General features: G+C 42.9%; 40 protein-coding genes and 2 tRNA genes (2 of these 42 only partly in view). 21 read left to right on the top strand and 21 right to left on the bottom strand.

Features of this window, described 5'->3' with window-relative positions:
• The 14 genes from nuoL to rplU form a co-directional block, all read right to left on the bottom strand.
• On the bottom strand, positions 1–1,641 hold the 5' portion of the coding sequence (gene nuoL, locus Q9G97_RS03515) for an NADH-quinone oxidoreductase subunit L (protein ID WP_305899722.1). It extends 234 nt beyond the left edge of the window; the window shows 1,641 of its 1,875 coding nt (coding positions 1–1,641); its start codon is at positions 1,639–1,641; its stop codon lies off the left edge, out of view.
• A 2-nt stretch (positions 1,642–1,643) separates the two neighbouring features.
• Positions 1,644–1,937, bottom strand: coding sequence for an NADH-quinone oxidoreductase subunit NuoK (gene nuoK / locus Q9G97_RS03510; protein ID WP_201573727.1), 294 nt, complete (start codon positions 1,935–1,937; stop codon positions 1,644–1,646).
• Positions 1,938–2,050: 113 nt separating this feature from the next.
• Positions 2,051–2,824 carry an NADH-quinone oxidoreductase subunit J gene (gene nuoJ / locus Q9G97_RS03505; protein WP_305899721.1) on the bottom strand — a complete coding sequence of 258 codons (774 nt, stop codon included), beginning with the start codon at positions 2,822–2,824 and terminating at the stop codon, positions 2,051–2,053.
• Entirely contained in the window at positions 2,821–3,369 is a 549-nt protein-coding gene (nuoI, locus tag Q9G97_RS03500) for an NADH-quinone oxidoreductase subunit NuoI (protein WP_305899720.1), read from the bottom strand. Before nuoI ends, nuoJ begins: the two co-directional genes overlap by 4 nt.
• A gap of 37 nt (positions 3,370–3,406) precedes the next feature.
• Positions 3,407–4,405 (bottom strand): NADH-quinone oxidoreductase subunit NuoH, encoded by a 999-nt coding sequence (gene nuoH / locus Q9G97_RS03495; RefSeq protein ID WP_371747923.1) that lies wholly within the window; start codon positions 4,403–4,405, stop codon positions 3,407–3,409.
• Positions 4,406–4,457: 52 nt separating this feature from the next.
• Positions 4,458–7,553: an NADH-quinone oxidoreductase subunit NuoG gene (gene nuoG / locus Q9G97_RS03490; protein ID WP_305899718.1), complete on the bottom strand. Its 3,096-nt coding sequence runs from the start codon at positions 7,551–7,553 to the stop codon at positions 4,458–4,460.
• Between the two features lie 10 nt (positions 7,554–7,563).
• On the bottom strand, positions 7,564–8,988 hold the full coding sequence (gene nuoF / locus Q9G97_RS03485) for an NADH-quinone oxidoreductase subunit NuoF (protein ID WP_305899717.1): 1,425 nt from the start codon (positions 8,986–8,988) through the stop codon (positions 7,564–7,566).
• Positions 8,985–9,494, bottom strand: coding sequence for an NADH-quinone oxidoreductase subunit NuoE (gene nuoE, locus Q9G97_RS03480; protein WP_201572355.1), 510 nt, complete (start codon positions 9,492–9,494; stop codon positions 8,985–8,987). Before nuoE ends, nuoF begins: the two co-directional genes overlap by 4 nt.
• A gap of 111 nt (positions 9,495–9,605) precedes the next feature.
• The gene (nuoC, locus tag Q9G97_RS03475) at positions 9,606–11,381 is read right to left on the bottom strand and encodes an NADH-quinone oxidoreductase subunit C/D (protein WP_201572353.1); all 1,776 of its coding nucleotides are present in this window, start codon (positions 11,379–11,381) and stop codon (positions 9,606–9,608) included.
• Between the two features lie 102 nt (positions 11,382–11,483).
• Complete coding sequence (locus tag Q9G97_RS03470; RefSeq protein ID WP_201572351.1) at positions 11,484–12,152, bottom strand: NADH-quinone oxidoreductase subunit B family protein; 669 nt, start codon at positions 12,150–12,152, stop codon at positions 11,484–11,486.
• Positions 12,153–12,278: 126 nt separating this feature from the next.
• Complete coding sequence (gene ndhC, locus Q9G97_RS03465; RefSeq protein WP_305899716.1) at positions 12,279–12,890, bottom strand: NADH-quinone oxidoreductase subunit A; 612 nt, start codon at positions 12,888–12,890, stop codon at positions 12,279–12,281.
• A 662-nt stretch (positions 12,891–13,552) separates the two neighbouring features.
• Complete coding sequence (gene lolA, locus Q9G97_RS03460) at positions 13,553–14,242, bottom strand: outer membrane lipoprotein chaperone LolA (protein WP_201572329.1); 690 nt, start codon at positions 14,240–14,242, stop codon at positions 13,553–13,555.
• Between the two features lie 368 nt (positions 14,243–14,610).
• Positions 14,611–14,868, bottom strand: coding sequence for a 50S ribosomal protein L27 (gene rpmA / locus Q9G97_RS03455; RefSeq protein ID WP_193011160.1), 258 nt, complete (start codon positions 14,866–14,868; stop codon positions 14,611–14,613).
• 111 nt (positions 14,869–14,979) lie between these two features.
• The gene (gene rplU, locus Q9G97_RS03450) at positions 14,980–15,291 is read right to left on the bottom strand and encodes a 50S ribosomal protein L21 (RefSeq protein WP_201572327.1); all 312 of its coding nucleotides are present in this window, start codon (positions 15,289–15,291) and stop codon (positions 14,980–14,982) included.
• Positions 15,292–15,777: 486 nt separating this feature from the next.
• Here rplU and Q9G97_RS03445 point away from each other — a divergent pair, with 486 nt between their 5' ends.
• From Q9G97_RS03445 to hemB, 5 genes are all read left to right on the top strand, one after another.
• Entirely contained in the window at positions 15,778–16,818 is a 1,041-nt protein-coding gene (locus Q9G97_RS03445; protein ID WP_201572318.1) for a polyprenyl synthetase family protein, read from the top strand.
• A gap of 588 nt (positions 16,819–17,406) precedes the next feature.
• Positions 17,407–18,801 (top strand): efflux RND transporter periplasmic adaptor subunit, encoded by a 1,395-nt coding sequence (locus Q9G97_RS03440; RefSeq protein ID WP_305899715.1) that lies wholly within the window; start codon positions 17,407–17,409, stop codon positions 18,799–18,801.
• 35 nt (positions 18,802–18,836) lie between these two features.
• A complete protein-coding gene (locus Q9G97_RS03435; protein WP_305899714.1) occupies positions 18,837–22,112 on the top strand; it encodes an efflux RND transporter permease subunit in 3,276 nt (1,091 codons plus the stop codon).
• Positions 22,109–23,926: an efflux transporter outer membrane subunit gene (locus Q9G97_RS03430; protein ID WP_305899713.1), complete on the top strand. Its 1,818-nt coding sequence runs from the start codon at positions 22,109–22,111 to the stop codon at positions 23,924–23,926. Before Q9G97_RS03435 ends, Q9G97_RS03430 begins: the two co-directional genes overlap by 4 nt.
• A gap of 122 nt (positions 23,927–24,048) precedes the next feature.
• The gene (hemB, locus tag Q9G97_RS03425; protein WP_305899712.1) at positions 24,049–25,056 is read left to right on the top strand and encodes a porphobilinogen synthase; all 1,008 of its coding nucleotides are present in this window, start codon (positions 24,049–24,051) and stop codon (positions 25,054–25,056) included.
• Between the two features lie 133 nt (positions 25,057–25,189).
• Here hemB and Q9G97_RS03420 read toward each other — a convergent pair whose 3' ends face one another.
• Entirely contained in the window at positions 25,190–25,606 is a 417-nt protein-coding gene (locus tag Q9G97_RS03420; RefSeq protein ID WP_305899711.1) for a hypothetical protein, read from the bottom strand.
• Between the two features lie 191 nt (positions 25,607–25,797).
• Here Q9G97_RS03420 and Q9G97_RS03415 point away from each other — a divergent pair, with 191 nt between their 5' ends.
• The 5 genes from Q9G97_RS03415 (at position 25,798) to argB (ending at position 33,095) form a co-directional block, all read left to right on the top strand.
• Positions 25,798–27,831, top strand: a complete 2,034-nt coding sequence (locus Q9G97_RS03415; RefSeq protein ID WP_201572307.1) for a UvrD-helicase domain-containing protein — start codon at positions 25,798–25,800, stop codon at positions 27,829–27,831.
• Positions 27,832–27,994: 163 nt separating this feature from the next.
• Positions 27,995–29,398, top strand: coding sequence for a magnesium transporter (mgtE, locus tag Q9G97_RS03410; protein WP_201572305.1), 1,404 nt, complete (start codon positions 27,995–27,997; stop codon positions 29,396–29,398).
• A gap of 109 nt (positions 29,399–29,507) precedes the next feature.
• Positions 29,508–29,972, top strand: a complete 465-nt coding sequence (gene dut, locus Q9G97_RS03405; RefSeq protein WP_305899710.1) for a dUTP diphosphatase — start codon at positions 29,508–29,510, stop codon at positions 29,970–29,972.
• 74 nt (positions 29,973–30,046) lie between these two features.
• Entirely contained in the window at positions 30,047–32,065 is a 2,019-nt protein-coding gene (locus tag Q9G97_RS03400; RefSeq protein ID WP_305899709.1) for a phosphomannomutase, read from the top strand.
• Between the two features lie 118 nt (positions 32,066–32,183).
• Positions 32,184–33,095 (top strand): acetylglutamate kinase, encoded by a 912-nt coding sequence (argB, locus tag Q9G97_RS03395; protein WP_201572299.1) that lies wholly within the window; start codon positions 32,184–32,186, stop codon positions 33,093–33,095.
• 61 nt (positions 33,096–33,156) lie between these two features.
• Here the strand turns inward: argB and Q9G97_RS03390 are convergent, their stop codons facing one another.
• The 4 genes from Q9G97_RS03390 to Q9G97_RS03375 form a co-directional block, all read right to left on the bottom strand.
• Positions 33,157–34,134: an IS110 family transposase gene (locus tag Q9G97_RS03390; RefSeq protein WP_305898307.1), complete on the bottom strand. Its 978-nt coding sequence runs from the start codon at positions 34,132–34,134 to the stop codon at positions 33,157–33,159.
• Positions 34,135–34,384: 250 nt separating this feature from the next.
• Positions 34,385–34,744 carry a hypothetical protein gene (locus tag Q9G97_RS03385; protein WP_305899708.1) on the bottom strand — a complete coding sequence of 120 codons (360 nt, stop codon included), beginning with the start codon at positions 34,742–34,744 and terminating at the stop codon, positions 34,385–34,387.
• Between the two features lie 108 nt (positions 34,745–34,852).
• Complete coding sequence (locus Q9G97_RS03380; protein WP_305899707.1) at positions 34,853–35,218, bottom strand: arsenate reductase; 366 nt, start codon at positions 35,216–35,218, stop codon at positions 34,853–34,855.
• Complete coding sequence (locus tag Q9G97_RS03375; protein WP_305899706.1) at positions 35,215–38,127, bottom strand: pentapeptide repeat-containing protein; 2,913 nt, start codon at positions 38,125–38,127, stop codon at positions 35,215–35,217. The genes Q9G97_RS03380 and Q9G97_RS03375 overlap by 4 nt, the downstream gene beginning before the upstream one ends.
• Positions 38,128–38,401: 274 nt before the next feature.
• On the opposite strand from Q9G97_RS03375, the gene leuS reads away from it, so the two are divergent.
• From leuS to Q9G97_RS03340, 7 genes are all read left to right on the top strand, one after another.
• Complete coding sequence (gene leuS / locus Q9G97_RS03370; RefSeq protein WP_305900256.1) at positions 38,402–41,062, top strand: leucine--tRNA ligase; 2,661 nt, start codon at positions 38,402–38,404, stop codon at positions 41,060–41,062.
• Positions 41,063–41,105: 43 nt separating this feature from the next.
• Complete coding sequence (locus Q9G97_RS03365) at positions 41,106–41,750, top strand: LPS assembly lipoprotein LptE (protein WP_201572287.1); 645 nt, start codon at positions 41,106–41,108, stop codon at positions 41,748–41,750.
• 27 nt (positions 41,751–41,777) lie between these two features.
• Positions 41,778–42,848, top strand: a complete 1,071-nt coding sequence (holA, locus tag Q9G97_RS03360; RefSeq protein ID WP_305899705.1) for a DNA polymerase III subunit delta — start codon at positions 41,778–41,780, stop codon at positions 42,846–42,848.
• A gap of 156 nt (positions 42,849–43,004) precedes the next feature.
• Complete coding sequence (locus Q9G97_RS03355) at positions 43,005–44,405, top strand: efflux RND transporter periplasmic adaptor subunit (protein WP_305899704.1); 1,401 nt, start codon at positions 43,005–43,007, stop codon at positions 44,403–44,405.
• 94 nt (positions 44,406–44,499) lie between these two features.
• Positions 44,500–46,494 carry a MacB family efflux pump subunit gene (locus Q9G97_RS03350; protein WP_305899703.1) on the top strand — a complete coding sequence of 665 codons (1,995 nt, stop codon included), beginning with the start codon at positions 44,500–44,502 and terminating at the stop codon, positions 46,492–46,494.
• A gap of 310 nt (positions 46,495–46,804) precedes the next feature.
• Positions 46,805–46,880 (top strand) — tRNA-Lys (locus Q9G97_RS03345).
• Positions 46,881–47,013: 133 nt separating this feature from the next.
• Positions 47,014–47,089 (top strand) — tRNA-Lys (locus Q9G97_RS03340).
• A 105-nt stretch (positions 47,090–47,194) separates the two neighbouring features.
• On the opposite strand, the gene Q9G97_RS03335 is transcribed toward Q9G97_RS03340, so the two are convergent.
• Positions 47,195–47,977, bottom strand: a complete 783-nt coding sequence (locus Q9G97_RS03335) for an MBL fold metallo-hydrolase (RefSeq protein ID WP_201572277.1) — start codon at positions 47,975–47,977, stop codon at positions 47,195–47,197.
• 307 nt (positions 47,978–48,284) lie between these two features.
• Here Q9G97_RS03335 and Q9G97_RS03330 point away from each other — a divergent pair, with 307 nt between their 5' ends.
• Positions 48,285–50,585, top strand: a complete 2,301-nt coding sequence (locus Q9G97_RS03330; protein WP_305899702.1) for a hypothetical protein — start codon at positions 48,285–48,287, stop codon at positions 50,583–50,585.
• A gap of 111 nt (positions 50,586–50,696) precedes the next feature.
• Positions 50,697–51,578: a DUF3142 domain-containing protein gene (locus tag Q9G97_RS03325; RefSeq protein ID WP_305899701.1), complete on the top strand. Its 882-nt coding sequence runs from the start codon at positions 50,697–50,699 to the stop codon at positions 51,576–51,578.
• A 127-nt stretch (positions 51,579–51,705) separates the two neighbouring features.
• Here the strand turns inward: Q9G97_RS03325 and Q9G97_RS03320 are convergent, their stop codons facing one another.
• A complete protein-coding gene (locus tag Q9G97_RS03320; RefSeq protein WP_305899700.1) occupies positions 51,706–53,793 on the bottom strand; it encodes a catalase in 2,088 nt (695 codons plus the stop codon).
• Between the two features lie 282 nt (positions 53,794–54,075).
• On the opposite strand from Q9G97_RS03320, the gene Q9G97_RS03315 reads away from it, so the two are divergent.
• Together Q9G97_RS03315 and ppc are read left to right on the top strand one after the other, a co-directional pair.
• Positions 54,076–54,867: a dienelactone hydrolase family protein gene (locus Q9G97_RS03315; RefSeq protein WP_305899699.1), complete on the top strand. Its 792-nt coding sequence runs from the start codon at positions 54,076–54,078 to the stop codon at positions 54,865–54,867.
• 219 nt (positions 54,868–55,086) lie between these two features.
• Positions 55,087–57,671 carry the 5' portion of a phosphoenolpyruvate carboxylase gene (ppc, locus tag Q9G97_RS03310; protein ID WP_305899698.1) on the top strand. The gene runs 196 nt beyond the window's last position, so the window shows 2,585 of its 2,781 coding nt (coding positions 1–2,585); the start codon lies at positions 55,087–55,089; its stop codon lies off the right edge, out of view.

The following is a 57,671-nucleotide window of genomic DNA, read 5'->3' as shown; positions in this document are numbered from 1 at the left end:
GTGGTAGCACCAATAGTATAAGGCTCCACCAATACTGGAGCGCTTGAAGCTAGCCAATAGGCGACCTTTGTTAACCACATATAGCAAGGCAGCTACTACCAAACCTGCTGCTAGTGCACCCATCGCAATGTACTCAGCAGTGTGTTTGCCATGCGCATTGCCTGCAACTTCTAATAAGTGCCCAACGCTCTCAGGTAGGACGCCTTGTAATGGTGGCACAATCAATGCACCTACAGCAGTGGATAGTACTAATAACACACTCAGCGGCAGCCAGTATGAAACACCAGATAGCTTATGTGCTGGGGTTTTCTCTTCACCAAAGAACACAATCCAAATCATGCGGAAAGTATAAATCGCCGTTAAGAAAGCACCAAATACGCCCATATAGAATAGAACTTGATGACCTGTGGCATAAGCTTCCCATAGGATTGCTTCTTTTGAATAAAAACCAACCGTCACCCAAGGTATCGCGGCTAATGCACCGCCACCGATGATATAACACCAAAACACTAAAGGTATTTTCTTACGTAAACCGCCCATTTTAAATATGTTTTGCTCATGATGGACTGCGAGTATCACTGCGCCTGATGACAAGAATAACAATGCCTTAAAAAAAGCATGGGTCATTAGATGGAAGATAGCCCCTTGCCAAGCACCAACGCCAAGCGCTAAGAACATATAACCGATCTGACTCATTGTCGAGTAAGCAAGAATACGCTTGATATCGGTTTGCGCCAGCGCACAAAACCCTGCAACCACTAGCGTTAGCGCGCCAACGCCGCCAACCCAGTATAATAAAATACCTGGCGTCAGCTCAAATAAAGGATGCATACGAGCGATCAAATAAACGCCCGCAGTGACCATAGTCGCAGCATGAATCAGTGCCGATACTGGCGTCGGACCTGCCATCGCATCAGCCAGCCACGTATGTAGTGGCAACTGGGCTGATTTACCCATAGCACCACCAACCAGCATCATCGTCGTCAAAATCATAATTGGATCATTGACGCTGAACATCTCAGGCGCACGCGTGATAATCTCTTGGATGTTAAGCGTACCAAATTCTCGGTATAGCAAGAATAGTCCAAAAGCTAAAAACACATCACCAACACGAGTTACCGTAAAGGCTTTCATCGCTGCGCGACCATTGGCGCGATCTTCAAAATAAAAGCCAATCAGTAAATAGGAGCAAATACCAACGCCTTCCCAGCCTAAATATAACAGCAGCAAATCATCTGCCAATACTAATAGCAACATACTGGCGACAAATAGATTCATATAGCTAAAAAAGCGTGCAAAGCCTGTATCACCTTTCATGTACCAAGCAGCAAACAGATGAATCAAAAAGCCGACACCTGTGATAACGCCAAGCATGGTTAAGGCTAAGCCATCGAAGCTAAGTCCAAACGTCGGCGCAAAGTCACCGACTTGCATCCAAGTCCATAAAGGGACAGTTATTACGGTACCCGCAGGATAAGTGCTCAAAAAAGTAAAGCTGGCAACTAGCGTACAAAGAGCGGATAGCGCCATGCTACCAACCCCTACTAAGCCGGCCACTTGTTCTGTTAACTTGTCACGCATAAAGGCCAAAATTAAAAAGCCTATCAGCGGAAAGATAAAGGTTAAGGGTAATAAACTCATGATTATCCCCTCATCTCATTGGCGCTATCGACATCGAGATGCCCGCGTCTATGGTAAAATTGCAGTAATAATGCCAGACCAATAGAGACCTCAGCCGCTGCTAAAGTCAAGATGAAGATAAACATAATTTGTCCATCTGGATCAACCCAGCGACTACCCGCTATCACAAAAGCTAGAGCGGCCGCGTTCATCATAATCTCAAGGCTCATTAGCATAAATAAGAAGTTACGTCTGACCATTACCCCACAAAGACCAATAGCAAATAAGATACCTGCTAATATTAGTCCGTGACTCATAGGAATCACGCCTAATACGTTTTGTACCTGAGCGGCAGGCTCTATTAAGCCTACTACCTCATGGGCAAACGGTACAGTTGCCACCTTTGCGGCTACGCTTGCTGCTTGCAGCATTAGTCTGACTCCTTACGCGAGATAGGCTTGTTTTGTGACCTATCTGCTAAATTATCTGTCGCTCTGCCGACTGACTTGTCCACCGACTTACCTACATAATCATATGGGTCAACGTCTTTATACTTATAAGGCTTAGCCATCTCAACGCCGTCAATCGTATCACCAGCAGTATTGTGATCATATATCTCAATACTGCCAACGCTTGGCTGAAAACTCAAACTATCATTACCGACGATCTCATCATCGATAGACTCTTTGCCCAGATGATAAGCGGCAACTAGGGCTGCTAATAGTAATAATGCGGCGATCTCCACTAGCAAAACGTACTTGCTAAACAGTACAGTACCGACTACCTTGGCAGGAACACTTATCCCACCAATCATCGGAGTATTTACGGTATCTGCACTGTCAAACCCGACCATAGCAAACATGATGACCGCAATAATAACCGTCAAGCCTGTCGGTATTGCCCAAGTTTTAGCATCTAGCCAACGCTCTTCGCGAGCGTCATTCGCCATACCTAAATTGAGCATCATAATGACAAAGACAAAAAGAATTAGAATTGCCCCAGCATAAACGACAATCTCAAGCGCTCCTGCAAATGAGGCACCGATGATGAAAAAGATACCCGCGATAGCCAGTAAAGTAACTATCATTGATAAAATAGCATGGACGGGATTGGCAAGGATAATGACGCGTAAACTGGCAAATATAGCCACTGCACTCAAAGCATAAAATCCGACTAGCTCAGGGTTGTTCATAAAACTCATCATGGCAGCAAGCTCCTTAGATCAATAGGTGCGGCCTCATTTTGTGCGGCACCTTTTGGTTTGTCTGCCAATGCCATACCAGATACTCGATAGTAGTTATAATCAGGATATTTACCTGGGCCTGATATTAGTAGATGCTCTTTTTCATAGACCAGATCTTGACGCACGTACTCACCCATCTCAAAGTCTGGGGTCATCTGAATAGCAGTCGTTGGACACGCCTCTTCGCACAAGCCACAAAATATACAGCGTGAGAAGTTAATCCGAAAAAACTCAGGATACCAGCGTCCATCTTCACGCTCCGCTTTTTGTAGGGAGATACAGCCTACAGGACAGGCAACGGCACATAGATTACAAGCCACACAGCGCTCATCACCATCAGGATCACGAGACAAAATAATTCGCCCGCGAAATCTTGGTGGTACAGGCACAGGGACTTCTGGATAAAGAATAGTATCGCGCGGTCTGATGGCATGGCTATTGACCATCCACATACTACGAATAATAGTATAGAACCCAACAACGATCTTTTTTATACTAGTGAACATGAGTTTATTATCCTTATTAGCGCAATCCTGCTAATTATTACACTATCGGTGTTGGAAAGAAGATTAATATAACCGCGGCCGTAATTAATAAATTAATTAAAGTTATCGGCAAGCAAACTTTCCAACCAAAATTCATCACTTGATCATAACGCGGACGCATCAAGGAGCCACGCGCCAAAATAAACAACGTCATAAAAAATAGCGTTTTAATCATAAACCAAAATACAGGAGGCACAAACGGAATATCTAAATTGAACGGTGGCAGCCAGCCGCCAAAGAACAGACAAGTCATCAACGCTGATATCAGTACTACGTTGACATATTCACCGATAAAGAACATGCCAAACTTCATGCCAGAGTATTCAACATGATAGCCCTCGGCAAGCTCTTGCTCCGCTTCTGGCTGATCAAAGGGATGTCTGTGAGTGACTGCCACCCCAGCAACGACAAAGGTTAAAAAACCAAAGAATTGCGGAATAATGTACCAGCCGTCAATTTGCGATTCGACAATGACTCGCAAGTTGAATGAGCCTGATAAAGCAACCACACCCATCAAAGATAAGCCCAAAAATACTTCATAGCTAATCGTTTGCGCCGCTGAACGTAGTCCACCCAATAAAGAAAACTTATTCGCAGAAGCCCAACCGCCAAACATCACCGCATAGACTGCCAGTCCCGCCATAGCAAAGAAGAACAGAATCCCAATATCCCAATCTGCAACACCAAGCGTAGGTGAAATCGGAATAATGGCAAATGAGGCCAGCGCGGTAAACATCGCGACCGCAGGTGCCAATGTAAACATAAACTTATCAGTAAAGTTTGGCGTCCAATCCTCTTTGAAGAAGATTTTGAGCATATCTGCGACCAATTGTAGTGAGCCAAAAGGCCCTACTCGATTGGGGCCATAACGATCCTGCCAAAGCGCTAGCATACGGCGCTCATAAACAATCATCATTGCAGCGACAATAACGACTACTAAAAAGATAACCAGTGATTGTACAACTAAGAATAGTATCGACCAGCTATCAAAGCTCATTGTGCCGGCCAAAAAGCTTGGCACATCAGGGATAATACGAGTAAACGACATATTACACTTCCTGTATGCTAGTTGAAGCGGCAGAATCTATCGCATCTGTCGTCATTTCATCTATTATATCTGCCACTGGTACAGGCGCAGCTACTCGGCGCACTGAAGCTGGCATTGAGGGATGAATAATAGCAACTTGACCGACAGGATAACCTATACAGCCTTCTGCCAAATAAGGCACTACTTGTATAGGTAGGACTATCTGATGATTATCAACAGTAATCTCTAAATAATCACCTGTAGCCATATTCCAGTTGCTAGCATCATCAGTACCGATGCGCCAAGTCGCCACAGGTAATTGCTCAGCGACGATGGGACTTCTTGATGCCATCATAGAGCTGGCATAAATATTATAGATAGGTACAAGCTTGGCTTGGCCTTGGTCTATATCCGTCGTAGATATAGTGCTCACTTCTGGCGCTACATATTGACGAGTCGCCAGACGCTTTGACTGATCAAACAGACGGATACCTGGGTCACCGTTCTTCAGGCTACCACCGACTTTGTCTTGATATTTATTCCAAGCTTGTGGTGAGTTCCAGCCAGCAGCACTGGCGAACGGAATCATCGAGCTTGGCGTTTGTGTGCCACTATAACCTTCCATAGAGAAAGTCAAAGCGGTATCCCAATCTTTGGGCTGCATAGGCTCATGCACTGATATCGGTGAGCGCATAGCGGTACGGCCTGAATAGCGGCGCGGTTCACGGGCAATTTTAAGCCCTGTAATCCGATAATCAGCATCAGGAGCGGCGTCTTTTATACCCGCAAGTTTTGGATGAGTCGCGATTAATGCGCTAATCACATCATCGAGTTGCAGCCAATCGATAGATCTATCCATCAGGCTGCTATGCACTGCATGCAGCCAGCGCCAGCCTTCTTTTATATTACTGGTCGGATGATAGTAGTTATTATCATAGACCTGAAAGAATCGCTGGGCACGGCCCTCGCTTGAGACCAAAGTTCCATCAGCCTCAGCAAAGCTAGCCGCCGGCAGTACAATATCGACATCTTTGTGCCAGTCTAATAGCTGATGATCAAGTGCGATTACCGTTTTATCACTTAATAGCTGACTTAATTTTTGCGCATCGATAGCGTCAGTAAGTTGGTTCTCAGCGACTACGACTACTTCAAAGTCGGTTGCCAATAGCTCTTCAACCGAATGACCGCCGAGCATACAAACACCCATACTATTAGCATCAGTAACCGTTAAATAAATACTCGCTTGCGCACTGTAGTCAGCATTTTCCTCTTTAAGCTCTAAGCTATCAGCAGGCGCACGCTCAATATCATCTTGCGCATCTTTATTAGTACCAGTTTCAGGCTTAGCAGGTTTGGCTGCTAGTTCTTTATCCTCAGTAGGCTGAGCCGTCTTTGCTTGATCTTCAGCCGCGCGAACATTATCACCACGAACATTATCATTACGAACATGGGCATTATGCGCTTCTACTTGACCATGCTCAGTCGCTTTGATCGCGGTGCGCTTCTGGGTAAGTACCTGAGTAATTTGCGCTGCCGCTTCAATCATAGCGATAGAGGACAGGCTAGTGCCTGAGACGATAAGCGGCTTATCTGCTTGAATTAAATCATAAGCAATTTGCTGCGCCAGAGCTTGCATAGGATCTGCTTGCTGCGCGTTTTGCTCATTCGACAGCTTTTGAGGAGCTTTAATTTGAGTTAGATCATCTGCTAAATTAGCAATTTCATCAGCGACCTTAAATCCTAGCGCTGTAATGTCTTCAGGGGTTGCCACGATACTGACTTTACTGACATCATCGAGTTTAGTCTGACTCACATCAAGGATATAAATTGGACTTAATGCACCTTGACCGATACGCTGGACAGGTTCAGCTAACCAAGCTTGAGTTTTGGCAGCAGCGGCCATTTTGATCGCTTCGTTTTTGGCGGCTTGACGAATAGATAATGCCACTCTAGAGGATGTCTGAGTGATATCTTCGCCTAAAATCAGCACCGCATCATGACTCTCAATATCGGTCATGCCAGGGTTGTAGATACCCTCAGTGCTCAATACCTCAATGCATTTATTGACTAGCGCCTGCTGCTGATGATTGAGACCGGTTGAGAAGTTATCAAAACCTACTAGGCTTTTGAGGGCAAAGTTAGTCTCAAGACTGGCGCGTGGTGAGCCAATACCGATGACCTTTTTACCTTGCAAACGATCGATAGTTTCATCAAGCGCATAATTAAGACTGATTTTGACATGCTTGTCATTAATACGCTCAAGCGCTTGGGTAGGACGATCACTACGATTGACATAACCGTAGCCAAAGCGACCACGATCACATAAGAAGTAGCGATTTACCTCGCCATTATAGCGGTTTTCAATACGACGCAACTCGCCATAGCGCTCACCTGGTGAGATATTGCAACCGGCTGAACAGCCATGACAGATACTTGGCGCGTACTGCATATCCCATTTACGGTTGTAACGCTCTGAGTGAGTCTTATCCGTAAATACGCCCGTTGGGCACACTTCGGTTAAATTACCTGAGAATTCGCTCTCAAATTGGCCGTCTTCATCACGTCCGAAGTAGACTCGATTATTAGAGCCATAAACGCCTAAATCCTCACCGCCTGCATAGTCTTTATAAAAGCGTACACAGCGATAGCAAGCGATACAGCGATTCATCTCATGCGCAATAAAAGGACCAAGCTCTTGGTTATGATGAGTGCGCTTGGTGAAGCGATAACGACGATGATTGTGACCGGACATATAAGTCATATCTTGCAAGTGACAGTGTCCGCCCTCTTCACATGTTGGACAATCATGCGGATGGTTGGTCATCAGTAGCTCAATCATTGAAGCACGAAACGCTTTTGCCTCGTCATCAGTGACTGAGATGTACATATCATTGCTTGGCGCGACCATACACGACATTACAAGGCGACCGCGACCTGCTTCCATATCTTCTTTAGATTGGTATTGCTTCACCGCGCATTGACGGCAAGAGCCTACTGAGCCAAGCGCTGGATGATAACAAAAATAAGGTACGTCAATGCCGAGCGATAGACAGGCTTGTAGCAAGTTATCGCCACCATCTACCTCAACGGTCGTTCCATCAATATGTATGACTGCCATGGCGCTCTCCTTATTTTGCTACTAGCTGTTGACGGTCCGCAGCTTCGATGACATCACTACCAACCGACTGCGCAATCTTACTATCAAACTCAGGACGGAAGTATTTAAGCGCACTCATTAGTGGCTCCATAGCACCTGGGGCGTGAGCACAAAAAGTCTTACCAAGCCATAAGTCGCGTGTTAAGCCCTCTAGCTTTTCGACATCACCCAACTGCCCTTCGCCATCATTGATAGCTGTTAGCAACTTGACTCCCCAAGGCAGTCCATCACGGCATGGCGTACAAAATCCGCAAGACTCACGCTGAAAGAATATCTCTAAATTGCGTAGTAGTGGCACCATATCTTGCTGTTCATCGACTACCATAATCAGCCCTGTGCCCATACGACTACCAGCGGCTTGAATCGTATCAAAATCAACAACAGTATCTAGATGATCAGCGGTCAAAAAGTCAGTAGATGCACCGCCTGGTAACCAAGCCTTAAGCGTACGACCTTCCTGCATACCACCAGCGAAATCTTCTATAATCTCGCGCGCGGTATAGCCAAAAGGTAATTCCCATAGACCTGGGTCATTCACCAGTCCTGAACAGCCAAATAGCTTAGTGCCTGGCGTTTCAACTACGCCTTTGGCTTTTGGCAAATCCTGATACCACTCGCTACCATGTAAGATAATCGCAGAGACGTTATGTAAGGTTTCAACGTTATTGACGATCGTTGGACGACCCCATGCCCCAGCGACTTGCGGGAATGGTGGCTTAGTACGTGGATTAGCGCGGCGACCTTCTAAAGCATTGAGTAACGCTGTTTCTTCACCGCAGATATAGCGACCTGCCCCTGTGTGCACATGCAAATCAAAGCTAAAGTCTGAGCCTAAAATATTATCGCCAATTAAATTATTAGCACGCATCTCATCGAGGGCCGCGTTTAAGCGCTCGGCTGCCACTATATATTCACCGCGAATAAAAATATATCCTACGTTTGCTTCAATGGCATAAGCGGATATCAACATGCCCTCAATCAATTGAAATGGCAGGCGCTCCATAAGCAGGCGATCTTTAAAGGTGCCTGGCTCCATCTCATCAGCATTACAAACTAGATAGCGCGGCCCACCATCAGGTGGCGCCATCAGCGACCACTTGATACCTGCAGGAAAACCTGCCCCGCCGCGACCTTTTACTACCGCGTCTTTGATGGTCTTCATAGTAGTATCAGCGGACTGATTGAGCGCTATTTTTAACGCTTCAAAACCGCGCAATGACTCATAAGTCGCGAGATCAAGCACGGCATCATGATGCGCTAAACGCCACGTTAATGGTTTAGTCTCGCTAGTAGCCGTCGCTTTATCACCATAGACAGGGATGCGCTGCTCGTTTAGTTGGCTAGGTGCCAAGCCTCGTTGGCGTTGAGCGATTTGCTCTGCAACAGTTAAACTCATGCGTATAGCTCCAATAGTTGCGCGACCTCTTCAGGCTGCACAGGGCCATAAGTATCTTCATCGATCAAAACAGCTGGACCTTTGTCACAGTTACCTAGGCAGCAAATCGGCAAAATAGTAAAGCGACCATCAGTGGTAGTCTGACCGTATTCAATGCCTAATTCTGTTCTAAAAGCAGTCGACAACGCTTCATAACCTGTCAAATAACAGGCTACAGAATCACAAATAAGGATCACATGACGACCGACAGGTTGACGATAAATACGATTAAAAAATGTTGCCACACCATCGATATCAGTCACGGGGATATCTAGCAGGTTCGCGATAGCATTAACTTGAGCATCATCGATCCAGCCATTACGCTTTTGGACGATCTTTAACGCATCTAAGGAGGCGGCACGAGCATGAGGATAATGATGCATAAACTCATGAATAGCAGTAATCTCAGTCGCTGTCAAAATACTAGCTACATCGACCTTTGGCGCTTTATCAGTAACAATTTTCATAACTTATTTATATCCTTGACGCCTCATGCGACTCGCAGTATTCACAACCAGTATAATAATATTAATAACGACAAAAATAGTCATAACCAAATGAATAGATTTAGTAAAACTTTAACGATCGCAATCTGCCATCACGATATCAATGGAAGCCAAATACATAATAGCATCGGACACCAGCGAGCCATTTATTACCGACGGCATCTGCTGAATATGGGCAAAAGTAGGCGTACGGATACGCGTACGATAGCTCATCGTGGCTTTATCAGAGGTTATATAGTAGCTATTTAGCCCCTTGGTCGCCTCAACAATAGTGGCACATTCCCCAGCTGGCATCACAGGCCCCCACGATACGGATATAAAGTGGTTAATCAAAGTCTCAATGTCGTTCAAAGTCCGATCTTTAGGCGGTGGCACGGCTAATGGATGATCTGCTTTATAAGGTCCTTGCGGCATATTATCCATACATTGACGAATAATACGTAGTGACTGGCGCATCTCTTCGACTTTGATCATACAGCGATCATAAGCATCACCGTTATAACCTACTGGCACCTCAAAATCATAGTTTTCATAACCCATATAAGGACGGGCTTTACGCAAATCAAAATCCACACCTGTCGCGCGCAGACCTGCGCCAGTGACTCCCCAAGCTAAGGCTTGCTTGGCATTATATTGCGCCACACCTTGAGTACGACCTTTCAATACACTGTTTTTAAGCGCAGCCTTGACATATTCATCCAAGCGCTTAGGCATCCAGTCCAAGAACTCACGGACAAGGCGCTGCCATCCACGCGGTAGATCAGCGGCTGTGCCACCGATACGGAACCAAGCAGGATGCATACGGTAGCCTGTCACCGCTTCGATCACATCGTAAGCTTTTTGACGATCGGTAAACATATAAAACACAGGGGTCATACCACCCGCATCTTGAATAAAGGTACCGACGAATAGCAAGTTATTGGTAATGCGGAAAAACTCGCTCATCATCACGCGAATAGTTTCAGCGCGCGCTGGAATAGTAATGCCAGCCAGCTTTTCAACCGACATGATATAAGGCAGCTCATTCATGACGCCGCCGAGATAATCAATCCGATCGGTATAAGGAATGTAGGAGTGCCAAGTCTGACGCTCAGCCATTTTCTCAGCGCCGCGATGGTGATAACCAATATCTGGAATACAGTCAATGACCTCTTCGCCATCGAGCTGTAGCACCAAACGAAATGCACCATGAGCAGAAGGATGATTGGGACCGATGTTCAAAAACATAAAGTCTTCATCACGACCTGAGCGTTTCATGCCCCACTCTTCAGGGACAAAGCGCAGGTTTTCCTGCTCGTATTGCTGCTTGGCAGCATTCAAAAAATAAGGTGTAAATTCAGTAGCACGTGCATGGTACTCTTTACGTAGTGGATGACCTTCCCAATATTTGGGTAATAAAATACGCGTCAGATGCGGATGGCCACTGAATACAATACCGAACATATCCCAAACTTCGCGCTCATACCAGTTGGCATTTGGCCAGATATTCGTAGCACTCGGAACGTTTAAATCATCTTCACTAAGAGCGACTTTGATACGCACATCACTATTGCGCTCAAGTGACATCAAATGATAGAACACGGTAAAGTCGCTATCAGGAAGGCCTTGACGATGCTGACGCAGACGCTCATCCATTGCCGATAAGTCAAATAGCATCACGTAAGGCTTGGGCAGCTTACGCAAAAATAGCAGTACATCTAGTAAATCCGCGCGAGCCACCCAAACCGTAGGGATCTCATCAATGGTCTGCTGTACTACAAACTTACCCGCATATTTATGCCCCAGCTCTTGAATAACGGCTGGTACAGGCTTAATCTTAGGATCTTTGTTTTCGACTACCGTGACCATGAATGCTGTCTTCCTTCATTACTCTATAAATTTGCTGCGAATAGTTGCATAAATAGCTGGCTAAAAATAGCGCCCACAAAACCCTAACGCTATACCGCTGATTTATATACTATCTGGGCTACGTAGGTTTTTGACCGCAATACGATCCGCCTGTTTACGATCTCGCTCAGGAGTCATTTGCGGCTGATAAATACCTTGGTCATCCATATGAATACCTAATGGACGACGCTCTTTGGTAATCGACTCTTGTAATAGCATGAGCCCCTGAATCAAAGCTTCTGGACGCGGTGGGCAGCCTGGCACATAGACATCCACAGGAATAATTTTATCCACCCCTTGCACCACTGAGTAGATGTCATACATGCCACCAGAGTTGGCACAAGCACCCATTGAGATCACCCATTTTGGCTCTAGCATTTGTTCGTACAGCCGTTGAATGACAGGTGCCATCTTAATAAAACAAGTACCAGCTACTATCATGACATCAGCCTGACGAGGTGATGCGCGGATAACCTCAGCACCGAAGCGTGATAAATCATGGACAGCAGTTAAAGTAGTCGCATATTCGACGTAGCAGCAAGAGGTACCAAAGTTAAACGGCCATAAGGAATTTTTGCGACCCCAGTTGGCTGTCGAATGAATTAAATCCTCTAAGCGACCCATAAAGACGTTTTTATTGACCTCATCTTCGATAGGGTCATTGACCGTTTCACGAGTCTCAGCGGGATACGTCTGGGCATCTGGATTCGCTTTAGTGAGAGTATATTTCATAACCATTAACCTTTTAATAGAGCAAGGCTGTCAGTATAACAATGACAACTTTTTGTCTACATTCAAATCAAATGAAAGCTATCAGCTAGCTATTTAGTAATAAGCGATTACTGATTATCGCTCAACTTAGCTGGGCTGATTCGAGCTAGCAAAGTCTACTGAAGTAATATTACCCGTAGTGTTGATATGATCTATAGTTTGTAAGTGACGACGATTAGCCTCTATATTGTTTGAGACATTAATTTGCCCTGATGACTGCGCTGGAATCTTCCCTGCAGGGTCCCGCGTCAGCTCCTCTACGCCATCGAACTTAGTAATGCTGGCCAAATTGAAGCCTGCAGGCGCAGCATATAGACGCGGCTTTTTGCGTAGCTTATCAGCAGGTGACCAGTTTATTGCCCCTAATCTGAGCTCATATATCAAGCCCACAATTAATACACCAATAAATACTGAGGCTCCAGCGAATCCAAGCCAGCTTGTCTCACGCACAGAGACAGCATAAGCGTATAGATATAACGCTTCTAAGTCGAAAATGACAAAGAAAATCGCAACCAAATAGAATTTTGCAGACAAGCGAATACGGGCGTTGCCAGATCCGACAACGCCCGCTTCAAATACTTGTTCTTTTTGCATACCATGAGAGCGTCCACCAAGTAGACGCGGTACGACTAACATAAATATAACGAGACCGATGGCGGCCAAAATAAAAGCTACGGCTGACCAGTTAAAGGCAGTCATGATATTGCGTGCTCCTCACCCAATCGAGTGTTACACCTGCCCTAATCGGCATTTATAACTCAGACGAAAACATAGATAACATTTTACAAATCGGCATGTCATCTATGGTGGTAATAGCCAACTACCATGCTTATTGAGAATTGTGTCAGCGGCAACTAGCATTGATATTATCACGCCCACTCGCGGATAAAGGCTGGTCATCGGCTGGCAACCACTTTAAATAAACTTATTAAATCAATATGATAATCGCGAAATGCCGAACAATTTAATTGATTTAATAACTCATTACAAATAGTCAATATTGGCGTGATAACTGGTATAAATTGTTCATACACTATACGCATATTAGTGCTTAAAAGCCAGTTTTTCACTGCATCGAGCAGTCATTTTATATGCTACAAAACATGTATTTAATACTTTAAATCCTGCTATAGGTTACGCTTTATTTTAATTTTTACAAGCTCTAAAGATATCGATTAGTATAATAAAATGAGCTTTGGCTAGGGTTTGTTGAACATTTAAAAATTATAATGAATAATATTTAACTCGATTGGCTCTTATGTGCCAACCTGATTTTATCATTGGCAGTACAACAAAAAACAGGCCGAATAACGACCTGTTTTTTTTATAATACTTATTTATTACTACTGTTAATCTGATATCTACTGATTGATGACGTCAACACCTTTTGGTGGCGTAAATTTAAACTGACTACTACTTATGCTAGGATTCAATTTAATACCACTGAACTTGATAGAAGTTGTCTGACCTAAGGTGTCATTCAATACCATCATTACAGGCTTGCCGCCACTAAAGCTTATCGATAAGTTTTTGAAGCTGGCATTATCTGACTTTGGATAAAGCACATAGTAGTTTTTGTTATCATAAGGCTGAGTGATTTTGAAGTTTTTATCTATCTTGCTAGGATCACCTGATAAGAGTAGTGCTGGCGTATTGCCTACTTGACTATCTACCGCCTGTTTGGTCGCCTGCTCTAAATCTTTATCATAAATCCACATTGAGCTGCCATTAGCGACGATCAGCTGCTGTGAAGGTGATTTAGTCTCCCAGCGGAAATTGTTAGGGCGCTGGACGCTCATTGTACCTGTAAAGGAGCCACTACTAGCGCCTTTAGTTGTCTGGCTAAAGCTCGCTGTCATACTTTTAGTATTCGTTAATAGTTTATTTAAGCGCTTGGCAGCGGTTAAATTATCAGCGGGGGCAGCATTGGCAGTTTGAGTTAATGCCATCATAGGGGCAGCCACACCAAAACTGGTTAGCAGTACGCCTGCTAACGCGCCGCCCATTAGTTTTTGCTTTATCGTCGTAGTTTGTTTAGTTGATAAACTCATTATTCTTCCTCTCATAAAATCAGTAAAAGTAAAACATCAATCAAAATGATCAATCGGTATAACAAAGCTTGCTTATTGTTTTAAGTAAATATCCTACTTAAATGGATATCTTGCTGATTATGACCTTGTCACCAATTGATGATGCTAGTGTGCCAGCTTTTTTATTACGCGCCTAGTGGGCAATTGCAAGCAATACTACGCCTGCCATACACGCTTGTAACGGCTAGTGTTAGCTAAAACTGGCAATATCTATAAATAAAAAACGAATACAAAAAATCCCCATCACCACTCGGTAATAGGGATTTTTCTGCTGTTAAATTATCGATATAGCTTTGTAGCAAATCAATAACTTATTAGCTAAGCGATAATTAAGCGCTTTCAACCATCACATAACGACGGTTAAATTTACCTTTGGTCGCAAACTTTACCACACCGTCATTTAGTGCAAATAAAGTATGGTCACGACCCATACCAACGCCTTCGCCTGCGTGGAATTCTGTACCACGTTGACGAACGATGATGTTACCAGCAACGATGGTCTGACCACCAAAGATTTTTACGCCAAGCATTTTTGGGTTTGAGTCACGACCGTTACGGCTTGAACCGGCAGCTTTCTTATGTGCCATGGATAATTCTCCTTGTTAATGTAAGTTATCGCTAATACGATAACTCTTAAGCTTTTAGTGCACTATTAATCATCACTAACTGTGCATCAATCACTGCGCAATGATAGCTAATTAAGCATTAATCGCTTTGATTTTTAACAAGGTGTACCATTGGCGGTGACCTTGCTCTTTGTGATAATGCTTACGACGGTTGTGCTTGATGATGCGGATTTTTTCGCCACGACCATGTTCAACCACTTCCACTTCCACACTAGCGCCTTCAACGACTGGTTGACCGATTTTGACGGTATCACCATCAACAACCATCAATACGTCTTCAAATTTGATTGTTTCGCCAGTTTCAGCTTTAAGCAATTCAACTCTAAGCAACTCGTCAACGACTACACGGTGCTGTTTACCACCAGTTTTGATTACTGCGTACATTGTATAACTCCGTTTAACCCGTGTGCCGTGGCTGATATTATACCAACGCTTCGACAACGAACACGACAGGGAAAAATTAAAGGCGCAATTTTACGGTTTTTTGACCAGAAAAGCAAGTGGCTTATCACGCTTTTGTTAGCTAACACTACAGTCAATTCATCATTCATTTAATAACGAATGAATATAGTCATAAATCGTATGGAAAAAATACGATGATAGCGTTTAGCGATGGTTATTATAGCTTATCCAATCAATAACTTACAGTGCTATTTTATGAGAGGTTTTCTAGTACTCTTTGGTACAAACCTAAACAGCAAAACGTCTATTTATTTTACTTGATTCCTTAATGCTCAAGTTATCAATAACCCATTTTAGCCAACAACTAGAATGACAGATTATGCTATTATGGAAGCATTTGGTAATTCCGATTTGCTTTTTGTTTAATTTATACTATAACTTTTTACTTAATTAATATGACTACCTATTATGACTAGCACCTCTTTAACCGATTCAACATCTTCTGTTTCGCTATCTGCACCAAACACTGCACCGAGTTATGCCGATATTCAAAGCATCGTAGCAAGCGACTTTGAGATCATGGACAAACAAGTTTTTGGCAGTCTCAACTCCAAAGTTCAGCTGGTAATGAGTGTCTCTCAGCATGTGATCAATGCTGGCGGCAAACGCATGCGTCCACTAATTACTTTGCTATGTGCACGCATGCTCAATGATGCGCCCTCGCAGCAGGCGATGCATTTAGCTGCCATTACTGAGATGCTGCATACGGCCACTCTAGTGCATGATGATGTGATTGATGAGTCGGGTCAGCGCCGTGGCAAGCCGACCGCTAATGCAACTTGGGATAATGCGACTGCGGTGTTGGTCGGCGATTATCTCATTGCCCGCTCGTTCAATTTATTAGTAGATTTTGAGAGCTTGCCATTGCTCAAGCTATTCTCTGACGGCACTTGTGATATTGCTGAAGGTGAAGTATTACAACTACAGCACCAACACAACCCTAGCGCGCTTGAGGCCGATTATTTGCGCATCATCGATGGCAAAACCTCACGATTATTTATGATGGCCACCCAAGGCGCAGCTATTTTGCAAGATCAGACTCAGTACATGCCAGCATTAGCTGACTTTGGTCAGCATTTTGGTAACGCTTTTCAAATTATTGATGATGTGCTTGATTATAGTGGAGACAGCGAATTAATGGGTAAGAACTTAGGTGATGATTTGAGTGAGGGCAAACCGACTTTACCGACTATCAAAGCCCTTGAGCTATTAAAGAATAGTAATCAAGCAGGCTACGAACAGCTGCGCATAGCTGTACAAACAGGCAAAACCCCTAACGCTGAGCAATTGATTGCTTTAGTGCGGGATTCTGGCTCATTGGCTTATTGTACCCAGCGCGCGCTTGAAGAAACACGCTTGGCTCAGCAGGCATTGAATCAGTTGCCTGACAATCGTTATCGCCAAGGGCTGTATCAGTTAACTGAAATGGCTAGTGCGCGTTTAGTGTAAGCTTGCATTTTGCTTAAGTTGTTTATTGGATATCTACTATCTGTTAGAGACCTATAATCTGTTAGAGACTTATAAATAGATACTGTTATATAAACAGACGTTACTAATAGTCCAGCTGTCTATAACATGGTGTTCGCAGTAATCATTTGCTAAATAAATTATTTTAGTGGCAGCCTATGCTTTTATTAGTATTTACTAAGTACTTTGTGTCAGATATTTAAAAATGAATATTTATAACAAAACTTAACATTCTTTTACACGGTTCATTAGCTACTAAAATATCGCGTCAAAATTGTTATAAACCTACTATTTGCAACGCTCTGTTAAAACTACCTCTCTGTCCTCTTTCATTTACAGATAAAATTAAGATTTTGATAGCTTGACTGTAGGGTAGACCCAATAGTTTATAATAGCTGATTAAATTTATAGCTTAGATAGTTAAAGCTAAGTTTTATTATCACTTTTAGAAATTGTCACTTTTAGAACGAATACTTTCAGAACTAATTAGCAAAGTTAGTTCATAGAAGCTCATTAGCAAAATTAGTCTATTTAAACCTTTATTAAAACTGAATACTCCCGAGGACATTGATGAAGCACTCATATCTTGCGCTGGTAATAGCATCTGTATTATCGACAGCGGTTCTAGTCGGCTGTGACAAAAAAGAGGACGCTGACCCTGCTGCCGCGCAGCAACAAATGCCACCTGCTGTTGTCAACGTCCAAACGGTAACTTTAGGCGTCGTACCGCAAGTACAGACGTTCTCTGGTCGTACGACAGCTTTTCAAACTGCTGATGTCCGTCCACAGGTGAACGGCATTATTGACGAGATATTGTTCCGTGAAGGCAGCAATGTCAAAAAAGGTCAGCCTTTGTATCGTATCAATACCGACAATTATGCAACCTCTATAGCGAGCGGTGAAGCCGCCGTTCAACAGGCACAAGCTAACTTGCAAACAGCACTTGCCAATAACGCTAATGCCAAGGCTGAACTGATTAGTCGTCAAGCCTCACTAGCGCAAGCGATCAATGACTTTCAACGTCTGCGAGGGTTAGTTGAGATCGATGCTATCTCTAAGCAACAATATGACCAAGCACAGACAGCGGTCTACACAGCACAAGCGGCTGTTGAGAGTGCAAAAGCGGCTGTTGGTCAAACTCAAGCTGGTATAGAGAGCTCAAAAGCAGGTATTCAAAGCGCTAAGTCAGGTTTGGATGCCAGCACGTTAGAGTTAAACCGTACTATCGTACGTGCTCCTATCACAGGTCGTAGTGACCGCTCAACAGCGACCGCAGGCTCACTAGTTAGTGCCAGTCAAGCAAATCCTATGGTGACTATTTCGCGCTTAGATCCTATCTACGTTGATATTAGTCAATCCTCCTCTGAGCTACTAAAGTTGCGTCAGCAAATCTCAGAAGGCAAAGCGCAAGCAGGTATGAATAGTGTTGAGCTAGTATTAGAAGACGGTAGCGTCTATCCGATAACCGGCAAACTAGCATTATCAGAGGCCAAAGTAGATGAGTCAACAGGTGCCGTGACGCTACGTGCCGTATTCCCTAATAGCAATAATGTGCTATTGCCAGGTATGTATGTCTCCGCCCGTCTGACTCAGAGTGTTATCAATAACGCCGCTTTAGTACCACAAAGTGCGGTGATGCGCTCTACCAAAAGCGAAACCCAAGTATATATTGTCGATAAAGACAATAAAATCCAAGTGCGTCCCGTTACTATTAATGGCACTTACAATGGCAACTGGGTGGTCACTGATGGTCTAAAAAATGGCGATAAAGTAGTCATTATCGGTGGTTCCAAAGTCAAACCTGAACAAGAAGTCGTCGCTAAACCATTAGAAGACCCGAATTCTGCCCCATCTGCATCAAGTAATGCTCAAGCTGCTGTCAAAACACCACAGCAAGCTGCAAAATCGATGGATGAGTCAACGGGTGACAGCCCTAACAATACTAAAGCTGCCGCCACTAACTAATTCCATTTAAAGCTAGGAAGACCTAGGGATATACTATGTCACGTTTTTTTATCAATCGCCCTATTTTTGCATGGGTACTGGCTATTTTGGTCATGCTGATTGGGATAATATCGGTTGTCAGTCTACCGATTGAACAGTATCCACGTATCGCACCACCGACGATTTCGGTCAGTGCAAGCTATCCAGGCGCTAATGCGCAAACCGTTGAAAATTCGGTAATTCAGGTCATTGAGCAACGTATGAAAGGCCTCGATGGCCTGATGTATATGTCATCATCAAGCTCTTCAAACGGTAGTGCGTCAGTGACGCTTACTTTTGAAAATGGTACGGATTCGGATACCGCACAAGTACAAGTACAGAACAAGCTGCAAGCAGCGATGAGCTCCTTACCTGAGTCTGTTCAGCGTCAGGGTGTCAACGTCAATAAATCCTCTAGCAGCTTTATGATGGTACAGGCATTTATTTCTGAAGATGGCAGTATGGATCGCTCAGACATTGCCGATTACATCAACTCCAACGTCCTTGATTCGATCAGTCGTGTTGAAGGAGTAGGTGAAGTACAAGTATTTGGTTCTACCTATGCCATGCGAGTTTGGCTTGACCCTTCGCGCTTGCGCAGCTACAGCATGGTGCCATCTGATGTCGTCAATGCAATACGAGCACAGAACGCTCAGGTATCTGCCGGTCAGCTAGGCCAAGCCCCTGCTGATTTAGATCAACAGGTGATCAACGCGACTGTCACGGTTCAAAGCTATCTACAAACTCCTGAAGAATTTAAAAACATTCTACTCAAAACAGACACGGCTGGTGCGCAAGTGCGCTTAGGCGATGTTGCAGATGTCGAGATTGGTAGTGAAAACTACGGTATTTTGTCTTTATATAATGGACAAGAAGCGGCGGCTTTGGGTATATCACTCGCTGGCGGTGCTAATGCGCTTGAGACTCGTGAAGCCGTTGGCGCACGTATGGCGGAGCTTGAAAAGAACTTTCCAATTGGATTGAAGTCAGTTGTTCCCTATGACACTACTCCGTTTGTACGTCTGTCTATCGAACAAGTGGTTATGACGCTCATTGAAGCGATCGTATTAGTATTTATCGTCATGTTTATTTTCTTACAGAACTGGCGCGCGACTATTATCCCAACACTTGCCGTACCTGTTGTTCTGCTAGGTACGTTTGCCGTGCTGTACATTGCAGGTTTTAGTATCAACGTGTTGACTATGTTTGCCATGGTACTCTCCATCGGTCTACTGGTCGATGATGCGATCGTCGTCGTCGAAAACGTCGAGCGAATATTAGAAGAAGATCCACATATCTCTATCAAAGACGCGACTACCCAATCTATGGGTGAAATTAGTAAAATCGTTATTGGTATTGCGCTTATTTTGTCTGCGGTATTCGTACCGATGGCGTTCTTTGGTGGCTCAACGGGTGTTATTTATCGTCAATTTTCCATTACTCTGATTACTGCTATGGTGCTATCAGCCATGGTCGCACTAGTGTTCACCCCTGCTCTATGTGTGACATTGCTCAAACGTGGCAAAAGCCATGAAAAAGGCAGTACTGAAAAGCAAAAAGGTTTCTTTGGTTGGTTCAACCGTTCTTTCTTTAAAGTTAGTCGCTCTTACGAGAACTTCGTTGGTAAAAGCATTCGTTTCAAATGGCTATATATGATTGGCTATGCGGTCATTATCGGCATTATGGCAGTTGTATTCTTACGTATTCCTGGCTCGTTCTTACCAGAGGAAGATCAAGGTATTATGTTTACCTTGGTGCAACTACCTTCTGGTTCTACGTTAGACGAAACCCAAGACGTACTGGATAAAGTCAGAAACTATTACGATACTCAAGAGACCGATAACATCGCTTCTGTCTTTACCATTGCAGGCTTTAGTTTTGCAGGACAAGGGCAAAACATGGGTCTGGCGTTTGTTCGTCTGTCAGATTGGGAGGAACGCTCCGGTGATGAAAACACCGCCCAAGCCGTCGCTGGTCGAGCGATGGGTTATTTCTTTACTCAGTTAAATGAAGCACAAGTATTTGCCATTGTACCACCAGCTATTACCGAGCTTGGTAATGCCAGTGGTTTCGATTTGATGCTTCAAGACAGTGGCAACCTCGGACACGATGGGCTACTTGAAGCCCGTAATATGCTGCTGGGTATGGCTGGACAAAACGACCAAGTCGCAGGCGTGCGTCCTAATGGTCAAGAAGACTCGCCACAATTGAAAATCAATATCAATCAAGAACAAGCCGCGGCTTATGGCTTGTCGCTAAGTAGCATCAACAGTGTCATCTCTACTGCGTGGGGCTCAAGCTATGTCAATGATTTCATTGATCGTGGCCGTATCAAGCGTGTCTTCGTACAAGGTGACGCCAGTAGCCGTACCAATCCTGACGATATCGGAAAATGGTATGTAAGAAATGACATGAACAGTATGATTCCATTTGATGCATTTTCTAGTAGCGAATGGCAATCAGGCTCACCTCGTCTCACTCGCTACAACAGCTTACCGTCTATGAATATTCAAGGTAGCGCAGCGCCAGGATTAAGTACGGGTGAAGCTATGAGCTCGATGGAAGCGATGATAGAAAATCTGCCTGAAGGCATCAGTTATGAATGGACAGGCATGTCACTAGAGGAGCAAAAGTCAGGGGCACAAGCACCCATGCTTTATGCCCTTTCAATACTAGTGGTATTCTTGTGTTTAGCGGCCTTATATGAAAGCTGGTCTATACCTGTATCGGTTCTACTGGTAATTCCACTTGGGGTATTGGGTGCGGTGATATTTACATGGCTACGTGGTTTTGCCAATGATATTTACTTACAGGTCGGTCTACTGACGGTCGTAGGTCTATCCGCCAAAAACGCTATCTTAATTATTGAGTTTGCAAAAGAGCATCAAGAAGAAGGGTACAGTCTAAGAGAGGCGGTAATGACGGCGGCTCGTCAGCGCTTACGTCCCATTATTATGACCTCACTTGCCTTTGGGTTAGGTGTTGTGCCATTATTCTTGGCGACTGGTCCAGGTTCAGGCAGTCAAAATGCTATTGGTACCAGTGTGGTTGGTGGCGTAGTCACAGCGACGCTACTGGGTATCTTCTTCATCCCGATGTTTTACGTCTGGGTACGTAGTGCGTTCCCTTATATGAATAACGAAGCTCATGAAGTTGTCGGTCATGGTAGCTACGATAGCAATACTGATAATGATGACGATCCTGAACCACCGACGCCGCGAGCTGACGATACACCAGACCCAGCTTCTGATGAGAGTTATAAACCTGAAAGCTTTGGAGATAATACCAAATGAGTTCTAGAACTATTTTTACACTCAACGCAGCAGCTGCGCCAGTAGTCAATACTACTACTCACCGTTCAGCAGTAGGTGTGCGGTTTGCAGCATTATCTACGCGTACAAATGCTGCTCGGCTCTTAGGTCTAAGCGCATTAATATTGAGTATGACCGCTTGCAATACTATTCCAAAGAAAGATTTAACGCCTGTTCTTGCTGAGCCTAATCTACTGATTCAACAGGCTTATGGCGCGTTTGATCGAGAGACCGTCAGTAACGCTGAGCAGCCCAGCATTGCCGCTCAACGTTGGCAAAACTACTATAGCGATGAGCGCCTAAAAAGCCTTATTGCTTTAGGCCTACAGAACAATAAAGACTTTGAGAGTGCACGCTTAGCGATTGAAAAAGCGCGCGCCCAGTATCAGATCACGGATATTCGTGACCTACCGACGATTGAGGGCACCGCAGGCGTCACGCGGCGGCGTCAAGGAAGCATATTGGGTGGCAGCACCACTGGCAATAACTATAATGTTAATTTAGGTCTAGCTAATTATGAGCTTGATTTTTGGGGCAAGATCGCTAGTCTGAAAGATCAAGCGCTACAGAGCTTTTTGGCGACCACAGCGGCTAAAGATTCAACTCAAATCAGTTTGATTAGTAATATTGCCCAAAGCTATGCCAACTTGAGCTTTAGCTTAGCGCAGTTAAGGCTAGCCGAAGCAACCGTTGAGAGTCGTAAGAGATCCTTGTTTATTGCTGATGCTCGCTTCAAGGCCGGTATTGACCCTAAACTACCCTCACTGCAATCATCAGCAGCGCTTGAGAATGCTAATTTGGCCGTTCTACGCGCTCAAAGTAGCATTTTGCAGTCACGTAATGCTTTGCAATTCTTATTGGGTGCACCAATTCCAACCGAGCTCATTCCAGCACCCGCTATCAGCAATATAACGACTCAAGATGTCTTTAGTACTGGTCTCCCGAGCGAGCTGCTACGCTACCGCCCTGATGTGCTACAAGCAGAATACAATCTAAAAGCGGCTGGCGCTAATATCGAAGTCGCACGCGCTTCTTACTATCCCTCTATTAGTCTTGCAACTAGTGTCGGCGTTGGTAGTAGTAGCTTAGATGATCTATTCAAAAGCGGCTCAGTAGGCTGGTCGTTTGGCCCAAATATTAGTGTGCCTATTTTTGATGCTGGGCTTTTAGATGCCAATTATGATGTTGCAAAAATAGAACGCGAGCAGACTCTAGCCAGCTATGAGCGCTCTATTCAAACGGCTTTCCGTGAAGTTTCAGACGTCTTAGCGACGCGAGCGACCCTTGGTGAGCAGCTAGCCGCGCAGTATCGCCTGCAAGATAACTTTGATCAAACCTTTGAGATTGCTGATGCCCGCTTTAAAGCAGGTATTGCCAACTATTTGGATGTTCTTGATGCGCAGCGCTCCTTGTTCTCCACTCAACAAGGTATCTTAGATTTAGAACTACAAAAAATCATTAGCCAAATAGAGCTTTATCAAGCACTAGGTGGCGGTGCTAACCTTGATGTACCCGTCGCTATACCAGTACCGCAATACACTAATTTAGCGCGTATTGGTGGTTTGGCTAGTAACAATGCTGAAGCTCAAGCGGCTTATGCTATTGATGCGGCAAGCTCAGCGCGCGTAACCTCTGTAGCTGAGGCCATCGACATCAAACAGTCCAAAACACCTGCGGCAGCTACTTTTGATCCAAAAGCTATCGTCGATAACGATGGCGATGCAGATGCTGCGGTCGGTACTATTATTCAAGAGACCCCTGTTGAGAGCGTACCAGTCACTCAAATTGTTGAATAGATTTTTATTACTGTCCAAACAGCCCTGCCACTTTGGCGGGGTTTTTGCTTTTACAGTTAGCTTTTGGTTATAGTAGTGGTTTTATAAACTGCTTTGAATTAAAAATATAATAAGGTTTTATTATGACTTATACTTTCAACCGTCAATACCCCGCTACACGCTTGCGCCGTCTGCGTTATAACGACAATGTCCGCGCCATGATTCGTGAAGTTGAGCTGCATCCCAAGCATTTCATTGCGCCTGTATTTGTATTAGAAGGCAAAAATGAACGCCAATCTATTGCTAGTATGCCAGGCGTTGAGCGTCTATCGATTGATCTACTCATCGAGCACGCCAAAGACTTATTAGCGGAAGGCGTGACCACTATTGATATATTCCCTGTCATTGATAATAGCTTAAAAACCCCTGACGGCCGCGCGGCCTACGATGAAAACGGCCTTAGCGCACGAGCAGTAAAAGCGGTAAAAGATGCGGTTCCTGAAATGGTGGTTATGACTGATGTCGCCTTAGACCCTTATACCTCACACGGTCAAGATGGTTTACTTGACGAGACGGGCTATGTGGTCAATGACGAGACGGTAGAAGTCTTAGTGCAGCAGGCACTCGTTCATGCGCGTGCAGGCGCTGATATTATATCTCCGAGCGATATGATGGATGGTCGCATCAAAGCCATGCGCGATGCCTTTGAAGCAGAGGGTTTTGCCAATACCGCTATTATGGCCTACTCCGCCAAATATGCTTCAGCCTATTACGGCCCATTCCGCGATGCAGTTGGTAGTGCGGGCAATCTCAAAGGCGGTCATAAAAAACAATACCAGATGGACTTTGGTAATCGCGCTGAGGCCTTGCATGAGGTAGCGATGGATATCAATGAAGGTGCTGATATGGTGATGATTAAACCTGGTCAGCCGTATCTTGATCTGATTCGTGAAGTCAAAAACACTTTTGGTGTACCGACCTTTGCTTATCAAGTCTCAGGTGAATACGCGATGCACATGGCAGCTATTCAAAACGGTTGGCTAACTGATGCGGTGATTTTAGAGTCGCTGATTGGCTTTCGCCGCGCAGGCGCTGATGGCATCTTAACTTACTTTGCCTTAGAGGCAGCGCGTCAGTTGAATAATGCATAAGACTGAAATAGTTCATTAAAAACTAGTTTTAAAAGTTTGATATACGCACTAGCTAATCTATCTTAGTTGGTGCGTCTTTATTAGGAATACTGTTTTTTTACCCTCAGCATAACCTATATCTTTGAGCGCTCTACTAAAAACAATGTGCCAAATTGCTCTGCGTAATTAGTGCCTGTAAATCATTAAACAGTGCTTCGAAAGCCTCGTTTTCCTCTGAATTCTCTTTATATACGCTCTTAGTAGTTTTGACTATTTTGACATTGCTATCGACATAAATAGGTTGTGCATAGCGGGACTCCTCATAATGAGCAGCCGTAATCCCCTTATCATCAAAATAAAAAGTATAATCGCGTTTGCCAGATTCGCCATAACCTGTGCCCTGCAATAAACAACCCTCTCGTTGTTTGATTAAATCAAAACTCGCCCCTTCTATAAAATGCTCGGCTTGCATTAACTCAACGGTTTGCAGAATGGTATGCTCTGGCAAGCTAGTACACGCTATCATTGATAATAATAGTAATGGCATGCTACTACGATATAAACGCATCATTATCCATCTCCTCCCAAAAAGTAACGATTTTGCTTTATAATAACCCACCTAATTTCAAACCTATATTTACGCTATCCGTTCAGTTTTGCTGCATCTATTTTGCTATATGCTAGATCAATTTTATCTTAGCATAGCCTGAATGAGCTCTTTTCATATTCGCACTATTTGCCCCAAATTTCAAAGGTCATGCTATGAGTCAACTCAATCCCAGACAACAAGAAGCTATGCTCTACGTATCTGGGCCTTTGCTAGTATTAGCAGGCGCAGGCTCAGGCAAAACGTCAGTGATCACTCGTAAGATTGCTTATCTTATCGAAGAATGCAACATGCCAGCTGAGCGTATCACAGCGGTGACTTTTACCAATAAAGCCGCGCGTGAAATGAAAGCGCGAGTAAGCAAATTGCTACCAAGCGAAAAGACTCGCGGGCTTACTGTCTCGACCTTTCACCAGTTTGGCTTACAGTTTTTGCGTTACGAGTTGATTCATACGCCGCTCAAAGGCAACTTCTCGATCATGGATAGCGATGATAGTAAGCGTCTGTTGATGGAGCTGATGATGCGTGATAATTTATCAGGCGCTGAGAGTCGAGAGCTGGTCGGCAAAGCCATCAAGATGATATCAGATTGGAAGAATGATCTGGTTGAGCCTGACCAAGCAATGGAAACGCTTGATGATCCAGAAGATATGATCTTTGCGACTTTATATGCCCTTTATGAGCGTAACTTACGTGCTTATAACGCGGTTGATTTTGATGATTTAATCGTATTGCCAACCAAGATACTACGTGAAAACCGCGAGCTGCGTGACAAATGGCAAAACCGTATTCGTTATTTATTAGTCGATGAGTACCAAGATACCAATACCGCCCAGTATGAAATGATTAAATATCTCGTCGGACCACAAGGGCGATTTACCGTGGTTGGTGATGATGACCAATCTATTTATGCATGGCGCGGAGCAAAACCTGAAAATATGGCGCTGCTAAAAGAAGATTTCCCTAAACTCAAGATTGTCATGCTAGAGCAAAACTATCGCTCAACCAGTCGTATCTTGACCTCGGCTAATGCGGTCATTACCAACAACGAGCATTTATTTGAAAAAAAGCTCTGGTCTGATAAAGGTCAAGGCGAGAAAATCCGTATCATTAACTGTCGTAATGACGATGATGAAGCGGAACGCGTTGCCAAAGAAATCGCTACTCATAAATTGCGCTATGGCAATGAGTGGGAAGATTATGCAGTGCTCTATCGCAGTAACTTTCAGGCACGCATGCTAGAGGCGAATCTACGTCAGCTGCAAATTCCTTATAAGTTATCTGGTGGTCAGTCGTTCTTTGCGCGTAGCGAGATTAAAGACGTCATGGGCTATCTGCGTATGATCTTGAACCCTGAAGATGATAGTGCATTTTTGCGTATTATTAATACCCCAAAACGCGGTATGGGGCCAGCGACTTTAGAAAAGCTTGGCCTATTTGCGCAAGAGCATAGCATTTCCCTACTCGCTTCTTGTACTCACTCTGGTCTGAGCCATGTATTGCCAAGCAAGGCTTATAGCACGCTTAAAGAGTTTGGCGACTTTATTGAGCACTATACGCGTGAGTTAGATCAGCATCCTGATCCTGTGCCTATTGTCCGTCAAATGATCGATGAGACCGGCTATATTGATTTTGTCCGTAGCGACTCAAAAACCCCGCAACAAGAAAAAAACCGTATTGATAATATCGACATTCTCTATACCAGTATTCAATCCTTGATCAATCGCGCTGAGAGTGATGATGAGCGCACTATTGATACGATTATTCGTAAATTAGTGCTACTCGATATGCTTGAGCAGCAGCAAGAAGAAGAAAACACCAATAAAGTTAACCTTATGACTTTGCATGCGGCAAAAGGACTTGAGTTTAACTACGTCTATATCATGGGATTAGAAGAGGAAATGCTACCTCACCGTAACTCTATTATGAGTGAGACGGTAGAAGAAGAGCGCCGCCTGATGTATGTGGGCATCACTCGCGCACGGCGTGAGCTGACCTTGACCCTTGCCGCTCAGCGCCGTGCTGGTGGTCAAATGCGCGTGACTTCTGAATCGCGATTTTTGGATGAATTACCAGAAGATCATATCGATTGGCCTGCCAAAGCTAAAAAGAAAAAAGCGACTAAAGATCCTGAAAAAGTCGCTGATGAATACTTAGCCAATATACGCGCGTTATTAGGTAATCGTTAAGTTTTGACTCTTTGAATAACTTAGAGTTTGATTAGTAATTTGACCTTAGTTTTTGCTTTGCTATTACCTTAGTTGTTAGTAGTTTTAGCATTTGTATTTTTAGCCATGAATACTCTTAGCTATAGTTTTATACTCCTTTTATCTTTACTATTTTGGAAATTTTATGTCTGCCCCTACGCCTAGTCCTGATCGTCCCTCCACACTACCGGCAGACTATAATCCATTAGAATATAGTGCTGAATATAAGCTATTATATTTGCAAGACTTAGTAGCGAATGACGCCTATACAGCCATTACAGAGTTTTTGGCCAAGCAGTCTGAGTATGAAATTGCCAACCTGTTAGAATCGTTTCCAGCCCAAGCTCGACTAAAGATTTGGGCACAAGTTCCGGAGGAAATTAAGGGTGAGGTCCTAGCGGAATTAGAGCTCGATACTCGCCAGCCCTTGTTAGAGAACGTCTCCTCGCAAGAGATATCGGTCTTTACTCAAGACTTAGATGCTCAAGATATCTCCGAGATTCTAGAGACGGTGACGGAAACCGTTCGTACCTCAGTCATGGCAACCTTAGATGAAGACGTTCGAATTCAGGTCAATAAGCTGGATACTTATGAAGACTGGGAAGTTGGTAGCTATATGGATCCGGATATCGTTCAGGTACATGATGATATTAGCCTTGCGCAAGTACAAGAGTGGTTGCGTAGCGATGACAGCTTACTGGATGATCAAAGCCAAGAATTACTGGTCGTCGATAAAAGTCAGCAACTATTGGGTCTACTTAGCTTAGGAGATTTGATCAAACACGATCAGAGCAGTCTGGTATCCAGCCTTATCGACAATGCAGTAACTATCAATGATCGTTTGGATATTACTGATGCCGCTGCGATCTTTCGCTCAGAGGATATCCGTTTTGCGCCTGTGATTAACAGTCATGGTGAGCTGGTCGGTCAGCTTAATGGCGAGGACATCATGGAGATTATCCAAGATGATGTCGATAGTACAATGCGTAACTTGGCTGGTGTTAGCCAAGATGAAGAGCTATTTGCACCTATCTTGACCAGTGCCAAATCTCGTAGTATTTGGCTAGGCATCAATCTTGGTACTGCGCTATTAGCCGCTGCGGTTATTGGACAGTTTGAGGAAGTACTGGCTAAAGTAGTCGCACTGGCAATATTGATGCCAGTAGTCGCCAGTATGGGTGGTATCGCAGGCTCACAGACTTTAACTATCGTCATACGAGGTATGGCTATGGGTCAGATTGGCGGTTCCAACCGCTGGTGGCTATTCAATAAAGAGCTGTGGGTTGGCGCAATAAACGGTATCATTTGGGCATTTATTATGGCGGTTATTGCCCAGCTTTGGTTTCAAGATATCAAGATTAGCGCGGTGATTGGCTGCGCTATCGCTATTAACATGACGGCAGCTAATGCCTCCGGTATTGCCATTCCATTAATGCTCAAAAATATGAATATCGATCCTGCGCTATCGGCCTCGGTTATTCTAACCACAGTGACGGATATCGTCGGCTTTATGTCGTTCTTAGGCTTGGCCAGTATTTTGATTCTTTGATGATCAATAAATAGAGATAGTTATTCAACTAATAGGTTCTTAAATACAGCATCGCTATGCTATATTTATATAAAAGAATATATAATTAAATTAATAAAGTGAGTATGTTATGCAAGCAGTACAAGTTAAAGTATTAAATCCTAAACTATTAAAAGATTCAGCGTTCTCTTTGCCTACTCGAGCTACTGATGGCTCAGCGGGTATTGATCTGCGGGCTTGTATCGATGAGCCTTTGACCATTAAAGCAGGTACGACCCATCTCATCAGTACTGGCCTAGCGGTTTATATTGCTGATCCTAATTATGCAGGTATGATTTTGCCACGCTCAGGACTTGGTCATAAACATGGTATCGTATTAGGCAATCTCGTTGGACTGATTGACGCTGATTATCAAGGCGAGCTGATGGTCAGTATATGGAATCGTAGTCCAGATGATTTTGTGCTAAACCCTGCCGATCGCATGGCACAATATATTGTCGTACCTGTTGCCCGTCCTGATTTTGAGGTAGTTGATGAGTTTAGCGATACCAGCGCGCGCGGTGCTGGCGGTTTTGGTCACTCAGGCCGTCAATAATCACTTTTGTCTGGTATATAAGGTTAAGCACTTAAAAATGTTATAGATTGCAATAAGAATATGGGAGTAAGAAAATGATAATAACCCCTGCTTTTATTGCACAGCAGTCCTTGTTTCGTGCTTACGACATTCGCGGCGCGCGCGAGTACTTTACCATTGATTTTATAGCCGTATTAGGTGAGGTCTTTGCAAATCTATATCACTCTCAAAGCTATTACAATCAAAGCCGCCAGCTATTAGAGCGCTCTATCATTCAACCAGCTAAGACCGTCGTCATTGGCTATGATGTGCGCTTTGGTAGCGATGTTATTGCAAAAACGCTGATCGATATTCTACATAAAAGAGGTCTTATTGTTGTCAGTCTGGGATTGGTGACCACGCCGATGATGGCATTTTGGGCGCAGCAGTACGACGGTCATGGCATCATGGTCACAGCCAGCCATTCAGAAAAAAATATCCTAGGCATTAAGTGGCTACTGAATAATACCTCACCGAGTGGTTTAGAGATTCAAACCTTGTATCAGCAGCTCAGTCATTATCATCTAAATAATTATCAGCTAAGTCACTATAACTCCAAGCATAAAACTTGCCCAAGCAACGACTTAAACCGCCAATTGCAAAACTTTAATTATAACTCTGACCTAAACGACTATTTTAAAACAAATAAAGTATGTCACAGCACTGAGCTGCACGGCACTAAGCAAAGCTGTACTAAACACAGCAGTTCTACACAAAATAGTATTGAGCAACATAGCATTGAGCAAACAGACATTATTAACTTGCCAGCCAAGCTTATTGCTAGCAGCTATAGCGATGCTATAGCGCAAAGCTTTATCGATATCAATTTTGCCAGTAAAAATAGATATGCTCATGACTCTAAGCTTGATTTTACAGTAGTTATAGACTGTATGAATGGCGCGACTAGTATTATCGCTCAGTCATTATTCGAGCAGTTTTGTCAGCGGGTTATTATGCTCAATAGTGTCCCTGATGGTAGCTTCCCTACAGGTAACCCTGATCCTACTGAGCCTAATCGTTTAGCTGAACTACAACAAGCGGTCATCGTTAGCAACGCTGATGTAGGTCTGGCTTTTGACGGTGATGGTGACAGGCTCATGGTCGTTGACAATAGCGGTAAAGTGATTGTCGCAGATCATCTACTCTATTTATTAGCACAAGTTGCGATTACTGAACGATCTGCTAGTACAGCTGAACTAGCGTCAGCGCCTACCGTGCTATTCGATATAAAGTGCTCACACCATCTACCGAAGCTTTTGAGCACCCTTGGTGCTACGCCTATCATGACCAGAACAGGTAGTAGTTTATTACGCCAACAGCTGCACACCTCTGAGCCACCTATATTTGCAGGCGAGCTATCGGGTCATTTTATATTTAATGACGGTTACTTTATAGCTTATGATGATGCGATCTATGCAGGATTGCGGCTATTATATTGGCTGGCTAATACTGCCCCTAATCTTGAAGCATCTGTATTACGCATTGACGACAGCACCAGTAGTAATACTCTTAAAAGTTCTCGCAAAACAGATGTATGGGGCGAACCTAGAGAGGCTATACCACCCTACCAGCTGACTGATATTACGCAAAAGTTACCTATCGCCGTCAGCAGTGCCGATTATTACTTACCTTTAAATGAAACTTTTTTGGCTCAGAATGATGCCACTAGCTGTACCTTTATTGAGCATTTGGTTGAGTACTGTCGCTACTTACAACGCTTGGTTAACGATAGTACGGCCAATGATATCTCGACACAAAAGGCGGTATTTATAGAGTCAGTATCCTGTAGTTGTTTTGACGCCAAGCCGCCTATGCTCAAGACCAAAAAAGTCGCACAGCAATTATTTCTACCAGAGACAAACTTGTCTTCAATAGATGGTGTTCGTTTAGACTTTGCCCATGGTTTTGGAGTAGTACGACGCTCTAATACCAGTAACTGTCTTACCGTACGTTTTGCTGGAGATAATCTCAACGAGATGCGAGCGATACAAGCGCGTTTTGTCGCAATATGCCGACTATTCGATAGGAATGTGGCTGAGCAAATGGCGAATATTCAACCCGAACAATTTAGCTGATAGCTCCTATACCATAAAAAAATTTATATTATTAAAATCTCTGTACTATTTCAAAATAGCTAAACCTCACCCTTTTAAAATAACTTTTGAACTGATAACCCTATGTTAGGAGTAGATAATGTCGCTTAATCTAGACGATGCCAAGATCACCGCTGAAGTACTCACTACCGCCTTACCTTACATTCAGCGCTTTGTGGGTAAATTAATCGTCGTCAAGTACGGCGGCAATGCGATGACTGATCCAGAGCTTGAAAGCTCGTTTGCCCGTGATATTGTGCTACTCAAAACCGTCGGCCTACATCCTGTCGTTGTTCATGGCGGTGGCCCACAAGTTGATAATTTATTAAAAGAGCTGGGGCGTACCTCCAAACGTATCGATGGCATGCGGGTCACTGATAAAAGTACGATGGATATCGTCGAAATGGTACTGGGTGGTGGCGTCAATAAATCCATTGTCAGCTTAATTAATAAGCACGGTGGACAGGCTATCGGCCTAACAGGTAAAGATGCCAACTTAATCCAAGCCAAAAAAATGGCTATGCAAAAGATTGGTGACGATGGTATAGCGGTATCTGTCGATTTAGGCTACGTTGGTGATGTGGTCAGTGTCAATAAAGATGTCATTAACATGCTAATTTCCTCAAACTTTATCCCTGTTATTGCACCGCTTGGTGTCGATGGCGAGGGTAATACTTATAATATTAATGCAGATTTAGTCGCGGGTAAAGTTGCCGAATTTTTGCAAGCTGAAAAGCTGATGTTATTGACCAATATCAAGGGTGTTCTAGGCCATGATGGCGAAGTAGTTACAGGTCTAACCCCACAAAAAGTGGACGCGCTTATCGAGGATGGTACGATATCAGGCGGAATGATACCTAAGATACAATGCGCGCTAGATGCGGTACGTAGCGGTGTCAGAAGCGCGGTTATCGTTGATGGTCGTGTACCCCATGCCACCTTGCTTGAAATCTTTACCAATGAAGGCGTCGGTACACTAATCAGTCGTGATATAGATTCAGCGATGAGCTAATGTATAAATAGTCCCAAGCTTCGCTTTTGTAGATACCATGAGAAAAAGCAAGCTTAAAAGCTCAATTTTTATGTAAAGCAGCATTAAAAGGCTGTTGGTTTTTGAGAACCGCTTGAGCGATGGATAGAATCTTTCGCATCAAAGCGACGATCACCACCATCTTAGGTTTGCCATGACTGTTTAAGCGAGTGACAAAGCTTTGATAAGCACCATTTTTATACTTGCCAAATGCGAACCCCATAGCAGGCATATACAGCACCTTTCTAATTTCGGAATGACCAATCTTAGAGATACGAGGCTTCTTTTCAACAGAGGTTCCTGACTGATGAATCATAGGAGTGAGACCTGCAAAGCTTGTCGCTTGTTTTGCCTTTTTGAACTTAGACCCATCGCCTAGATAGGCAAGTAGCCAAGGCACAGTGAGCCTGCCAACAGCGGGTATAGAGGCTAGAAGCTTGGCATTACGTTTGAGCGTCTCATCAGAGGCAATAAGCTCATCTATAGTCGCTTGAATCAAAGTGATTTCAGATGCTAGAAAGTCAAGTGTTCGCTGACAGGATGCTATAGCATCACAGTCTCTAAGCATAGTTTTACGCACCTGTTCAGATTGATGCTGGCACTTTAAATGCTCAAGCTGACGTAGCTTTAGCAGCAAGCCTCGCTCTGCTTCTTTAGGGGGTAGCCACGCTTGTGGCTGCTCTTTGGCACAATAGCGAGCAATAAGCTTAGCATCAACGATGTCACTCTTGCTACGAATGTTAAGACTGCTCGCATAGCCTTTAATGCATTTAGGGTTGATCACACTAACGGTAATACCTTTAGCGTTTAGGTAATATGCCAGTGGTTCCCAATAAACGTTAGTCGCTTCCATCAGAAAGCGCAAATCTGAGGGCGCTTTGTCGAGCCACGATAGTAGCGAATCAAAGCCTTGGGCAGTGTTATCAAAGCTTAAATGTTGATAGTGGGTGTTGTCGATGTATAAAGCGGCATCAAAGCTCTTGCATGAGATGTCAATGCCAATATAATAAGTATGATCCATAGTACTCTTAAACCTTGTAGATTCGGGCTACACGACTGTGTGCCTAGGATACCATTCGAGATGTGTGTTATGGATTGTCGGCATAGGCTTTATCTACGTTACAGGTTTTAAACCTAAGGCTGGGTTCAACTCTATGCCGACAGTGCCTCCATTAGTGTACGCTAATAGTGGCACTTTTTATCATACAAGGCTGGGTTAAAAACCTAGCCTACACTAAAAATGATATGAATTAAGAATAGAGTATAAGAGCTCAATAAGCACAGAACTCAACGGAGCTATGACTACTGTTGCCATAGACTTTCATTTTATGGTTACCTTTGCGCTCAGTAAAATACGAGGTCTCATTGTCGTAGCGATCCCCTGTCAAGCGACCGTTAGGTCCTGTCACATAAGCGACATTGATCTGATCATCACCGACGTTACGGATGACTAAGTTTTGCTCAGGCATTAGCCATAAGCGAAACTCTTTACCGTTTTTGATATTGCCTGAAAAGCTACCGCAATAGCTGTCTTTAGCAAAGGTAATTTTGGTAGCGGTGTCTGCTGCTTGGGCAGTCATAGTCAGTAAAGGTGCCGTAGCTAACGCTGCGATTAACAGTATTTTTTTCATAGCTTAATCCTTTTGGTTGATTCTAAATTGGCAATAAAATACATGTTATTAAACGATATAACTTAGAATACACCAAATAAAATATAGGTTTATGAAAAGTTAATGTAATTAACTAAAAATTTCATTAAGGGCAGCTTCATCAAAACCACAGAGTATGATTGGCTCATCTCTATAGCTACCTTCTACTATTGGTCGCTTGATCATACTGCTATTAGCAATGAGTAACTCGATAGCTTTATTGACATCAGCATCAGCGGCTTGCTTTTGCTCATCGCTCAATTTACGCCACGTGGTTCCGCGCTTATTCAACACTTTATCAATACCCAGACTATCAACCCAGCGCTGAACGCTTTGCTTATCGATACCCTCTTTCTTATAATCGTGAAAAACATACTCAATATTTAAGCTATCCAGTTTAGCAAAAGCCTTTTTCATAGTGTCGCATGATTTTATACCGTAGATAGTGATTGTCATTCGTCTGTCTCTTCTTCTGTTGATGGATAAATATTTTCTAAAATCGTACCTTTCAGGTTTGCTCCAGTAAAAATCGCTTTTTCATAGTTTGTACCTTCAAAATTAGCATTTTCAAGGTTAGCGTCAGTAAAGTTAGTACCTGTAATGTTAGCATGTGAAAAATCTACATTTCTAAAATCAGTATTTTTGAATTCAGCATATTCAAGATTTGCTTTATTAAAATTATTTTTTGAAAAATTTACGAAATCATCATCAACTGATTTTAGACTATTAAATTTAGCTTTTTTAGCATTTACTTGTGTGAAATTACATCCCCTAATAACAGCTTTGCTTAGGTCTACTTCTTCAATCCTCGAACCTTTAAAACTAATACTTATAAACCTAGTGTTTATAAGTATAGTTTCATCAAATATTACTTTATCGAAACCAGTTTCGTATAAGACCGCATTTTTAAAGCTAGCATTTCTAAAATCTGAATCAAAAAAATTACTGAAAAGTATCTGACTATCATCCAATATACTTGATCTAAAATCACAGTTTAAAAAACTTCCATGAATATTACATTGACTTAGATCTAGATGGTTTAATTTTGCTCTTATTCTATAGTCTAACCTTTTTAGCCAAGTATCAAAGTTTTCTCTATACTCCTTACCAACATCTTTTATTGTTTTTCCAGTCTTAATAGCAAATAAAGAATGTAATTCTAGTAATGCTACTTCAGAATTTTGACTAAATTTCATATCATCAGAAAAGTCATTTAGTCCTAATTTTTTAATTGGTGACTGACCGTTTGCTGCCATTTGTATAAGCTCAATTAATAGTTTTTGGTATTGGTTTATTATAGATAAACCAGATCTACTACTAGCTAGTATTTGAATTTCACCAGCTAAAAACTCACTTAAATACGTGTCAATTCTTTGAGGTCCACATACTCTTATCCATTTCTCGAATGCATACTCCAGAGTCCATCCCGAATCAGCCTCTTCTTTAAAACGCTCTACTTCATGCAGCATCTTAGACAGTTCAAGCATTATTCGCTTTGCTGTTAAATACTCACCAAAACTTTTATGGGTAAACTCAAATGTTTCATCACTATTGTTGCCATCAAACTTTCTGAAATAAAATGCCATTAATAGGCGTATAACTCCTGACTCTGCATCTTTAGTAAACTCTTTGAAATAGCTATCAATGTTAGCCTTTTTACATTGTTCAGTAATTTGACTAACACTAGCCGTTCGCCCATTCTCATGCCAGACTGTTAGGGCAATTTCCTGTAAAATACGTATGAATTTTTTCTTATTTATACTGTCTACACTCTTGTGTATACCACTATCTGTATATTTGCGTTCATGTACAGAATTTAGTAGGTCAGCATATATTTCATTCAAATTAGTATCTTCTGAAAATACAATACCACCTTCTTTCAAGTAACTCAGTGATACAAGGTAGTTGAGTAATGGTTCAGTAGTAATAGGCTCTAAATGTTTAGTAGCTAATTCTTTTGGTAGATCATTGAATTTGAGACCTTTCAACTTAGCTAGTTTTTGCCACCACTCACTACGTTGGTCGTTCATTAATAATCCATTAGAATCACTGAAACCTTCTCTTTTTTCTTCATCAATATAATAAGGCAATAGATAGTAGACTGTTTTTGGTTTTTTAAGCTTGTGTTGTTGAGACTGAATAGACAATTCACGACCTGTAATAATTGCTTTCCAACGGACATTCTTTCTGTCTCTTAAGGCGTCTTGCACCTCAGTAATAAATCTATTTGATGCCTCTGTTACATTAGCACCACTTTGCATAGATAACTCATCTAGACCGTCGAAGATAAGTAGTAAGTTTTTCTCTTCAGTCATATCGGTTTGAGAAAGTATTAACTGATTATCAATGAACTTCTTAATAGCTTCTAATAGATAGTCGCTCAGATAAAAATGATGTAGAGGAATAAATAATATAGGTATATCTGACTGTGCAGATAGATTTGCAGCTAATATCTTAGCAAAAGAGGACTTCCCAGAACCAGGACCTCCACTTATAACTCTTAACGTATCATGCTCATTGTATTCACTCAGCCATTTCTGAATTTCATTTTCTAAATCACATACGATTTTATTCATGCTTCTAGTAGTACTAATGTCTATAGGTTCTATCAGATTTTGAGCAATTGCATTTTCATCCTGCTCCTTTGGTTCCATATAGTAAGCCCTTAAAGGAACATATATTTGTTTTAATCCGAACGCTTCATCAAACATGCGCTCGTTAACTTGTTGTTGTAGCCATGATCGATACTGCATGATACTTCTTTGTGTAGCGGTAGCTTTAGTAAAAGGTGTACTTAACTGGTCTATAATTAAAATATATTGAGAAGTATTTGTTGCCCACTCTTTATCAAGTGAGAAAGCAAATTGACTTTTGAGACGGCTATAAGTTGCCCTTGCTTGATACTTGTCAAGACCTAATTGCTGTAGCCATTCTATTAAAACAAACGCCAACTCATCTAATAAAGCTAAACTACGAGGCGCGTTAAAAAATTCATTGTCTATAATAACTTCTGATTCGTTGATTTTAGCTTCTATCTTAGTTGCAATATTTTCTATTGCCTCTTCGCTAAATTCACTACTGAATAAATCTTGGTTACTATTTAAAATTTCGCTAATAGCATGTGTTAAGGAGCGGACAAGGAGTAACCAAGCTAACTCTTCAACCTTTAGCTCAAGCTCTGTAGTCTTAGATATATCAAATAAACCCTTTACGATAGTTGCAGCACTACCTATTACGTTTCCAGTTACTCCTTGAGCAGTAGCTTGAACCGCTGTCTTAGATGCTTGAACAAAAAAGTCTTTTAAATCAAATTTGACGTTGCGGTTAAGCACACTGACAGGTTTACTTATAATAATTTCACTCATAGTGTATTTACTCAAATATTAGATAAAACTCGATTACGTTTGACTATTAATTTATATTTTTAAATATAACAGTTATCAATTTAATACGCTTGATTATTACTCTATCCCATCGCAATTTTGTCCAATTTAAGCTATTCTACCCTATCTAAATTATTCCACTTTTCTTATTAAAACCTTTACTCTTGAGCCAACTATGAACCGCACTGTAACATCTGACCATTCTACTAATAATCCTATCAACGCTATTGATAATGACCATGCTATTGATCATGTTATGGACAACAGCCTATATCAGCCACAACTCATCGAAGCCGCGCAACAAGCCAAATGGGCAAGCGATAAGCGTTACGAAGTCGGCAATGAGCCAAGCGATAAGCCAAGCCGCTATATGCTATCGATGTTCCCCTATCCAAGTGGCAAGCTGCATATGGGTCATGTGCGTAACTATACTATCTCTGACGTTCTGAGCCGTTATTACCGCCTTAAGGGCTTTGAAGTCATGCAACCCATGGGTTGGGATGGCTTTGGCCTGCCTGCTGAAAATGCAGCCATTGCCCATCAGATGTCCCCTGCAGCTTGGACTTATGCCAATATTGATAACATGCGCGCACAATTAAAGCTATTAGGCTTATCCGTTGATTGGTCACGCGAGCTGGCCACTTGTAATCCTGATTACTATCAGTGGGAGCAATGGCTGTTTCTACAATTGTACAAAAAAGGCTTAGTCTATAAAAAGCTCGCTACTGTCAACTGGGATCCTGTTGACAATACGGTATTGGCTAACGAACAAGTCATCGATGGTAAAGGCTGGCGTAGTGGCGCGCCCGTCGAGAAGCGCGATATTCCGATGTACTACTTCAACATTACTGACTATGCTGATGAGCTATTGGACGATTTGGATCAGCTAGAGGGTCACTGGCCCTCAGAAGTGTTGACCATGCAGCGCAATTGGATCGGTCGTAGCGCGGGGATGGAAGTACATTTCCCTTATGATCTCGAAGGTCAAGACAATACCTTAGATGTGTTTACGACTCGTCCTGATACTTTGATGGGCGTGACTTATGTGGCGGTCGCTGCTGAGCATCCATTAGCGCAGTATGCTGCTGAGCATGATGACGTCATCGCACAATTTTGTGCCTTGTGCAAAAAAGGCTCAGTTGCAGAAGCCGACTTGGCTAAAGCTGAAAAAATTGGCATGGATACAGGTCTTAAAGTGACGCATCCTTTAACGGGCGAAAAGGTCGCCGTTTGGGTCGCCAACTACGTGCTGATGAGCTATGGTTCAGGTGCGGTAATGGCAGTGCCTGCGCATGATGAGCGTGATTATGAGTTTGCGGTTAAATATAATCTGCCTATTAAACAAGTCATCGATATGCCAGCAGATTACGTTGAAACCGTAACTGCACAAGCCGCCGCTGATGGATCTGAGCCAAACCTCGCCTATACCGAGCGCAACACCTTAATCAATTCAGGTGAATTTGATGGGATGGACTTTGAGCAATCGTTTGCAGCAATGCTCGCAAAGCTTGAGCCATTAGAACTGGGTAATAAAAAGATTCAATATCGCCTGCGTGATTGGGGCGTCTCGCGCCAGCGCTATTGGGGCTGCCCTATTCCTATGGTTAACTGTGAGCATTGCGGCACAGTACCCGTTGAAGAGCAAGATCTGCCTGTAGTGCTACCGACTGATGTCGTTCCTGATGGTCGTGGTAATCCTCTCAAAAACATGCCAGCATTTGTCAATACCAGCTGTCCTAAGTGTGGTAACGCGGCTGAGCGCGAGACTGATACCTTTGATACTTTTGTAGAATCGAGCTGGTATTACGCCCGCTTTGCCAGCCCGCAAGACAACCAAAATATGGTCAATAAAGCGGCTGCCAATAAATGGCTACCTGTCGATCAGTATGTTGGTGGTGTTGAGCACGCGGTTATGCATCTGCTCTATGCGCGTTTCTTCCATAAGCTGATGCGCGATGAAGACTTAGTATCAGGCGATGAACCGTTTAAGAACTTGATGACTCAGGGCATGGTCTTAGCGGGCACTTTTTATCGTGTCAATAGCGATGGTAGTACCACTTATTACTTTGCAGATGATGTTGATATCGACTATAACGAGCGTGGTCAGCCAATCAAAGCCTTATTAAAGGCGGATGGGCAACCTGTCACTATCGGCAAAATTGAGAAAATGTCAAAGTCGAAGAACAACGGTGTCGATCCACAAACCACGATCGATCAATATGGTGCCGATACCGTTCGTCTTTATACTTTATTTACAGCTCCTGCTGATCAAACGCTTGAATGGTCAGATGATGCACTAAAAGGGCCTTATAACTTTGTCAAAAAAGTTTGGCGAATTGCAACTGAGCATATGCAGGCTTTGAGCGATGCTAGTTTTTCTCTTACTGCTATTAACAGTACGCCACTTGATACTACTGACTTGAGCAAAGCGGGTAAAGATTTGCGTCGTAAGACTCATGAGACTATCGCCAAGATTGATAATGACTTAGGCGAGCGTTTGGCGTTAAACACGCCTGTCTCAAGCTTAATGGAATTAGCTAATGAGCTGGCCAGCTTTAGTGCTGCTAGCAATCAAGACCTACAAGTGCAGCACGAAGCGCTCGTTGATCTATTAATTATGCTGTCAGTATACGCGCCTCACGTCGGCGAGCATTTGCTTGAAGCATTAGGGCTTGATACTCAAGCACTCAGTTATCCAAGTGTTGATACCAGCGCTTTAGTTCAAGATAGCATCACTATGATCGTACAAGTGAACGGTAAGATGCGCGGCAAAATGGAGGTCGCGCCTAATAGCGATCCTGAGCAGCTCAAAGCACAAGCTCGCAGCTTAGATAGCGTGGCTAAGTTTCTTACAGGCGAGATTAAAAAAGAGATCGTCGTACCCAATAAGCTCGTTAATATCGTAGTAGTGGGCTAAGCCCTTTTAGTATTAACGCTTTTATAAAATAAGGATAGCGGTTATGACATCTTACCCAAAGCATCAACGCTCACCAGTGGTCAATAAGTTAGCTACGGCAATAGTTGCAAGTTTGCCATTGCTCACCGTGTTAGGCTCAGCTGGTTTGCTCACAGGTTGCGGCTTCCATCTACGCGGATATGATGCTCCGATGCAGTTTGATGTGGCTAAGACTGCTATTCTTATTGAGGACAATCGTATCTCATTCCCGCTCAAATTGCCTTTGACTCGGCGCTTGCAAGCTCTAGGCGTCGATGTAGTTGACGGTATTAGCATGATTGAAAGCGCGGCCAACAGCAGTGTTAATAATACTACCGCTGAGCCGATTGCTACTATTAATATTAGCAACGTGCGTTTTAGAAATTATGAGCTGGTTGGGGTATTGACAGAGATTCGTCTGGTGTTGTCCGCTGATGTGACCTATACAACGGTGCAAAATGGTCAGCCTGTCACTTTGACCAATCCTATTCAAGTTGAGCGTAGCTATCAGTATAACGAAGCCTCAGTGAACACTGATGATCAACAAGGTGATCAGGTTCGTGATTGGCTATACGACAGCTTAGCCCGTCGTATTACTGATCAATATGTCGCGATAGGCTTGCCAAAAGTTAACCCTAATAGTACCTCATCGCCTTTATTAGAAAATTAATATCCTTTAAAGTTAATACTATTTAATATGCAAGAGTCCTTTAATCAAGCTTATCCCAAACTACTGCAACCCAATATTGCAATAGCGGGACTGTGGCTGGCGCATGGTGATGAGCCACTATTACAACAGTGGTTGATTGATGGCATGCGACCGCATTGGCGCGCGCAAAACTACGCCATCAAACGTATTGAGCTGATATCGATAAAGACTTGGCAAGAAGTCCTATCTGAGCTTAGTAGCCAATCCTTGTTCGATGATGCCAGTGCTCTAATCGTTACGGGTAATCATAAGCCTGACAAAGCCATCATTGCTGAGCTTGAACGTTTTGCTGTAGACGCACAAACAGGGGCACATAGTCACAGTCTATTGTGGCTCACGCCAAAGCAAGATAAACGTAGCCAATCCAGCAAATGGTTTGCGCTCTTTACTCAGTATGGGCATATCATTGATTGTAACTTATACGATGAGCGTCAGCGCCAGCAATTGCTACAAGTACAGGCGCAGCAATTTGGTCTGCGTCTATCGCTGGATGCTTGGCAGCTACTAATGTCACATACTGAGCACCACCTGCTTAGCGCTTATCAAACTCTATGGCGGCTCTCCTATCTATTTGCGCCGCAGCTCGCGGCCCTTAACTGTGAGCAGCCAAATGATAAAAATGAAAACGCTACTGTCAAAGAAGTCGCTTTAGATATTACTGACCTGCAAGCGGCTTTAGTCAGTGATGCGCAGTTTAGTGTTTTTGATTTATCCGATGCGATGCTCGCAGGTAACAGTCAGCAAGTTGCCAAGATTATATTTCAATTAAAAGCCACCGATGAACCAACCACTCTAGTGCTATGGGCAATAGCCAAAGATATGCGGCTGGTTATGGCGTTAATGGATGGTCAAGATGCGCAAGGATTAGGTATTTGGCGCAGTAAGCAAGGCCAGTACAGCCAAGCTTGCCGTCGCCAATCTACCGCTCAAACGGCCCAATGGCCTAATCTGCTTTACCGCTGCGACCAAGCTATTAAAGGATTAATTCGCCAGCCTGCATGGGAGTTGTTATTGCAAGCTGCTCTTGAGCTGTCGGGAAAGCGCTTATTTCCAGTTTGATAGCTTTTTGAGATATTAATTCAGAGCGACCTCTTAGTAAACCTCAAAAGATTTATTTTTTCCCTCTTAACCTTTCGCAAACTAATTGCCATTCCCTTTTTGACTTGAACGCTCTATCATAGTTAGACTTGATTTAACTGTGACTGGATTGTTGTGATGCGCAAAATGAATAAAAAATCCGCTATCAAATGGGGCGTTATCGCCTTAGTGGTAATAGCTTTAGCAATATTAGCCTACAGAACCTTTAAACCCAAAGAGATTACTCCCAACTATATTACCGCAATGGTCGAAATCGGTGATATCGAAAACAATGTTATGGCATCAGGTAAAGTCAAAGCGTTAAACACCGTTGATGTTGGTGCTCAAGTCTCAGGTGAAGTGACTCGGCTTTATGTTGAGGTGGGTGATGAGGTGCAGCAAGGAGACTTAATTGCGCAAATCGATCAAGTCACCCAAAATAACACTCTAAGTAATGAGCAGGCCACTTTAGAGCAAAGTGTTGCCGCTATTCAAAGCGCACAAGCAGAAGTGCTTAGCCGTCAAGCTAGTCTAAAGAGCGCACAAGCTGATCTTATTAGCCGTCAATCAGAGCTAAGACAAGCTCTAACAGACTTCGATCGTCTACAAGGATTGGTCGCAATCGACGCTATCTCAAAGCAAGAGTATGACACCCAAGCGACAAAAGTTGAAACGGCACAGGCAGCCGTCGCTAGTGCTCGCGCTGCTATTGATACAGCTAGGGCCGCTATTGCCACTGCGAATGCTAACGTCAATAGTCAACAAGCGGCACTACGAAAGTCTGAGACCAACGTCAGCACAGCAAAAGAAGACCTAAGCTACACCACTATTCGCGCGCCAATGTCAGGTACTGTAGTATCAGTGACGACCGAACAAGGCACCACAGTCAACGCTAATCAAACTGCGCCAACTATCGTCACTTTAGCGGATTTATCGACTGTTAGAATCAACGCGCAAATCTCTGAAGCAGACGTCATTAACGTACAAGCCAATATGCCTGTTTATTTTAATATCATCGGTAATCCTGATCAGAAGTTCGATTCTGTCCTAAAAGCTATCGAGCCCGCCCCTGAAACCATCAGCGATACTAGCTCTACTGATTCTGCTATCTACTATGTCGGCTATATCGAAGTACCTAATACGGATCGTCGTTTCCGTATCGATATGACCGCGCAAGTTTATATCATTATCAATGAGGCAAAAAATGCTTTATTGATTCCATCAGCCGCCCTGCAAGCCAGCAAACCTAATGGTTCAACTCGTAATACTAATACTAGTATTGATAAAGCGGATACCCCTGACAACTCAAAAACTGATACAAAAAGCACTCCAAAAAATGTCAAAAACAATGCAGCCACTGCTACGGTAAGAGTATTAAAGGCTGATGGTGAAATCGTCAATCAACCTGTTACAACAGGTATCAATAATCGCGTCAATGTACAAATTTTAAGTGGCTTAAGCGAGGGTGATGAAGTCATTCTAAGCGAAGCGAGCGCAGAAGGTAGTAGTAGAGGTGGTGGTGGTGGGCGTCCCTTTTAATCAAAGGCTTTAATGATAATTTGTAGACGTAGAGATGCATAGATTCAAAATTTTTATAATTTTGACCGATAGACTGATATAGGCAAACGCGCAGATGGATACCAAACCCTCTATTGTAAATACCGCAGCAGGTACTCCTTTGATGCAAGTAAAGGGACTGATCAAAGAGTTTAAAGCGGGCGAACAGACTATTCGCGTGCTACACGACATCGATTTGACCATTAATCAAGGTGAAATGGTCGCTATCATCGGTCAATCAGGCTCTGGCAAGTCTACTTTAATGAATATTTTGGGCTGCTTAGATCAGGCAAGCGCAGGCGAGTATAAAATTTTTGGTAAATCAGTGAGCAAGCTTGATGCCGATGAGCTTGCAAAACTACGTCGCGAGCACTTTGGCTTTATTTTTCAGCGCTATCATCTACTAGGCGATATCAGCGCGCAAGACAATGTCTCTGTGCCTGCCGTTTATGCAGGAATGGATGGGCAAGCTCGCAATGATCGCGCCGAGAAACTGCTTTCAGATTTGGGACTAGCAGACAAAATTCGTAATCGCCCTAATCAGCTCTCAGGTGGTCAGCAGCAACGGGTTTCTATTGCGCGGGCCTTGATGAACGGTGGCGATATCATTCTAGCTGATGAGCCAACGGGTGCGCTCGATAGTAAGTCTGGTGATGATGTGATGCAAATTTTGCATGATCTAAAGGCTCAAGGTCATACGATTATCATGGTTACTCATGATCCAAACCTAGCTGAACAAGCCGAACGCGTCATTGAACTCAAAGATGGGTACAAGATTGCGGATTATAAGACCGAGCACTACAATCCGATAAATGCTCAGCCCGAGCCGATTCTTGATCAGCATCGAAAAAGTGCGTTTGGCAGCTTTATTGATCGCCTATTTGAAGCTTTTAAGATGTCACTACTCGCCATGCGCGCACATAAGATGCGTACGCTTTTGACCATGCTAGGTATTATCATTGGTATTGCTTCGGTGGTCTCCGTGGTCGGGCTTGGTAAAGGCTCTCAAGAGCAAATCCTATCTAATATTAGCTCACTTGGCACCAATACTATTACCGTTACCGATGGTTATCCATTCGGTGATCCTAGGCGAAACTTCGGTGATGATAATTTGACACCCGATGATGCGCAAGCGGTCGCTGATCAGCCTTATGTCATTAGTGTCAGCCCGCAGCTCGATAGCAATATGAATGTACGCTACCGTAATGTACAAGAAGCGGCTAGTGTCAGCGGTGTCGGCAAAGACTATCTTAATGTCAGTGGCGAGAGCCTAGCCCAAGGTCAGGGTTTTGATGAGCAGAGTATTTTGCGCCGTACTCAAGACGTTATTATCGATAGTAATGCCCTACAGACTTTTTTTCCCGACAACCCTAACCCTATTGGTGAAGTCGTGCTTATCGGTAGTGTGCCTGGACGTATTATTGGTGTGCTTGAAGAAAACAATAGCGGCTTTAGAAATACCGATACACCAACCTTTTATATGCCCTACACTACTATGCTGTCAAGGCTGATAGGCGGTACTTATATTGAGAACTTCGTCGCGCTCATTGATAATAATATATCGTCTGCTGCCGCTGAATCCGCCATCTCAACCCTAATGATCAGCCGACATGGTACCGATGACTTTCGTATTCGTAACTCAGACTCTATTCGCGAGACCATAGAGTCAACAACGACTGCGTTAACTCTACTCATATCCTCGATCGCTATTATTGCCCTGATCGTTGGCGGTATTGGCGTCATGAACATTATGCTGGTATCGGTAACTGAGCGTACCAATGAAATTGGTGTCCGTATGGCAGTTGGCGCTCGTCAAAACGATATAATGCAACAGTTCTTGATAGAAGCGGTGCTAGTTTGTATTTTAGGAGGATTGTTAGGTATTGGTTTAGCTTTCGCGATTGGCGAGCTGATTAACCGAGTCGGCGGTGATAGCTTTCAAGTTATTTATTCAACAACTTCTATCGTTGCCGCTTTTGTCTGTTCGACGTTAATTGGTATTATCTTTGGATTCTTGCCAGCACGTAATGCTGCCAAACTTGATCCTGTTGAGGCTTTATCAAGAGATTAAACCAAACAACTCAGAATATAAAAAAGCATATACTAAGCATTTAGTAATTTTTACATAGAATTTACGTTTTTTTGGGTCTATAGGGTTGTATTTATCACAAGACTATATATAATGTGCTCTCACGTTTAGGGATAGAAATTATCTCGATGTGGATTAGAACTTACGTTTATTAGTTAAGTTGTAATGAATTATTCTTTCAGAGTTAAAAAAGCAATGCTTTTTTTAAATGCAAGACTTTTGGAAATCCTATTTAAAGGATTTCCCTTGCGAACCTAAAAACGTTCTATGAACGTTTTCTTGACGGTTCTCAGGGCCGATAGCTCAGTTGGTAGAGCAGTTGACTTTTAATCAATTGGTCCCGCGTTCGAGTCGCGGTCGGCCCACCATTTTAGTAGTATGCTTGTTAAGTATTTTGCCCTACTCGGTATTAGCTTAATGAGTTTAGTTGTAAGAAAATTCTATTTAAAGAATTTTCTCTTGCAGAGCTAAAAAAGCAGTGCTTTTTTTATACGCTCTTCAGGGCCGATAGCTCAGTTGGTAGAGCAGTTGACTTTTAATCAATTGGTCCCGCGTTCGAGTCGCGGTCGGCCCACCATATTTAGTAATAAGCTTAGAAAAACCCCGATAGCCTTTATAGGTTATCGGGGTTTTTATTGTTCTACTCGCTTATTGTCTAAACATTCGCTATCTATTGTTCTAATTAAGGCGTATCAACTCTCTTACGTGCGAATCTAATTTTTAGAATAGCAGTGCCTAGAATATTCTTTAACGAAGTTTTACGAGGCTCGTTCGGCGTTTTCTCTATCAATCGATCAAAGTCCTCATCGTAGATTTTAGCTCTCTTGTCATGTGCCAGTAATAAGCTCTCTGGCTGCAATGCTCTAATCTTGTTTAAAGAAGCCAGATAAGCATCAGGTAAAGTAATAAGATAAGGGGACACAAATCTATCTTTGATAACCAATATCAAATCCGCTGTATAGGCTTGCTTAGTCTGTGGGTGCCATAAGGATAAATCACGATCAGTATGTCCTGGTGTCTCTAGGATTATCCAATCTTCAAAATAGGGTACATAGTCACCATCTTGAACCTCACTATCAGCTTTTAAGATAGGGTTATACCAAACGTTAGTGACCGATTTACCTTGCCTATTAGCAACGTAATAAGTCAATCCCAAATCATTCAAATGTTCAACTCGACCCAAAATACCTTTATACCAAGGTTGTACAGATTTTGCAGTGACGATCTGACACCCTGTTCTTTGTTTTAATAGCTCTGCACCGCCTGCATGGTCAGGATGCATATGAGTGACCATAACCACTTTTAGCTGGCTGATGGGACGCTGCAAAACATCGGTGATGTAAGTCAATATTTTATCGACATCGCATCTGCATCCAGAATCTAGCAACAGTAATTTATCAGCATAAACAGCCATATAAGTGGTCTGAATATATCCTTCTATAGCAACTATATCTATTAAATCCATGACATTCCTTTATCTGCTACGACACTTTTAAAGATTTATAATGATTTATAATGATTTATGTACTGGCGCAAGAATGACCTTTGACTGCTACTTAAACTCTAATCTTGAAAGAACTACAGGCTTACAAGCCGATAGTGGTAATCATTATAGCGCCCCAAAATAGTTGGCACCTCACTTTCAGTGAACGGTTGTGTCTATTTTATCTTACAAAACTATAAGGTCTATTAAACGACCCTAGAATTTAGTTTTTATAAAGAACCCTGTTATGCTTATAGGATCTAATGAAAACATCATAAACGAGTTGTCTATGAATACCGTTGCAGAGATTGTCAGATTACCCAAAGAACCCTTCTTAGATATTTTTGCTAAGGGATTACTTTTAACAGTATTTACTATTGTTTTAACGGGGATCTCTATACAAGCAAAAGCGGGTGGTGGTGACTACTGTAGCTCTAATTTTTCATTGGATAATCGTAGCTATGCTGAGTGCCAAATCAATTTTCCGACCTTGGATACAGGCAATGATACACAAACCAATTTGTATTTATTACTCGCTGACAAAGGCTTGGTTGACTTTGACATCTCTGAATCGATTGGTCCAGAGCTCTATTATGGTCATGACTTTCCATTAAGTTTGCAGAGTTTAAAGCAGATAGCGGTGAATAAAGTCAAAAACCCGAATCAAGATTTTTTGGAGCAATCCGAAAAAAGTAACTATGCCGAGTATTGTAATAGCTTTTATACGGGTGAAAAGGCACTAGAAGAAGCTCTAAAACTTGATCCTAAACTGACACCTAAAGAGCGCTTGCAACTGATACAATTTCGCGGGGCTATTCGTAGCGAATGTATTGACTCATTCGGTTATGACACTCCATCAGTAGACACAACATCAACAAAGAGCACCCCTACCTTTCCATTGAAATGGTCTATCAACGCTCAGCCATACGCCGACTATATCCTAGCAACTCAACTGTTTTATTTAGGTAAAAAATCAGACTTTGATAGTGCCGATAATTTATACCGTGCCTTAATTGATCTCGAAACAGATAACAATGCAGGGCTAGCTTGGCTAGTCGATACTACTAACTACATGCTAATTCGTACGGGTATTAACCGTAGTTATCAGGATGGTATGGGAGACTACCGCTATAAAAGCGAGACTGTTAATCCGAGACTGTTTTTAAGCACTCAAGAGGCTATTGACACCTACCTTAGTCGCTTCAAAGATGGCCGCTATATTGCCTCAGCTCGCGGCTTACAGCGCAGATTATATTGGTTGTCAGGACAAGATAGTAAGTTAATTACTGAGATCGAATGGCAAATTAACCATCCAGACTCCCCCCTTTTTAATCTTGACAGTCGCTTATTGCCAGAAGAGATTGAACGAAGAGTTTTCTTTGCTGACTACGATAAACTCCTAGATATAAATAAATTTAACGATCCTATTTTACTCACCAGTTTTGCCTTGTATCGCCTAAGACCTACCGGCTCTTTTAATGCTATGCAACCTTTGACACTCACCGACCTCAAGCAGTTAAAACCCAAGTTCAAAGATCGTATGGATCTGTATCAGTATCTACTAGCGACCTATTACCTTGTGCAGAAAAACAATCCAAAACAAGCTTTGGACCATTTGCCAAAAGATGTATCAACCGATGTGCCAACGGGCAAAATGTCGTATTCAAGGTTTAGTCAGTATGTATTAAAGGCAAGAGCTTTGCAGGAGATGGGAGATATAAACGAAGCGAACGCCCTATGGCATCGCTTGCATCAATTGCCCAAACAACCGTTTCAAAACACCATAACTGAGCTTGCTTTAGCGCTGCAAGCGGATCAAAGCAATAATTATAGTAAACTGTTTGGCAATAACGCTACTATAAAGTCTCAAACTCTAAAAATGCGTATCATAAAGTATTCAGCTGATCCAGCGCTATTAAAACAAATCGCTGATAGCTCCTCAAACACTGATACTGTTGGTGCAGAAGCTCGCTACGCCCTACTGACCAAATCGCTACTGCATGGACGCTATAGCGACTTCTTAAATTATAAAAAAGACTATCTACCAAAAAATTCTAAAGAATATTTAGGTTATGATAGCGTCGATGAGACATTGCAGCATTTACCTTCATTCAGTGAGTTTAATTGGCAAGGTAAAAAGATAAGTCCTAATCTAATCTGCCAAGACTTAACTACGACCGTTACTCGCCTAAGCAAAAATCCAAAAGACAGACTACAACAAATATGCTTAACTGAATTTATGTACGATACAAGTATCTCCTACTATTTTGAGGATTACGACCAAGATTACCATACTGTTGCTCAAAGCGGCTCAAACTATCGCTATCCTTATTTGGGTGATATACCTAGTCGTTTTAAAGGTCAAACATTGAATCGATTGGACATCTATAAGTCTATATTTGCAAGCAATCGAGATGATGAGCTATCCGCTTATGCACTGCATCGTGCTATTGGCTGTTTTGCCAGTTCTGGTAATAACCAATGTAGCGATGAAGACGTAGATATGTCAGTGCGTAAAGCCTGGTTCAAACGTTTAAAATCGGACTTTAAAAATACCAGCTGGGCGCAAAATCAAAAATATTACTGGTAGATATAAAGGATTATTGATTTGAGCAAAAATCAGCAGAAACATAGAGGGTTGAGATTAGCTTTTATTGGCTTAGTTATACTGATAGCTGCGACTTTTATTTATCATCAAATCATGGACTCTCTACCAGCTCATCAGTCTAAAAACTCTGCACAAGCAACAGTAGTGGATAGTCATCTTGATAGTCTCAACAGTCTTAGTAGCGCTCAGTCTCCTGATATCACTCTTGTTAACGATGGTGCTATTAATAACAGTGCTATCAATAACGATGAAGTTATAAATCCTAAGGATTATGAGCAATTTTGGCTATGGACACCGCCCAAAGATGACTCAAAACTCAGACAAGCTCATACCTTATACCTCTTACAAGGTGAAATTAGTTCGCATAACGTGCCTTATTATCGTTTCAATACTGATACTGATGACACTGAGAATGAAGGTGTGACTGAAAATCGAAATGAAAGTAGAGTCCAGGCTACACTTGCAACACTGATACCTCAAGGTTTAGGCGTTCGCTCTTTGAGTGATAAAAAGATTTGGCTCGTCTATCGGGCGACCAGTCAAGAGTGGTCAGACGAAGTTATGGTGCAGGTTGTTGAGCGCTTAGAGAAATGGCAGCGGGCCGGCAATCAAGTCATGGGCATTCAAATAGACTATGACGCTCCGACCTATCGACTCGATAAATACGCACAACTGCTCAAGAGTATTCGTCAGCAGCTACCAGCGCAGTATCAATTGAGTGTAACGGGATTGCTAGATTGGTCAAACCAAGCAGACGATGCTCAATTTATTCAACTAAGTGACGCCATCGATGAGCTAGTTATACAAACCTATCAAGGCACAACAACTTTACCCAATTACGCTCGATATTTAAAAAAGTTAGAGAGTTTGCCGTTTGATTTTAAGGTAGGTATTATTGAGGGTGGTCAGTGGCAAGGCACAGCGTTTTTGGAAGACAATCCTCACTTTAAAGGTTATGTGGTATTTTTGCGCTAGCACGTGACAGCAACTTTTAACTTAATTAATTTCAGCATCAATACATAAAAAAACCAGCCATATTAATATGACTGGTTTTGAATTAAAACATTTAGTTAGCTATGCATTAAGCTCATTTAGGCCAAACTTAAGCCAAATCACGCACCTTTGGTTCACGCTCCCATAGACGAGTTTTGGCATTTTCAATAAAGCCATCAACATTATCAAGCGGGGTAACAAACGCATCTTTTTCAATGGGTAATTTGCTCAAGATATGCTCTTCAGTTGCAGGACAATAAGCGATAGCTTTGCAATGAGCATAAGCATCGGTAAACCAGTCTAATGCAGCACTGTCTTTGGCGAGTTTTTTAGCTGGTGGATGCATAATGATGCTTACAATAGCGTCAAACAGTACCGAAGGACCACCTGCTAGGCGTTCATCAGCTTGAATTCGTGTACCATCATCCAATGTCACTTCTTTATTAGGGGCGACAATCTTGACGCTGGCACCAGCAGCAATAGCTGCCTTTTCGAACTTCTCAACTTCACCATGGTTAGATCCTTCAGCTACCAAAATGCCTATTAATCTACCTTTTAAAGATTTAGGACTAATACCAATCGTTTGCACCGCTTTAGAAGTTGCCATGTCTACAATAGGTGCGGCAGATTCAGCAGCTTCAGGTAACTCCATACCCAATGCTGTGGCTACACGATTGGCCAAATCTTCATCTATATTAAGTAGATGACTAAGCGTACGAGTACGGACATGTGCGGTATCTACCTTACCCAGCTCAAACGCGTAAGCTGAAGCAATGTGAGCCTGTCCTACTGACGTCTGGCTACGATAGAACATACGTGGCTGACTGTAGTGATCGGCGAAGCTCTCAGCACGAATACGACCTTTGACGCCATCATCCATAGATTCGGCAAACGACTCAAAGCCCTTTTTGACACTTTCACGTGGACGATCTAGATCTAAGCTTTGTGGCTCATACAACACGCGAGTCTTTGGCACTTGCATCTGCATATGACCGTCTTGTTGATTATTAGCAAACGGACATTTTGGCGCGTTAATTGGAATCTGGGCAAAGTTTGGCGAACCCAAGCGCTTTAGTTGCGTGTCTAAGTAGCTAAACAGACGACCTTGTAGGAGCGGATCATTACTGAAATCGATACCAGGCGGCACATGCGATAGACAGTACGCAACTTGTTCTGTTTCTGCAAAGAAATTATCTACATTGCGGTTCAATACCATTTTACCAACTGTCTTTACAGGCACTAATTCTTCTGGAATGAGCTTAGTTGCATCTAAATGATCAAAGGGAAATTCATTTGCCTCTTCTTCAGTGAAGAGCTGAACCCCAAATTCCCACTCTGGATAATCTTGGTTATCGATTGCTTCATACAAGTCACGGCGATGATAATCAGGATCTGCGCCTGATATTTTGACCGCTTCATCCCAAGTCGTAGATTGTACGCCTAATACAGGCTTCCAATGAAAACGTACAAAGGTACTTTTACCATCGCTATTAAGCAGACGATAACTATGAATACCAAAGCCTTCCATCATGCGCAGGCTACGCGGTAGACCGCGATCACTCATCAGCCAAATCAAATTATGCATAGTCTCGGGACTCAATGAGACAAAGTCCCAAAAAGTATCATGAGCAGAGGCCGCTTGCGGGAAACCGCGATCCGGCTCAGGCTTTACCGCATGAACTAAATCTGGAAACTTCATCGCATCTTGAATAAAGAAAATCGGCATGTTATTGCCTACGATATCCCAGTTGCCCTCTTCAGTATAAATTTTTACCGCAAAACCGCGCACATCACGTGGGGTATCTTTTGAACCCTTATTACCAGCGACCGTAGAAAAGCGAGTAAATAGAGGCGTCTGCTTGCCTGTCTCAGTTAAGATTTTGGCTGTGGTATATTCTTCCAATGATTCAGTCAGCTCAAAATAGCCATGCGCTGCACTACCGCGAGCATGAACCACTCGCTCAGGAATACGCTCATGATCGAAATGATTAATCTTTTCACGCAACACAAAGTCCTCTAATAGCGTAGGACCACGCGGGCCAGCTTTCAAAGAGTTTTGATTGTCTGCGATAGCTACCCCTTGTTGAGTAGTGAGAACTTTGCCATCAGCATCTGCACGTTGATGAGTCTCACCACCGTTGCCACGCTCAGGATTCATGGTTAGAGCTGGGTCGGTATGATCAATATTATTTTTCATTATCCATCCTTGCTAGATTTTATGAGTTCAGTTTTAGAAATACTTTAAATTAACTCTAATTCTTTAAGTTTACTATAAGAGAAGAGATAAATAATATTACTCAAGAAACTCAATAAATTCATGACTATCCGTGTTGATATTTGGTTAAAGTTTGCACAAATAAAAAAGATTCTCAATAGTATTTTATCTTATGATATTATTTAGAGTAGATTTAGATATTAAAAGCATTATTAAATAGAACGGCTTGATCCAATTATCTTAATATAAATAGTGAGGTCAGTTATGTTTTCATTCATTCAACGTTTATCCAAAACCCCTTCTCAATCGATGCTAGCCAGCGCCTCTATTAGTGCAATGGTGTTACTTGTTAGTCAAACTGCGAGCGCCATTACCACACAGAACATTACTTATACTGTAGACAATCAAGCTTATGAAGGTTACTACGCCCGTGCTGATGTGCCTAATGCGCCTTTTATATTACTCATTCATGATTGGGATGGCGTCACTGACTATGAACGTAAGCGCGCTGATATGCTAGCTGAAGAGGGATACAATGTGCTAGCGGCTGATATGTTTGGCACAGGTGTCCGTCCGACTGCAATGGAAGATAAAAAACGCTTAACGGGAGCTTTATATGATGATCGTGCCAAAATGCGTCGATTGCTTGAAGCCGCATTGAATGTCGGACAGGATCAAGGTAATAACGTTCAAGAAGGTGTGACAATGGGCTACTGCTTCGGTGGTACGGTCGCGTTAGAGCTTGCGCGTGCAGGCTTTCCTCAAAAAGCCTTTGTGCCTTTTCATGGCGCCTTCGATATCCCCAAGGGTCAGAACTATGAGAATACTAAAGGCGAGATCTTAGTCTTCCATGGTACTGCTGACGAAGCTGTCTCTATGGAAAGCTTTATGACCCTTGGTAAGACACTTGAGGCGGCAAAAGTCCCTCATGAAATGGTCACTTATAGTGGCGCAAGACACGCCTATACGGTATTCGGTAGTGATAGATATGACGAGCGTGCAGATACGCGCTCATGGAAGCGCTATATGGACTTTTTATCTAGCGAATATAAATAAATATAGCCTAGACTAAGCAGAAATTTTATCCTTTATGTCGTCTATATATCATAAAAGTAGTAAAGCCCGTAATACCTTTGACTGGAATAAATGTTGTCTCGCTTGCTGGTTGCTTCGTGCTCCAGAGGCGGCGCAATTTTTATTTCAGTTATGCTATAACACCTATAAAGTAAATTCACTATAGGTTAAACACTTCAATAAAAGATAAGGAGTTCAGATATGCTGTTGAATAATGAGGTATTGCGTACCCGTGTCAGGTTGTTAGGATCATTTTTAGGAGAGGCGATTTCTCGTCAGTCTGGAGAAGATACTGTTAACACGATTGAAACTTTACGCAGCGGATTTATTCAGGAGCGCCGTGAACATAATCCCAAAAATAAACAACAGCTTATCGAACTTATTGCCTCTTTAGATAATCAAACTTTAAAAAATGTTATTCGTGCCTTTTCTATTTATTTCTTTTTAGCAAACTTAACGGAAGAAAACTACTTACGCGAGCAACGTCGTACACAACGTGCTGAGTCTAATCAAAGTTGGGAGGGCTCATTTCGCCATACCTTGCTGGAGTGCCGTGAGCGTAATATTGAGCCCAATCAGATCAAAGAGCTTATCGATCGATTGAAGTTCATGCCAGTGTTTACCGCGCATCCTACCGAAGCGCGTAGACGCACCACTATGAATATCTTACAGACGCTTTATCAACACAGCGATGCGCTAAATGATCTGCCTGAAGGAAGCCAGGCGTTCGAGCAAGCCAAGCAAAAAACGGCAGAGACTATTGATCTACTATGGTCATCAGATGAAGTTCGTACCCGCAAGCCTTTAGTTTATGACGAGATCAATAATGGTTTACATTACTTTGATGTCAGTTTATTTACCGCGATTCCCAAAGTTTATCGTAATATTAAAAATGCCATTGTCGATATCTATCCTGAATTGAGCGATTATCCTCTACCCGCTTTTGTGAGTTTCGGCTCTTGGATAGGTGGTGATCGGGATGGCAACCCTTTTGTCACTCACGAGACGACAGAAATGGCCGTATTAATGCATGCTAATGCGGTCTTACGTCACTATCAAGTTTTGCTAAAAAAACTACGCCGTAAGCTTGTGCATAGTGACACCATTGTCGATATTGCAGCAGATGTTTATGCTCGCATAGCAGACTATAGCGAGCTTGATAAAGAAGTATTCTCTTACAATATTGATGATTATGATAATGAACCTTATCGCCGTTTACTCTCAATAATTATTGCCAAAATCAAAGCCACTACTCTACATATTCAGAGCCAAGGTGCTGATCCTGAAGCTCAAAAGCGCGCCTATTCAACGCCGCAAGACTTTTTAGAAGACTTACGTCTTATTCGCGAAAGCGTTGCTAATCATGACAAAGCTCATTCCGATGGTGCCTTGCTGGATTTGATACGTCTAGTTAAAACTTGCGGCTTCCATCTAGCGGCACTTGATATTCGTCAAGATTCAGGCTATCACGGTGAGGTCATTGCTGATATTTTCGCCAATGCCTCAAACCTACCTGATTATACTCAGCTGAGCGAAACAGAACGTCAGGAATGGCTAACGCGCTTACTTAGTAATCCTGGTACGCCACTTATTTACAGCGATAATCTAACGGATCAGACTCGCGAGCAGCTAGCCTTGATGCAGTCGGTAGCAAAATTACGAAAATTAGTGGGTGAGGATACCTTTGGCAGCTACGTGATCTCCATGACTAATAATGCTAGTCAGCTGTTAGAAGTGCTATTACTCATGCGGTTTGCAGGATTATCTGGCATCACAGACGAAGGTCATATGTTTGCCGCTTTACCTGTTGCGCCGCTATTTGAGACTATTGATGATCTAAAAAATATCGATAAGATCATGCCGACGATTTTAGATAATCCGCTCTATCGTCAGTTGCTTGAGCACTCAGGAAACTTGCAAGAAATTATGCTTGGCTACTCAGACTCTTCTAAAGATGGTGGTATTATCACCTCAGCTTGGCAGCTCTATAGCGCTCAGCAGACCATCACTAGCATTGCCCATCAATATGGCATCACGACTCGCCTTTTCCATGGTCGAGGTGGTTCAGTCAGTCGTGGTGGTGGCTCCACCCATAAAGCTATCGCTGCGCAGCCTGCTGGCACTTTAATGGGACAAATCAAATTCACTGAACAAGGTGAAGTACTTTATGCCAAATATGCCAATCCAGATACAGCAGTATTTGAGCTAACGATGGGAATTACTGGCGCTCTCAAAGCCAGCTCTTCAAGGTTTATTGATCAGCCTAGCCAACTAGAAGATTACGAAGCGCTTTTTACGCGTTTAGCTGACGCAGGCGAAGCTCAGTATCGAGAGCTTACCGATAATACCGAAGGATTTTATAAATTTTATTCTCAAGCAACGCCCGTTCAAGAGATTTCTTTATTAAATATTGGCTCCCGTCCTGCCCATCGCAAAAAAGGCCTGCCAAGCAAATCCACTATCCGTGCGATACCTTGGGTCTTTGGGTGGTCATTGGCACGTTTTACGCTACCCGCTTGGTATGGCGTCGGCAGTGCTTTGGATAGCGTCAAACAGGATGAAGCTCTAATGCAGGAGATGAATGAGAACTGGCCATTCTTTACTGTCTTTATGAGTAATATTGAGATGGCTTTTACTAAATGTGAGATAGATATTGCTCAGGCTTATAGTCTGTTATGTGAGGATGAGCTGCTGCGCGAGCAAGTGATGCAAAAAGTCATCAATGAGCACGAGCTAACTTCTACTGGCTTGAATTCACTACTCAATCAACAAACGCTACTTTCTAA

The sequence above is a fragment of the Psychrobacter sp. M13 genome (genome assembly GCF_030718935.1).
In the GTDB taxonomy this organism is placed as follows: Bacteria; Pseudomonadota; Gammaproteobacteria; order Pseudomonadales; family Moraxellaceae; genus Psychrobacter; species Psychrobacter immobilis_G.
The sequence above is the reverse complement of the archived record's forward strand: the minus strand, read 5'-3'. Positions and strand labels throughout refer to the sequence as shown.

Bases quoted from the DNA above. Each gene is read 5' to 3' on its own strand.
- nuoK (WP_201573727.1), bottom strand. From the start codon at position 1,937: ATGAGTCACGGACTAATATTAGCAGGTATCTTATTTGCTATTGGTCTT.
- nuoJ (WP_305899721.1), bottom strand. From the start codon at position 2,824: ATGATGAGTTTTATGAACAACCCTGAGCTAGTCGGATTTTATGCTTTG.
- nuoI (WP_305899720.1), bottom strand. From the start codon at position 3,369: ATGTTCACTAGTATAAAAAAGATCGTTGTTGGGTTCTATACTATTATT.
- nuoH (WP_371747923.1), bottom strand. From the start codon at position 4,405: ATGAGCTTTGATAGCTGGTCGATACTATTCTTAGTTGTACAATCACTG.
- nuoG (WP_305899718.1), bottom strand. From the start codon at position 7,553: ATGGCAGTCATACATATTGATGGAACGACCGTTGAGGTAGATGGTGGC.
- nuoF (WP_305899717.1), bottom strand. From the start codon at position 8,988: ATGAGTTTAACTGTTGCAGAGCAAATCGCTCAACGCCAACGAGGCTTG.
- nuoE (WP_201572355.1), bottom strand. From the start codon at position 9,494: ATGAAAATTGTTACTGATAAAGCGCCAAAGGTCGATGTAGCTAGTATT.
- nuoC (WP_201572353.1), bottom strand. From the start codon at position 11,381: ATGGTCACGGTAGTCGAAAACAAAGATCCTAAGATTAAGCCTGTACCA.
- Q9G97_RS03470 (WP_201572351.1), bottom strand. From the start codon at position 12,152: ATGAAATATACTCTCACTAAAGCGAATCCAGATGCCCAGACGTATCCC.
- ndhC (WP_305899716.1), bottom strand. From the start codon at position 12,890: ATGACTGCCTTTAACTGGTCAGCCGTAGCTTTTATTTTGGCCGCCATC.
- lolA (WP_201572329.1), bottom strand. From the start codon at position 14,242: ATGAGTTTATCAACTAAACAAACTACGACGATAAAGCAAAAACTAATG.
- rpmA (WP_193011160.1), bottom strand. From the start codon at position 14,868: ATGGCACATAAGAAAGCTGCCGGTTCAAGCCGTAACGGTCGTGACTCA.
- rplU (WP_201572327.1), bottom strand. From the start codon at position 15,291: ATGTACGCAGTAATCAAAACTGGTGGTAAACAGCACCGTGTAGTCGTT.
- Q9G97_RS03445 (WP_201572318.1), top strand. From the start codon at position 15,778: ATGACTAGCACCTCTTTAACCGATTCAACATCTTCTGTTTCGCTATCT.
- Q9G97_RS03440 (WP_305899715.1), top strand. From the start codon at position 17,407: ATGAAGCACTCATATCTTGCGCTGGTAATAGCATCTGTATTATCGACA.
- Q9G97_RS03435 (WP_305899714.1), top strand. From the start codon at position 18,837: ATGTCACGTTTTTTTATCAATCGCCCTATTTTTGCATGGGTACTGGCT.
- Q9G97_RS03430 (WP_305899713.1), top strand. From the start codon at position 22,109: ATGAGTTCTAGAACTATTTTTACACTCAACGCAGCAGCTGCGCCAGTA.
- hemB (WP_305899712.1), top strand. From the start codon at position 24,049: ATGACTTATACTTTCAACCGTCAATACCCCGCTACACGCTTGCGCCGT.
- Q9G97_RS03420 (WP_305899711.1), bottom strand. From the start codon at position 25,606: ATGATGCGTTTATATCGTAGTAGCATGCCATTACTATTATTATCAATG.
- Q9G97_RS03415 (WP_201572307.1), top strand. From the start codon at position 25,798: ATGAGTCAACTCAATCCCAGACAACAAGAAGCTATGCTCTACGTATCT.
- mgtE (WP_201572305.1), top strand. From the start codon at position 27,995: ATGTCTGCCCCTACGCCTAGTCCTGATCGTCCCTCCACACTACCGGCA.
- dut (WP_305899710.1), top strand. From the start codon at position 29,508: ATGCAAGCAGTACAAGTTAAAGTATTAAATCCTAAACTATTAAAAGAT.
- Q9G97_RS03400 (WP_305899709.1), top strand. From the start codon at position 30,047: ATGATAATAACCCCTGCTTTTATTGCACAGCAGTCCTTGTTTCGTGCT.
- argB (WP_201572299.1), top strand. From the start codon at position 32,184: ATGTCGCTTAATCTAGACGATGCCAAGATCACCGCTGAAGTACTCACT.
- Q9G97_RS03390 (WP_305898307.1), bottom strand. From the start codon at position 34,134: ATGGATCATACTTATTATATTGGCATTGACATCTCATGCAAGAGCTTT.
- Q9G97_RS03385 (WP_305899708.1), bottom strand. From the start codon at position 34,744: ATGAAAAAAATACTGTTAATCGCAGCGTTAGCTACGGCACCTTTACTG.
- Q9G97_RS03380 (WP_305899707.1), bottom strand. From the start codon at position 35,218: ATGACAATCACTATCTACGGTATAAAATCATGCGACACTATGAAAAAG.
- Q9G97_RS03375 (WP_305899706.1), bottom strand. From the start codon at position 38,127: ATGAGTGAAATTATTATAAGTAAACCTGTCAGTGTGCTTAACCGCAAC.
- leuS (WP_305900256.1), top strand. From the start codon at position 38,402: ATGGACAACAGCCTATATCAGCCACAACTCATCGAAGCCGCGCAACAA.
- Q9G97_RS03365 (WP_201572287.1), top strand. From the start codon at position 41,106: ATGACATCTTACCCAAAGCATCAACGCTCACCAGTGGTCAATAAGTTA.
- holA (WP_305899705.1), top strand. From the start codon at position 41,778: ATGCAAGAGTCCTTTAATCAAGCTTATCCCAAACTACTGCAACCCAAT.
- Q9G97_RS03355 (WP_305899704.1), top strand. From the start codon at position 43,005: ATGCGCAAAATGAATAAAAAATCCGCTATCAAATGGGGCGTTATCGCC.
- Q9G97_RS03350 (WP_305899703.1), top strand. From the start codon at position 44,500: ATGGATACCAAACCCTCTATTGTAAATACCGCAGCAGGTACTCCTTTG.
- Q9G97_RS03335 (WP_201572277.1), bottom strand. From the start codon at position 47,977: ATGGATTTAATAGATATAGTTGCTATAGAAGGATATATTCAGACCACT.
- Q9G97_RS03330 (WP_305899702.1), top strand. From the start codon at position 48,285: ATGAATACCGTTGCAGAGATTGTCAGATTACCCAAAGAACCCTTCTTA.
- Q9G97_RS03325 (WP_305899701.1), top strand. From the start codon at position 50,697: ATGGACTCTCTACCAGCTCATCAGTCTAAAAACTCTGCACAAGCAACA.
- Q9G97_RS03320 (WP_305899700.1), bottom strand. From the start codon at position 53,793: ATGAAAAATAATATTGATCATACCGACCCAGCTCTAACCATGAATCCT.
- Q9G97_RS03315 (WP_305899699.1), top strand. From the start codon at position 54,076: ATGTTTTCATTCATTCAACGTTTATCCAAAACCCCTTCTCAATCGATG.